This is a genomic window from uncultured Comamonas sp., from assembly GCF_964277875.1.
Taxonomy (GTDB): Bacteria; Pseudomonadota; Gammaproteobacteria; order Burkholderiales; family Burkholderiaceae_C; genus Comamonas; species Comamonas sediminis.
The window spans coordinates 1-57,161 of record NZ_CAXYJV010000011.1; the positions used below are offsets into that span (position 1 = coordinate 1).

46 protein-coding genes and 1 pseudogene are annotated in these 57,161 nt (G+C 64.6%); 23 read left to right on the plus strand and 24 right to left on the minus strand.

Annotated features, from left to right (window positions below):
- The 4 genes and pseudogenes from ACHWUQ_RS05630 to groL form a co-directional block, all read left to right on the plus strand.
- Window positions 1-240: pseudogene (locus ACHWUQ_RS05630) on the plus strand (histone); the annotation flags it as partial.
- A 148-nt stretch (window positions 241-388) separates the two neighbouring features.
- Window positions 389-1,069, plus strand: coding sequence for a TetR family transcriptional regulator C-terminal domain-containing protein (locus ACHWUQ_RS05635; protein ID WP_239809362.1), 681 nt, complete (start codon window positions 389-391; stop codon window positions 1,067-1,069).
- Between the two features lie 367 nt (window positions 1,070-1,436).
- Window positions 1,437-1,727, plus strand: coding sequence for a co-chaperone GroES (locus ACHWUQ_RS05640; protein ID WP_021025779.1), 291 nt, complete (start codon window positions 1,437-1,439; stop codon window positions 1,725-1,727).
- Window positions 1,728-1,863: 136 nt separating this feature from the next.
- On the plus strand, window positions 1,864-3,507 hold the full coding sequence (gene groL, locus ACHWUQ_RS05645) for a chaperonin GroEL (protein WP_239809363.1): 1,644 nt from the start codon (window positions 1,864-1,866) through the stop codon (window positions 3,505-3,507).
- Between the two features lie 189 nt (window positions 3,508-3,696).
- On the opposite strand, the gene ACHWUQ_RS05650 is transcribed toward groL, so the two are convergent.
- From ACHWUQ_RS05650 to ACHWUQ_RS05670, 5 genes are all read right to left on the minus strand, one after another.
- Window positions 3,697-4,953, minus strand: a complete 1,257-nt coding sequence (locus ACHWUQ_RS05650) for a Zn-dependent hydrolase (protein WP_312412415.1) — start codon at window positions 4,951-4,953, stop codon at window positions 3,697-3,699.
- Between the two features lie 16 nt (window positions 4,954-4,969).
- On the minus strand, window positions 4,970-6,436 hold the full coding sequence (hydA, locus tag ACHWUQ_RS05655; protein ID WP_394680563.1) for a dihydropyrimidinase: 1,467 nt from the start codon (window positions 6,434-6,436) through the stop codon (window positions 4,970-4,972).
- Between the two features lie 48 nt (window positions 6,437-6,484).
- A complete protein-coding gene (locus tag ACHWUQ_RS05660) occupies window positions 6,485-7,990 on the minus strand; it encodes an NCS1 family nucleobase:cation symporter-1 (protein WP_239809366.1) in 1,506 nt (501 codons plus the stop codon).
- 127 nt (window positions 7,991-8,117) lie between these two features.
- Window positions 8,118-9,440 (minus strand): NAD-dependent dihydropyrimidine dehydrogenase subunit PreA, encoded by a 1,323-nt coding sequence (gene preA, locus ACHWUQ_RS05665; RefSeq protein WP_239809367.1) that lies wholly within the window; start codon window positions 9,438-9,440, stop codon window positions 8,118-8,120.
- Window positions 9,441-9,482: 42 nt separating this feature from the next.
- Complete coding sequence (locus ACHWUQ_RS05670) at window positions 9,483-10,844, minus strand: NAD(P)-dependent oxidoreductase (RefSeq protein WP_394680564.1); 1,362 nt, start codon at window positions 10,842-10,844, stop codon at window positions 9,483-9,485.
- Window positions 10,845-11,536: 692 nt separating this feature from the next.
- Between ACHWUQ_RS05670 and ACHWUQ_RS05675 the strand changes: the two genes are divergently transcribed.
- The 3 genes from ACHWUQ_RS05675 (at window position 11,537) to ACHWUQ_RS05685 (ending at window position 15,762) form a co-directional block, all read left to right on the plus strand.
- The gene (locus ACHWUQ_RS05675) at window positions 11,537-12,094 is read left to right on the plus strand and encodes an RNA polymerase sigma factor (protein WP_239812767.1); all 558 of its coding nucleotides are present in this window, start codon (window positions 11,537-11,539) and stop codon (window positions 12,092-12,094) included.
- Between the two features lie 41 nt (window positions 12,095-12,135).
- Entirely contained in the window at window positions 12,136-13,242 is a 1,107-nt protein-coding gene (locus ACHWUQ_RS05680) for a FecR family protein (protein WP_394680565.1), read from the plus strand.
- A 114-nt stretch (window positions 13,243-13,356) separates the two neighbouring features.
- Window positions 13,357-15,762, plus strand: a complete 2,406-nt coding sequence (locus tag ACHWUQ_RS05685) for a TonB-dependent siderophore receptor (protein ID WP_394680566.1) — start codon at window positions 13,357-13,359, stop codon at window positions 15,760-15,762.
- A gap of 173 nt (window positions 15,763-15,935) precedes the next feature.
- Here ACHWUQ_RS05685 and ACHWUQ_RS05690 read toward each other — a convergent pair whose 3' ends face one another.
- From ACHWUQ_RS05690 to tal, 8 genes are all read right to left on the minus strand, one after another.
- A complete protein-coding gene (locus tag ACHWUQ_RS05690) occupies window positions 15,936-17,420 on the minus strand; it encodes an amidohydrolase family protein (protein ID WP_394680567.1) in 1,485 nt (494 codons plus the stop codon).
- A gap of 66 nt (window positions 17,421-17,486) precedes the next feature.
- Window positions 17,487-18,458: a Bug family tripartite tricarboxylate transporter substrate binding protein gene (locus ACHWUQ_RS05695; protein WP_394680568.1), complete on the minus strand. Its 972-nt coding sequence runs from the start codon at window positions 18,456-18,458 to the stop codon at window positions 17,487-17,489.
- Window positions 18,459-18,751: 293 nt separating this feature from the next.
- Complete coding sequence (locus ACHWUQ_RS05700; protein WP_394680569.1) at window positions 18,752-19,972, minus strand: PLP-dependent aminotransferase family protein; 1,221 nt, start codon at window positions 19,970-19,972, stop codon at window positions 18,752-18,754.
- Window positions 19,973-20,044: 72 nt separating this feature from the next.
- Entirely contained in the window at window positions 20,045-21,484 is a 1,440-nt protein-coding gene (locus ACHWUQ_RS05705; RefSeq protein ID WP_394680570.1) for an FAD-binding oxidoreductase, read from the minus strand.
- Between the two features lie 3 nt (window positions 21,485-21,487).
- Window positions 21,488-22,861 (minus strand): VOC family protein, encoded by a 1,374-nt coding sequence (locus ACHWUQ_RS05710; RefSeq protein ID WP_394680571.1) that lies wholly within the window; start codon window positions 22,859-22,861, stop codon window positions 21,488-21,490.
- A gap of 288 nt (window positions 22,862-23,149) precedes the next feature.
- The gene (locus tag ACHWUQ_RS05715; protein WP_373450409.1) at window positions 23,150-24,040 is read right to left on the minus strand and encodes a transporter substrate-binding domain-containing protein; all 891 of its coding nucleotides are present in this window, start codon (window positions 24,038-24,040) and stop codon (window positions 23,150-23,152) included.
- A gap of 276 nt (window positions 24,041-24,316) precedes the next feature.
- Window positions 24,317-25,924, minus strand: a complete 1,608-nt coding sequence (pgi, locus tag ACHWUQ_RS05720; protein ID WP_394680572.1) for a glucose-6-phosphate isomerase — start codon at window positions 25,922-25,924, stop codon at window positions 24,317-24,319.
- Window positions 25,925-25,979: 55 nt separating this feature from the next.
- Complete coding sequence (gene tal, locus ACHWUQ_RS05725) at window positions 25,980-26,927, minus strand: transaldolase (RefSeq protein ID WP_239809378.1); 948 nt, start codon at window positions 26,925-26,927, stop codon at window positions 25,980-25,982.
- A 186-nt stretch (window positions 26,928-27,113) separates the two neighbouring features.
- Here tal and zwf point away from each other — a divergent pair, with 186 nt between their 5' ends.
- Together zwf and ACHWUQ_RS05735 are read left to right on the plus strand one after the other, a co-directional pair.
- Window positions 27,114-28,583 carry a glucose-6-phosphate dehydrogenase gene (gene zwf, locus ACHWUQ_RS05730; protein WP_394680573.1) on the plus strand — a complete coding sequence of 490 codons (1,470 nt, stop codon included), beginning with the start codon at window positions 27,114-27,116 and terminating at the stop codon, window positions 28,581-28,583.
- A gap of 43 nt (window positions 28,584-28,626) precedes the next feature.
- Window positions 28,627-29,472, plus strand: a complete 846-nt coding sequence (locus ACHWUQ_RS05735) for a MurR/RpiR family transcriptional regulator (protein WP_133857719.1) — start codon at window positions 28,627-28,629, stop codon at window positions 29,470-29,472.
- 71 nt (window positions 29,473-29,543) lie between these two features.
- Here ACHWUQ_RS05735 and ACHWUQ_RS05740 read toward each other — a convergent pair whose 3' ends face one another.
- The 9 genes from ACHWUQ_RS05740 to ACHWUQ_RS05780 all read right to left on the minus strand — a co-directional run bounded on the left by ACHWUQ_RS05740 (window position 29,544) and on the right by ACHWUQ_RS05780 (window position 41,949).
- Window positions 29,544-31,424 carry a bifunctional metallophosphatase/5'-nucleotidase gene (locus ACHWUQ_RS05740; protein WP_394680594.1) on the minus strand — a complete coding sequence of 627 codons (1,881 nt, stop codon included), beginning with the start codon at window positions 31,422-31,424 and terminating at the stop codon, window positions 29,544-29,546.
- 191 nt (window positions 31,425-31,615) lie between these two features.
- Window positions 31,616-32,677 carry an ABC transporter ATP-binding protein gene (locus tag ACHWUQ_RS05745; RefSeq protein WP_394680595.1) on the minus strand — a complete coding sequence of 354 codons (1,062 nt, stop codon included), beginning with the start codon at window positions 32,675-32,677 and terminating at the stop codon, window positions 31,616-31,618.
- Between the two features lie 14 nt (window positions 32,678-32,691).
- Window positions 32,692-33,690, minus strand: a complete 999-nt coding sequence (locus ACHWUQ_RS05750; RefSeq protein ID WP_239809380.1) for an ABC transporter ATP-binding protein — start codon at window positions 33,688-33,690, stop codon at window positions 32,692-32,694.
- A gap of 35 nt (window positions 33,691-33,725) precedes the next feature.
- Window positions 33,726-34,637: an ABC transporter permease gene (locus ACHWUQ_RS05755; protein ID WP_239809381.1), complete on the minus strand. Its 912-nt coding sequence runs from the start codon at window positions 34,635-34,637 to the stop codon at window positions 33,726-33,728.
- Between the two features lie 52 nt (window positions 34,638-34,689).
- Window positions 34,690-36,264: an ABC transporter substrate-binding protein gene (locus tag ACHWUQ_RS05760; protein ID WP_394680574.1), complete on the minus strand. Its 1,575-nt coding sequence runs from the start codon at window positions 36,262-36,264 to the stop codon at window positions 34,690-34,692.
- Window positions 36,265-36,315: 51 nt separating this feature from the next.
- A complete protein-coding gene (locus tag ACHWUQ_RS05765) occupies window positions 36,316-37,533 on the minus strand; it encodes a M20 aminoacylase family protein (protein ID WP_239809383.1) in 1,218 nt (405 codons plus the stop codon).
- 1 nt (window position 37,534) lies between these two features.
- Window positions 37,535-38,515, minus strand: coding sequence for an ABC transporter permease (locus ACHWUQ_RS05770; protein WP_133857713.1), 981 nt, complete (start codon window positions 38,513-38,515; stop codon window positions 37,535-37,537).
- A 246-nt stretch (window positions 38,516-38,761) separates the two neighbouring features.
- Window positions 38,762-40,342, minus strand: coding sequence for an ABC transporter substrate-binding protein (locus ACHWUQ_RS05775; protein ID WP_312412341.1), 1,581 nt, complete (start codon window positions 40,340-40,342; stop codon window positions 38,762-38,764).
- 551 nt (window positions 40,343-40,893) lie between these two features.
- Window positions 40,894-41,949 carry a porin gene (locus ACHWUQ_RS05780; protein ID WP_239809385.1) on the minus strand — a complete coding sequence of 352 codons (1,056 nt, stop codon included), beginning with the start codon at window positions 41,947-41,949 and terminating at the stop codon, window positions 40,894-40,896.
- Window positions 41,950-42,273: 324 nt separating this feature from the next.
- On the opposite strand from ACHWUQ_RS05780, the gene coq7 reads away from it, so the two are divergent.
- Complete coding sequence (gene coq7, locus ACHWUQ_RS05785) at window positions 42,274-42,894, plus strand: 2-polyprenyl-3-methyl-6-methoxy-1,4-benzoquinone monooxygenase (RefSeq protein ID WP_239809386.1); 621 nt, start codon at window positions 42,274-42,276, stop codon at window positions 42,892-42,894.
- A gap of 99 nt (window positions 42,895-42,993) precedes the next feature.
- Here coq7 and ACHWUQ_RS05790 read toward each other — a convergent pair whose 3' ends face one another.
- Entirely contained in the window at window positions 42,994-43,443 is a 450-nt protein-coding gene (locus ACHWUQ_RS05790; RefSeq protein WP_239809389.1) for an OsmC family protein, read from the minus strand.
- Between the two features lie 468 nt (window positions 43,444-43,911).
- On the opposite strand from ACHWUQ_RS05790, the gene ilvA reads away from it, so the two are divergent.
- The 3 genes from ilvA to ACHWUQ_RS05805 are packed head-to-tail and all read left to right on the plus strand — an operon-like array spanning window position 43,912 to window position 46,921.
- Entirely contained in the window at window positions 43,912-45,480 is a 1,569-nt protein-coding gene (gene ilvA, locus ACHWUQ_RS05795; protein WP_394680575.1) for a threonine ammonia-lyase, biosynthetic, read from the plus strand.
- 23 nt (window positions 45,481-45,503) lie between these two features.
- Window positions 45,504-46,340: an adenosylcobinamide-GDP ribazoletransferase gene (gene cobS / locus ACHWUQ_RS05800; RefSeq protein WP_312527418.1), complete on the plus strand. Its 837-nt coding sequence runs from the start codon at window positions 45,504-45,506 to the stop codon at window positions 46,338-46,340.
- Complete coding sequence (locus tag ACHWUQ_RS05805; RefSeq protein WP_394680576.1) at window positions 46,337-46,921, plus strand: histidine phosphatase family protein; 585 nt, start codon at window positions 46,337-46,339, stop codon at window positions 46,919-46,921. Before cobS ends, ACHWUQ_RS05805 begins: the two co-directional genes overlap by 4 nt.
- Window positions 46,922-46,965: 44 nt before the next feature.
- Here ACHWUQ_RS05805 and ACHWUQ_RS05810 read toward each other — a convergent pair whose 3' ends face one another.
- Window positions 46,966-47,559 (minus strand): type II secretion system protein N, encoded by a 594-nt coding sequence (locus tag ACHWUQ_RS05810; RefSeq protein ID WP_313332630.1) that lies wholly within the window; start codon window positions 47,557-47,559, stop codon window positions 46,966-46,968.
- A gap of 64 nt (window positions 47,560-47,623) precedes the next feature.
- On the opposite strand from ACHWUQ_RS05810, the gene gspG reads away from it, so the two are divergent.
- The 10 genes from gspG to ACHWUQ_RS05860 all read left to right on the plus strand — a co-directional run bounded on the left by gspG (window position 47,624) and on the right by ACHWUQ_RS05860 (window position 57,095).
- Entirely contained in the window at window positions 47,624-48,079 is a 456-nt protein-coding gene (gene gspG / locus ACHWUQ_RS05815) for a type II secretion system major pseudopilin GspG (RefSeq protein WP_239809394.1), read from the plus strand.
- 54 nt (window positions 48,080-48,133) lie between these two features.
- Window positions 48,134-48,583 carry a prepilin-type N-terminal cleavage/methylation domain-containing protein gene (locus ACHWUQ_RS05820; protein WP_312461659.1) on the plus strand — a complete coding sequence of 150 codons (450 nt, stop codon included), beginning with the start codon at window positions 48,134-48,136 and terminating at the stop codon, window positions 48,581-48,583.
- A complete protein-coding gene (gspI, locus tag ACHWUQ_RS05825; protein ID WP_239809395.1) occupies window positions 48,549-48,974 on the plus strand; it encodes a type II secretion system minor pseudopilin GspI in 426 nt (141 codons plus the stop codon). The genes ACHWUQ_RS05820 and gspI overlap by 35 nt, the downstream gene beginning before the upstream one ends.
- On the plus strand, window positions 48,974-49,681 hold the full coding sequence (locus tag ACHWUQ_RS05830; RefSeq protein ID WP_394680577.1) for a prepilin-type N-terminal cleavage/methylation domain-containing protein: 708 nt from the start codon (window positions 48,974-48,976) through the stop codon (window positions 49,679-49,681). Before gspI ends, ACHWUQ_RS05830 begins: the two co-directional genes overlap by 1 nt.
- Entirely contained in the window at window positions 49,678-50,685 is a 1,008-nt protein-coding gene (gspK, locus tag ACHWUQ_RS05835; protein ID WP_394680578.1) for a type II secretion system minor pseudopilin GspK, read from the plus strand. Before ACHWUQ_RS05830 ends, gspK begins: the two co-directional genes overlap by 4 nt.
- A gap of 72 nt (window positions 50,686-50,757) precedes the next feature.
- Window positions 50,758-52,011, plus strand: coding sequence for a type II secretion system protein GspL (gspL, locus tag ACHWUQ_RS05840; RefSeq protein WP_394680579.1), 1,254 nt, complete (start codon window positions 50,758-50,760; stop codon window positions 52,009-52,011).
- Window positions 52,008-52,562 carry a type II secretion system protein GspM gene (gspM, locus tag ACHWUQ_RS05845; RefSeq protein ID WP_239809399.1) on the plus strand — a complete coding sequence of 185 codons (555 nt, stop codon included), beginning with the start codon at window positions 52,008-52,010 and terminating at the stop codon, window positions 52,560-52,562. Before gspL ends, gspM begins: the two co-directional genes overlap by 4 nt.
- A gap of 14 nt (window positions 52,563-52,576) precedes the next feature.
- Window positions 52,577-53,386, plus strand: a complete 810-nt coding sequence (gene gspN, locus ACHWUQ_RS05850; RefSeq protein ID WP_394680580.1) for a type II secretion system protein N — start codon at window positions 52,577-52,579, stop codon at window positions 53,384-53,386.
- A 4-nt stretch (window positions 53,387-53,390) separates the two neighbouring features.
- Complete coding sequence (gene gspD / locus ACHWUQ_RS05855; protein ID WP_394680581.1) at window positions 53,391-55,709, plus strand: type II secretion system secretin GspD; 2,319 nt, start codon at window positions 53,391-53,393, stop codon at window positions 55,707-55,709.
- A 24-nt stretch (window positions 55,710-55,733) separates the two neighbouring features.
- Window positions 55,734-57,095, plus strand: coding sequence for a GspE/PulE family protein (locus ACHWUQ_RS05860; protein WP_239809402.1), 1,362 nt, complete (start codon window positions 55,734-55,736; stop codon window positions 57,093-57,095).
- The last annotated feature ends 66 nt before the right edge of the window (window positions 57,096-57,161 follow it).

Below are 57,161 nucleotides of genomic sequence, written 5' to 3' on the forward strand. Positions count from 1 at the left end.
AAGAAGGCTGCCGCTCCTGCGAAGAAGGCCGCCGCTCCTGCCAAGGCTCCCGCACCCGCCAAGAAGGCTGCTGCTCCTGCCAAGGCTCCAGCACCTGCCAAGAAGGCCGCTCCCGCCAAGAAGGCTGCCGCTCCTGCCAAGGCCCCAGCTGCTGCTGCGCCTGCTGCTGCAGAGCCCGTCAAGACCGTGCTCAGCACCAATGCTGCATGGCCTTTCCCGACCAACAGCCGCCCACAATAAGAAAACCAAGCCGGGCAATATGCCCGGGTGCCGCAAGGCACTGCTTGGTCAGCAAGGCAACGCGATGCGTTGCCTTTTTTCTTGTCTGCGGTGCAGCGCTATTCATGTCTGGCTGCAAGGCCTCCCAAATGCCAGACAATACGGGCTCATGAATGATGCCCTTCCGACACCGCAAGCCCACGCGCAAGTTGCCACTGCAGCGATGGCGCGCAAACCCAGTGCAGCCCGCCTGCGCAAGATTGACATGATCCTGGGCTCGGCAGAGCGGCATTTCGCGTTGCTGGGTTTTGAAGGTGCACCGCTGGAGCAGATCGCACAGGACGCCGGCTTCAGCCGCCACAACCTGCTGTACTACTACCCCAGCAAAGAGGCGCTGTACCAGGCCGTGCTGGTATCGGTGATCGATGACTGGCTGGGCCATATGACGGGCCTGTCCAAGGATGGAGACCCGGCGCAGCAGATCCGCCAGTACATCCGTGAGAAGTTCGAGTTCGCGCGTACCCGCCCTTTCGGCAGCCAGTTGTTCACCAAGGAGATGATTGCCGGTGCGCCATTTGCCGCCTCCGCAGTGCGCGAACGCATCGCACCATTGCTGGCGGCCAATGTGGCGGCGTTCACGCATTGGGCAGGCCTAGGCCTGATTGCGCCGGTCAACTTCCAGCACCTGATGTTCAGCATCTGGGCCATCACCCAAGGCTATGTCGACCAGCAAACCCAGTTTGCATTGCTGCAGGACAAGGCGGCGCTCGATGCTGGTGATTTCGCCCAGGCCGAGACCCTGCTGGTGCAGATGCTGTCGGCCACGCTCAAGATCGACCTGCCGGGCTGAGCCGCTGCTGGCTGCTGGCTGCTGGCAGGCTGTGCCACCAAGAGGCTCGGCACCGCGCAGATATCGCGGCCCCGGGGGCGCTGCGCTGCATCGGCCTACCGCCAGAGTTGCATCCATTTTGATAGCAAGACGCCAAGCATTTATCGCCGCTTGCGTCATTTCCGCAGTGAGGGTTCGTGAACAGGCAACGCGTCCGCCACGAATTTTTCACCCCCGCAGTCTTGAACTGTCATCAAATGACCTTATTATTAGCACTCGAAGGGGTAGAGTGCTAAAACCACCGCTTCTCAAAAATTTTTGCGTATTTGGCGCGGCGGCTGCCGGGCCATCTTTCATCCAACCTGGTATTGAAATTGAAGGAGTTGTTATGAACCTGCGTCCTCTGCACGATCGCGTGATCGTTAAGCGTCTGGAAAACGAAACCAAGACCGCTTCGGGCATCTACATCCCCGACAACGCTGCTGAAAAGCCAGACCAAGGCGAAGTGCTGGCGGTTGGCCCAGGCAAGAAGAACGACAAGGGCGAGTCCATCACCTTGGGCGTGAAGGTCGGCGACCGCGTGCTGTTCGGCAAGTACTCCGGCCAATCGGTCAAGGTGGACGGCAATGAACTGCTGGTCATGAAAGAAGAAGACCTGTTCGCTGTCGTAGAGAAGTAATGCAGTGGCGCTGCTGCGAATGGCAACAGCGCGCTCGATGCCCTGACCGGGCAAATTCTCCCAGTTTTCATAGCTGCTGACCCTTGCGCAAGACGCGCTCCAGCAGTCCCATTGATTCAGATTTTAGGAGCCAAAAATGGCAGCAAAAGACGTAGTATTCGGCGGTGAAGCACGTGCACGCATGGTTGAAGGCGTGAACATTCTGGCTAACGCCGTCAAAGTGACCCTGGGCCCCAAGGGCCGCAACGTGGTGCTCGAGCGTTCGTTCGGCGCCCCTACCGTGACCAAGGACGGTGTGTCCGTGGCCAAGGAAGTGGAACTCAAGGACAAGCTGCAGAACATGGGCGCCCAGCTCGTGAAGGAAGTGGCTTCCAAGACCAACGACATCGCTGGTGACGGCACCACGACCGCTACCGTGCTGGCCCAAGCCATCGTGCGCGAAGGCTCTAAGTACGTGGCCGCCGGCCTGAACCCCATGGACCTCAAGCGCGGTATCGACAAGGCTGTCGCTGCGCTGGTGGAAGAGCTGAAGAAGCAATCCAAGGCCACCACCACCTCCAAGGAAATCGCCCAAGTCGGTTCGATCTCCGCCAACTCCGACGAATCCGTGGGCAAGATCATTGCTGACGCGATGGACAAGGTCGGCAAGGAAGGCGTGATCACCGTCGAAGAAGGCAAGTCGCTGGACAACGAACTCGACGTCGTTGAAGGCATGCAGTTCGACCGTGGCTACCTGTCGCCCTACTTCATCAACAACCCAGAAAAGCAAGCCGCGATCCTGGACAACCCCTTCGTGCTGCTGTTCGACAAGAAGATCAGCAACATCCGTGACCTGCTGCCTACGCTGGAAGCCGTGGCCAAGGCCGGCCGTCCGCTGCTGATCATTGCAGAAGACGTCGAAGGCGAAGCACTGGCAACCCTGGTGGTCAACACCATCCGTGGCATCCTGAAGGTCGTGGCTGTGAAGGCTCCTGGCTTCGGCGACCGCCGCAAGGCCATGCTGGAAGACATCGCCATCCTGACCGGCGGCAAGGTGATCGCTGAAGAAGTGGGCCTGTCGCTGGAAAAGGTGACCCTGGAAGACCTGGGCCAAGCCCAACGCGTCGAAATCGGCAAGGAAAACACCACCATCATCGACGGTGCTGGCCAAGCTGCTGAAATCGAAGCCCGCGTCAAGCAAATCCGCGCTCAGATCGAAGAAGCCACCTCCGACTACGACCGTGAAAAGCTGCAAGAGCGCGTGGCCAAGCTGGCCGGCGGTGTTGCCGTGATCAAGGTGGGCGCTGCCACCGAAGTCGAAATGAAGGAAAAGAAGGCCCGCGTGGAAGACGCGCTGCACGCGACCCGCGCTGCTGTGGAAGAAGGCATCGTGGCCGGCGGTGGCGTGGCGCTGCTGCGCGCCAAGCAAGCGGTGGGCGCTCTGGCTACCGGCAATGCCGAGCAGGACGCCGGTATCAAGCTGGTGCTCAAGGCCATCGAAGCGCCTCTGCGCGAAATCGTGTCCAACGCTGGTGGCGAGCCATCGGTGGTGGTCGATGCGGTGCTCAAGGGCAATGGCAACTTCGGCTTCAACGCTGCCAACGACACCTACGGCGACATGCTGGAAATGGGTATCCTGGACCCCACCAAGGTGACCCGCACCGCGCTGCAAAACGCTGCGTCCGTGGCTTCGCTGCTGCTGACCACCGAGTGCATGATCGCTGAAGCCCCCAAGGCTGAATCCGCTCCTGCGATGCCCGACATGGGCGGCATGGGTGGCATGGGCGGCATGGGCATGTAATTGCCCCGGCTGTCATAGCGCACCGCCAAGCCTGCAAGACCTCTTGCGGGCTGGGTGCCAGACACCAAAAACCCGGCACCGTCAAGGTGGCCGGGTTTTTTATCGTCTAGGGCCAGGAACCTTGCGATGCCCTTGGACAGCTGCAGCGCCGCGTAAAGGGGCGCCTGCAGCTATTGCCTCCGCACCGACTCAGCGGCAGGCGCGCTCCAGCATCGCATGCAGCAGCACATTGCAACCTGCGGTGATGTGCTCGGGCTTGGCGTCTTCAATCTCGTTGTGCGATATGCCATCCTTGCAGGGGATGAAGATCATGCCCGCGGGCGCCAGGCGCGCCATGTAGACGGCATCATGGCCCGCGCCCGAGACGGCATCCATATGGGAATAACCCAGCATCTGCGCGCCGCGCCGCACGGCATCGATGCAATCGGGGTTGAAGGGCTGGGCGGTGTAGCTGGACACCAGATCGATCCTGATCGGCAGACCGGTCTCCTGGCTGATGCGCTGGGCCACCGCGCGGATGTCCTGGTCCATCGCCTCGCAATCGGCATCGGTGGCATTGCGCAGGTCGATGCTGAATTTCACCTCGCCCGGAATCACGTTGCGGCTGTTGGGGTGCACATGCACCATGCCGACCGTGCCGCGCCCGTGCGGCGGGTGGCGGTGCGCGCAGGCCACCACTTCCTGCATCACCTGGGTGGCGACCTGCAACGCATCCTTGCGCAGTGCCATCGGCGTGGGGCCGGCATGTGCCTCCATGCCGGTGACGGTGCAGTCATACCAGCGGATGCCGAGCACGCCGGTCACGACACCAATCGTCTTGTCATGGTCCTCCAGCACCGGGCCTTGCTCGATATGGGTTTCAAAGTAGTAGCCAATCGGGTGGTCACCCGGCTCCTGCGGGCCGATGTAGCCAATGCGCTCCAGCTCGTCCTTGACGCTCTTGCCATCGGTATCCTTGGCGGCATAGGCATGCTCCAGGCTGAAGGCCTTGGCAAACACGCCCGAGCCCATCATCACCGGCACAAAGCGCGAGCCCTCCTCGTTGGTCCAGAAGGCCACCTCGATGGGCGCCTCGGTCTCGATGCCATGGTCGTTGAGCGTGCGCACCACCTCGATGCCGGCAAGCACGCCATAGTTGCCATCAAACTTGCCGCCGGTGGGCTGCGTATCGATATGGCTGCCCGTCATGATCGGCGGCAGACTGTTGTTGCGGCCCGGGCGGCGCATGAAGCCATTGCCGATCTTGTCGATGGTGACGGTCATCCCCGCTTCCTTGGCCCAGCGTGTCACCAGGTCGCGCCCCTGGCGGTCCAGGTCGGTCAAGGCAAGGCGGCACACGCCTCCTTTGGCCGTCGCACCAATCTGGGCCAGCTCCATCAGCGATGCCCAGAGCCGGTCGCCATTGATGCGCAGCTGGCTGGTATCGGTCTTCACTTTCGTGTCCATGCTCGATCTCCTTGTTTCATTGCGCACGCGCCACGGCCGTCGGCGCCGTCTCTTGCGCACGCTTTTGCACCGCCTGGAAGTTGGGGCCAAAAGCCGGGCGCTTGAAATACTGGCCCGCGCCCTTCTCGGCCCGCAGGTCGCCGTTGGCGTACACCACCCGGCCTCGGCTGATGGTGTGGCTGGGCAAGCCCCTCACCTGCCGGCCTTCAAAGATGTTGAAATCGCCCTTGGAATGCTGGGTCTTGGCCGACAAGGTCTTCGTGGCCTTGGGGTCCCAGAGCACCACATCGGCATCGGCGCCCACGCCGATAAAGCCCTTGCGCGGATAGACGTTGAAGAGCTTGGCCGTATTGGCCGAGGTGACCGCAACAAACTCGCTGGGCGTCAGACGCCCGGTGTTCACCCCCGCATCCCAGACCACGGCCATGCGCTCTTCGACGCCGCCGGTGCCATTGGGCGTCTTGGCAAAATTGTCCCGGCCCACCGCCTTTTGCTCGGCGCAGAAGGTGCAGTGGTCCGTCGCCGTGGTGTGCAGATGCCCGGCCTGCAGGCCACGCCACAGCGCTTCCTGGTGCTCCTTGGGGCGGAACGGCGGGCTCATCACATAGGCGGCGGCAGTGGCGTAGTCGGGATGGCGGTAGACGCTGTCGTCAATCGTCAAATGGCCAGCCAGCACCTCGCCGTAAACGCGCTGGCCGCGCGCGCGGGCGCGGGCAATCGCATCCGCCGCCTCAATGCAGCTCACATGCACCACATAGATGGGCACGCCCAGCACATCGGCAATCGCAATGGCCCGGTTGGCGGCCTCGGCCTCCACCATGGGCGGGCGCGACAGCGGATGGCCTTCCGGGCCGGTGATGCCCATGCGCGCCACCTCCTGCTGCAGCAGGTATACCAGCTCGCCGTTTTCGGCATGCACCGTGGGCATCGCGCCCAGCTCCAGCGCGCGCCGGAAGCTGTTGACCAGCGTTTCGTCGTCACACATGATGGCGTTCTTGTAGGCCATGAAGTGCTTGAAACTGTTGATGCCCTCGTCTCGCACCAGCACGCCCATGTCCTCGCGCACCTGGTCGCTCCACCAGGTCACCGCCACATGGAAGGAGTAGTCGGCCGCCGACTTCTCGGCCCAGCCGCGCCACCTGCGGTAGGCCTCCATCAGCGGCTCCTGGGGCGCGGGAATCACAAAGTCGATGATGCTGGTGGTGCCGCCGGCCAGTCCCGCAGCGGTTCCGGTGAAGAAGTCATCGGCCGTCACCGTGCCCATGAAGGGCAACTGCATATGCGTGTGCGGATCGATGCCGCCAGGCATCACATACTGGCCGCTGGCATCCAGTGTTTCGGTGCCGGCCGGCGCCTGGGCCGCAGCCCCTTCACCAACGGCCGCAATCCTGCCGTCCACCAGCAGCACATCGGCGCGCTCTTCGCGGTCCGCATTGACGACGGTACCACCTCGGATCAAAAGGGGGTGGCTGGCTGTGCTCATCATGTCTCTCCTTGGTATTCAGGTCACAGAAAGGGCCGCAGCTGCTGCTCAGGCGCGCCGCAGCAGGGCCTGTGAAGCCGCCACATGGCTGGCCATGCCGATGCGGTACACCACGGCGGCGATGAACAGGCCTATGAACCAGGCATAGGCGTACAGGTCTTTGAACAGAGCCCCCACATTGGGGAAGCTGGCAGGAAACGCGGCGTTGAGAAAGCCCGGAATATTGGGCGCCACGCCGCAGGCAAAGGCGGCAACGGCCACCCAGTTCCAGCCGCCGGAGTAACTGTATTTACCGCCCTCGCGGTAGAGCTCTTCCACATCCAGCTGGGTGCGGCGGATCAGGAAATAGTCGACCATCAGGATCCCGGCGATTGGGCCCAGCAGCGCGGAGTAGCCGATCAGCCAGGTGAAGATGTAGCCCTGGGTGGATTCCAGAATCTTCCAGGGCATCATCAAAATCGCAATCGCCACGGTGATGTAGCCGCCGGTGCGGTAGCTGATGCGCTTGGGGTTCAGCGCCGAAAAGTCATAGGCAGGCCCCACCAGATTGGCGGCGAGGTTGACACTTACCGTATCCACCAGCAGCACGATGAGGGCGATCAGCACTGCAGCGCCCGTCATGCGCGCCGCCACATCCACCGGATCCCACAAGGCCTTGCCATAGATGACCACGGTGGCCGACGTGACGATCACCGCCAAGGCCGCGAGCAGACCCATGGGCACCGGCAGGCCAATCGCCTGGCCCACCACCTGGTCCCGCTGCGAACGGGCAAAGCGGGTGAAGTCCGGAATGTTCAGCGCCAACGTGGCCCAGAAGCCAATCATGGCCGTGAGCGACGGCCAGAAGGTGCTCCAGAACTGGCCCGCCTTGGCTTCGCCGGGCGCAAAGGCCGACGGCTTGCTCAGGATCGGGCCAAAGCCGCCCGCCTTGTCATACACCCACCACAGCAGCACAAAGCAGATCACGATCTTGGCAGGCGCGGTATAGGTCTCGAGCTTGCGGATGGACTCGATGCCATGCACCACAAAATAGAACTGGATGGCCCAGAACACCAGAAAGCAGACGAGCTGCGCAATGTTGATGCCCAGCCACGAGATCTTCTCGCTCTCCAGCGGATGGCCCAGGATCACCCCAAGCAAGGTGTAGATCATCAGGCCGCCGAACCAGGTCTGGATGCCATACCAGCCGCAGGCCACCAGCGCGCGCAGCACCGCAGGCAGCTTGGCGCCCTGGGTGCCGAACGAGGCGCGGGCCAGCACCGCATAGGGGATGCCGTATTTGGCGCCCGCATGCCCGATCAGCAGCATCGGCACCAGCACGATCACATTGGCCAGAAACACGGTCATCACCGCCTGGAACGCCGACATGCCGCCCTCTACGAGGCTCGCTGCCAAGGTGTAGGCAGGAATGCACATCACCATGCCGATCCACAACGCCGTGAAGTGGTACCACGTCCACGTTCGCTGCGAAGCTTGCGTGGGTGCGAGGTCGTGGTTCCAAAGGCCGCCGGCATCACTGCCAGTGGCACCCCCTGCTTGCGCGTCATGGGACATTGCTCACTCCTTGAGAGGTGTTATCAATACGTTCTAAGCATCCAAATCCAAAGCCTTGCGATCCATCCTGCCGTTCCACACCACCATGCAAAAAGCGCGCCACCATTGCTGGCGGTGCGCCTGCCGTTCAAGGTGCCATCTGCGCGGCCACCCGTGCCGGATTGTTGGGGTGTGTGGTCCAGTTGGCATACTCGCCGGTGACGACCTTGCCGGTGCGCGCATCCACCTCGCCGGGCTGCAGGCTGCGCATCACAATCGTGTCGGGCACCGGGCAGATCGATACGCAGAGGTTGCAGCCCACGCATTCGGCCTCGTTGACCTCAAAGCGGCGCTCGCCGGCATCGCCCTTCTGGTAGAAGATGGCCTGGTGCGAGGTGTCTTCACAGACCACATGGCAGCGGCCGCACTGGATGCAACTGTCCTGGTTGATCACCGCCTTGTCGATGTGGTTGAGGTTCAGGTCCTTCCAGTCCTTGACGGTGGGCACGGCACGGCCCTGGAAGTCTTCGATGGTTTTGAAACCATGGGCATCCATGTAATTCGACAAGCCATCGCACATGTCCTGCACGATCTTGAAGCCATACACCATCGCGGCGGTGCAGACCTGCACCGTGCCGCAGCCCAGCGCCATGTATTCGGCGGCATCCCTCCAGGTGGTAATGCCGCCGATGCCCGAAATCGGCAGGCCCGCAGTCTGCGGATCGCGCGCGATCTCGGCCACCATGTTCTGGGCGATCGGCTTGACCGCCGGCCCGCAGTAACCGCCATGCGAGCCTTGTCCATCGGTGCTGGGGTGCATCACCAGGGTGTCCAGGTTCACGCCCATCACCGAGTTGATCGTGTTGATCAGCGACACCGCATCGGCGCCACCGGCCTTGGCCGCACGCGCCGGAAAGCGCACATCGGTGATGTTGGGCGTGAGCTTGACGATCACCGGCAGGCGGCTGTAGTGCTTGCACCATTCGGTGACCATCTGGATGTACTCGGGCACCTGGCCCACGGCCGCGCCCATGCCGCGCTCGCTCATGCCGTGCGGGCAGCCAAAGTTCAGCTCAATGCCATCGGCGCCGGTGTCTTCCACCATCGGCAGGATGCGCTTCCAGCTCTCCTCCACACAGGGCACCATCAGCGAGGCAATCAGCGCGCGGTCCGGCCAGGCCCGCTTTACGCGGGTCATCTCGTCCAGGTTGATCTGCAGGGGCCGGTCGGTGATCAGCTCGATGTTGTTCAGGCCCATGACGCGCCGGTCCTGCGACATCAAGGTGGAGTAGCGCGGCCCGTTGACATTGACCACATGCGGGTCCTCGCCCAGGGTCTTCCAGACCACACCGCCCCAGCCTGCTTCGAAGGCGCGGGTGACATTGATTTCCTTGTCGGTCGGCGGCGCAGAGGCCAGCCAGAAGGGGTTGGGACTGCGGATGCCCAGAAAATTGCTGCGAATATCGGCCATGGCGATTCCTTGGTTCGTGGATGGAAGGCTGGGGCTGCGCCGTCAGGCGCTGACGCCCACTTCGCGCATCAACATGCGGTGCATCGCGGCTGCGGCGCGCTTGCCGTGCTCCACGGCTTCCACCGTCAGGTCACGCCCGCCCCAGCGGCAGTCACCGCCCGCCCACACCCGCTCCAGGCTGGTCTGGCCGTCTTCGTCCGTGGCGATCCGCCCTGCCTTCAGGGCAATGCGCGCACCGGCTGGCTCGGCGATGTAGCTCTGACCGATGGCCTTGAGCACCATGTCGGCCGCCAGCACCGTGGTCTCGCCGGTGGTTTGCAGCTTGCCATCCACCTGCTGGGTGCTGGCCAGGCGGATGCCGGTGACCGACCCGTTCTCCACCAGCACTTCCTGCGGCGCCGCCCACAGCCGGATCGTCACACCATGGGTCTGCGCCCATTGCTGCTCAACGGCGGAGGCCGACATCGCATCCTGGCCGCGCCGGTACACAATGCTGACCTCTTCGGCACCCAGCAAACGCGCCTGCACGGCGGCATCCACGGCCGTCATGCCGCCGCCGATCACGACCACGCGCCGGCCGACCGGCACTGTGGATTTGTCCGAAGCCTGGCGGATATCGGCGATGAAATCGACCGCATTGCGCAGGCCCTGGGCGCTGGGCTCGGCGATGCCCAGGTCATTGACTCCGGCCAGGCCCAGCCCCAGGAACACCGCATCATGGCTGGCCAGCAGGCTGTCCAATGTGAAGTCGCGGCCCAGCCGCTGGTTGTTGCGCGGGGCAATGCCACCCACCGACAGCAGCCAGTCGATTTCCTTCTGCGCAAAATCGTCGGTGGTCTTGTAGCTGGCCAGGCCGTACTCGTTCAGACCGCCCAGTTTGGGTTTGGCATCGAGCAGGCTGACATCATGGCCCTGCAAGGCCAGCAGGTGGGCACAGGCCAGCCCGGCTGGGCCGGCGCCCACAACGGCCACTTTCTTGCCCGTCGGCTCGGCGCGCTTGAACAGCGGCGCGCCGCCAGCGGCCATGAAGCGGTCGGTGGCATAGCGCTGCAGCGCGCCGATTTCCACCGGCTTGTCCTCGTTGGTGTTGCGCACGCAGGCCTGCTCGCAGAGCACCTCGGTCGGGCACACCCTGGCACACATGCCGCCCAGCGGATTCGATTCGAGAATGGTCTTGGCGGCGCCCCGGATGTTGTCCTGCGCAATGCGGGCAATAAAGCTGGGGACATCGATGCTGGTCGGGCAGGCCGTCGCGCAGGGCGCGTCGTAGCAGTAATAACAGCGCTCGGCTTCGATCGATGCCTGCGCCCATGTCAGCGGCGGATGCGCATCCGAGAAATTTTCAGCGTATTGGTCCGCGCCAAGCCGTGCTGCGCGCACACCGCATCCCGTGGGTCTATTCATGGCTCATCCTCCTCGACTGGGTTACCAGCGCGAGTGCGGGCGGCTCCATCACCATGCCGCCTGCGACCGCGCCACTGCATCTACAACGGGTCCGGCAAATGGCATTGCTGCGCAACCCATTCACCGCCAAAGCTGCACCAACCAGGGAGGGTTCATCAGGCCCTCATCGTGGGTGTTTTATCTGTCCTGCGCCACTGTGTTCGCAGCGCTTATGAACTATTAAATGCCCGAATAAAATTTTACGCACTGGTAAAAACACTAGGCTATGACAATCAGTGGATAGGCATAACCCTGTGCGAGACGGCGACCCGGCACGCGTCGGAGATGCGGTTTCCGGGCCATCCAAAGGGATGGAGGAAACCGCCCTCGCTGGCGTCGCAGGCCGCATGCGGTGGAGGGGTGAGGAGATTTCGCGCCAGCGGTCACGCGCCTGAAAGCCACGCCTGCTGGGCTGGCATTGGCCAGGACGCGGTTCGCGCGCGCCGACGCTGATTACAGGCGCGATGGCATTCAATGCCTGGCCCTGGACGGCGGGCCACAGCATGGACCCATCAACGGCATTGCCCACTGTGGCCGCACAATCAGCGATAATGATAACAATTCCCATTTGCGTGTGTAGCAGGCTTGCGTTCCCCAATGCAACCACAGCATCCACCGGTTGCGAAGACCCCCTCTCTCTTTTTGGCTGCCTGGTGTTTGAGCGCTACTACCGCGAACTGCTGAACTTTCTGTCCCGATCCGTGCATGACCGCGATACGGCAGCCGATCTGGCCCAGGAGAGCTATGCCCGCGTGCTGGCGGCCCAGCAGACCGGGCAGGCCGTGCAAGACCCGCGCGCGCTGCTCTACCGCACCGCCCGGAATCTGGTGATCGACCAGCACCGGCGCAGCAGCATTCGGGCGGAGCTGGAGACGGCACCCCCATCGGCAGGCGATGAACCCGCACTGGAGCACCTGCCGGGCCCGCGCAGCCTGGAGCCCGAGACCATCCTGGCCTCCCGCGAAGGCCTGGCGGCGCTGGTTGCGACCATCGACCAATTGCCTCCGCGCTGCCGCGAAGCCTTTATGCTCTACAAGTTCGACGGCCTGAGCTATGCCCAGATCGCAGAGCAGATGGGCATCTCCCCGCGCACGGTCGAGATGCAGTTGCAGATCGCGATGCAGGCCTGCTGGCGTTGCCAGGACCGGCTCGAGGGTGTGGCACCGCCTGCCACGCATCGGCGGCCCCGCAGCAAACGCGCGCTGCCATGAGCGGTCCAGACTGTCCCCCAGAATCCAGCATTGACCACGAGATGAACGCACCGCCCCTGCCACCAGACGACACCGCCGGCCTGCGCCAGCAGGTGCTGGACTGGTTTGTCCGGCGCCAGCGCGCGGGCTGGGGCGCGGCGGACGAGCAGGCCTTCCAGCAGTGGCTGCAGGCCGACGCCACGCACGGCAGCGCCTATGCACAGTGGGAGCAGCACTGGAGCGCCATCGATGCCATGCCCGCCGACGCCATCGCCCAGCTGCGCCGCAACCTGGCGCATGACAAGGCGCAGCTGAGCGCTGCCCAACAGACGCCGCCGCGCGCGGCCACCGCACCTGCAGCGCCTGCGGGAGCCATCACAGGCCTGCGCCGCCGCTGGCTGCTGCCCTCGCTGGGCATGGCCGCTGCGGTCGTGGTGACCAGCGGCACCGGCCTGCTGGCCTGGCAGCATTGGCAGGCACAACCTGTGTTCCGGCAGGCCTATGCCTCGCAGCGCGGCCAGCAGCTGGAAGTGCAGCTGCCCGATGGCAGCCAGCTGCGCCTGGACACCGCCACCCGGCTGGAGGTCGTCTATTACCGTGACCGCCGCGAAGTGCTGCTGCACGAGGGCCAGGCGGTGTTCAGCGTGCAGGCCAGTGCGCAGCGCCCCTTCCATGTGCTGAGCGGCCCGGTCGGTATCACCGTGGTGGGCACGCGGTTCTCGGTGCGCTACACGCCGGGGCTGGCCGGCAGCGATGGCGTGCGCGTGGCGGTGGAAGAGGGCCAGGTCCGCGTGGTACGCCGCGATGGCGCGCCCGGCCCCGCGCTCGCACAGATCGCCGGCGCCCAGACCCTGGGCGCTGGCCAGCAGATCATCGCTGACGGCCAGGGCCGCCTGGGCTCGCTGCAACCCGTCGCCGCCGAAGGCATTGCCGCCTGGCGCGAGCACCGCATCAGCTTTGTCAACACGCCGCTCGCGCAGGCACTGGCGGAGTTTGAGCGCTATGGCAGCACCGGCCTCACGATCAACGATCCGGCGGTGGCCGCGCTGCGCCTGAGCGGCACCTTTGACCCCAGCGACACACCGACCCTGCGCAAGCTGCTGCCCCATGCACTGCCGGTGCGGCTTCAGCCCGTGGCGGGCGGACTGGAAATAGGCGCGCTGCGTTGAGCTCGCCACGCTCCAGACATTTTTTAATAAATTTTCGCTGCCACTACCGTATTTCTCGCATCCCGTGCGTCTACCTCAGTAGGAATCATTTGCATTGACTACTTGAGGACCTCCATGTCGTACCCCCTTTTGCGTCCCGCTCCCCAGGCATTGGCCATTGCCCTGGCTCTGGGCTCGGTGGCCGCCCATGCGCAAAGCGCCGCACTGCCGGCGGCGCCGCTGGCCTTCCGCATCCAGGCCCAGCCGCTGGCCGAGGCGCTCAATGACTGGGCGCGGCAAACGCGCATCCAGCTGATAGCCCAGCAATCCCTGGTCGCCGGCAAGCAGGCCCCCGCCATCGTCGGCACGTTGACACCCAACCAGGCGCTGGACCGCCTGCTGGCCGGCACCGGCCTGGTGGCCACGGTGGAGGGCCAGGCCGTGGTCATCAAGGCCGCATCGGTGGGCGAGGAAGGCGCGACCCTGGCCACCGTCACCGTGACAGCGGGTGCCCAGCGCGACGGCGCCACCGAAGGCACCGGCAGCTATACGCAGCGCGGCCCCAGCGCCACGGCCACCGGCTTGAACCTGAGCCTGCGCGAAACCCCGCAATCCGTCAGCGTGATGACGCGCCAGCGCATGGATGACTTCAAGCTCGACACCTTGACCGATGTGATGGAACAGACCCCGGGCATCGGCACCTACCGCCAAGGCAATGCCACCGATTTCCAGGCGCGTGGCACCTCGGTCAATCTGCAGACCGATGGCATGAGCCAGGTGCGCAGCGGCTGGTACTACCTGACCAGCACCTTGTTCTCGCTCGACGACATGGCCGAGATCGACCACATCGATGTACTCAAGGGCTCGTCAGGCCTGGTGGTAGGCAAGGGTGAGTACGGCGCCACCGTCAACATGGTTCGCAAGCGTCCCACCCGTAGCTTCCAGGCCAGCGTACAGGCCAGCGCCGGCAGCTGGGACAGCTACCGCGCACAGGCCGATATTGGCGGGCCGCTCAATGAAGCGGGCACCCTGCGCGGCCGCCTGGTGGCATCGGCCACCGATGCCGGCAGCTTTCGCGACCATGAAGACAGCAGAGGCAAGATGCTGTTCGGCACGCTGGAGGCCGATCTGAGCCCGGACACCTTGCTGAATGTCGGCTTCACCTACCGCCAGCGTGCGGCCAACGGCATCGGCACCACCCAACCCATCCAGGGCTACACCCGCGCTGGCGTCCAAACGCCCGACCGGCCGCGTTCGTTCAACACCGGCGCGCCCTGGGGCGGCTATGACCAGAACGCGACCACCCTCTTCGGCAGCCTGGAGCAGCGCCTGGGCAATGGCTGGACGAGCAGCCTCAAGTTCTCGCACCAGCAGGTGCGCATGGACGACATGTTTGCCGGCTACCTCTACGACCAGGACCGGGTCAACTACGGCCGCTGGACGGACATGCGCAACAACAACTGGACCGTGAACCTGGACATCAAGGGCCCTTTCAGCCTGCTGGGACGCGAGCATGAGCTGCTCGCCGGCATCGGTATCTCGCGCTTCCAGAGCAGCGTCAAACTGCCGCTGAACGCGCAGGCCCTGCTACCGCTCGCTGGCCTGGGCACCAGCTACGACCAGGGCGGCGCCTACCTGCCCGAGCCCGACACCAGCAGCTGGATCTATGGCGATAACCGCTTCAGCCAAAAGCAGCGCTATGCCTATGCGGCAGGCCGCTTTCAACTCAGCGATCCGCTGCAGCTGATTGCCGGCTTGCGCGTGACCAAGTTCGAAGAGCGCGACACCACCCCCTACTGGTGGAACTACGACATGAACGAGAGCGCGGTCTACACGCCCTACGCCGGTCTGGTCTATGACTTCCACCCCAACATGTCCGCCTACGCCAGCTACGCCAGCATCTTCCAGCCGCAAACCTCGCAGGATGAGCAGGGCCGCACCCTCAAGCCCGAAGAAGGCAACACCTATGAGATCGGCATCAAGGGCGAGTTCTTGGACAAGCGTCTGAACGCCAGCATCAGCCACTACTGGATCAAGACCAAGAACACCGCCGAGGAGACGGGCGGCCTCACCCCTGGCGGCGATACCGCCTACCGCTCCGTCGCCTCTGCCACCCGCCACGGCTGGGAGCTGGAGCTCTCGGGCGAGTTGGCAAGGGGCTGGCAGGCCCAAGGCAGCCTGGTGCGGCAGAACAGCTCGCTGAGCAACACCAGCCAGTACCCCGAGTACCAGTTCAAGCTGGGCAGCACCTACCGCTTTGACGGAGGCGCTCTGCGCGGTCTGACCGTCGGCGCCTCGACCCGCTGGCAGGACAAGACCTCGGTGAGCAACAGCGCCGCCACCCTGGCGCAAGGCAGCTACGCACTGCTGGACCTGATGGCCCGCTACCAGGTCGACAAGCAGCTGTCCTTCAGCCTGAACATCAACAACGCATTGGACAAGCACTACAAAGCCGGCGTGAACAACTTCAGCGCCATCGGCCTGTACTACACCTGGGGCGCACCGCGCAGCGTGAATGTGGGGATGCGCTACGACTTCTGATGGCTGGCCATGGCGCAGGCCTGGGCCGATGGACCAGCGGCAGCACCGACGCGTTTTTGGCCTGCAGAAGAGCCCGCATCCTGACTTGGGATGCGGACGCGCTTCACTGGTGCACCACGGCTTGCAGTGGCTGACGGTAAATTCGATGAACGCTGCACCGGCTGCCCACTGCCTCATGGTTCAGGTGGCACCTGCCATCCCGGGGTGCTGGTGGCAGGCACCGTGCGCCGCAGCACCGTACCGGTTCGGCTACCCAGGTACGCCCCCTGCGCGTAGGCCATGGCTCCATTGACGATGACGCAGTCGATGCCCGTAGCGGGCTGCTGGGGGTCGTCAAAGGTGGCAGTATCGCGCACGGTCTGCGGGTCAAATATGCACAGATCGGCATAGTGGCCTTCGGCTAGAACGCCACGCCTGTCGATGCCAAAGACCTGGGCGGTCAGGCCCGTCATTTTCCAGACAGCGGTCTCCAGCGGAAACAGGCCCAGATCACGGCTGTAGTGGCCCAGCACGCGGGGAAAGGTGCCCCAAAGGCGCGGATGCGGGCGTTCGTTGGAGGGGACGCCATCCGAACCAATCATCGTCGGGCCAAAGGCCAGGATGCGCCGCACATCGCTTTCCTCCATATTGAAATAGATGGCGCTGGCCGGCTGCAGACGCGCTGAGGCCTCGGCGCGCGAGACCTGCCAGCGCCGGGCAATCTCGCCCAGCTCCTGGCCCTGCAGCTCCGGATGGGACTTGCTGTCGGCAATGACGATTTTGCCCGCCAGGCGCTCCTCTTCCAGGTGCAGGATGGTGGAGCTGGCATGGTAGGGATAGCAGTCGAGTGACACACATTGGTGCTGCATCGCTGCTGCGATCTGCGGCAAGGTTTGTACCGACCTCCCCCAGTTCGCCGGACCTTGCAGCTTGTGGTGGGAGATGAGCACTGCTGACCGCGCAAACAAACCGATCTGCAAGGTCTCGTCGATGGCTTCCTGGCTGTGCGCGCCCTCGTTGCGCAGATGGCTCACATACAGCGCACCGTATTCAGCGAGCGGCTGGGCCACCCGGCACAGCTCCTGGGTGCTGGCCGCTGCTGCCGGGGGGTAGTAAGTGCCGGAAGACAGCCCGACGGCCCCGGCCTCCAGGGCTTCGCGCAGCAAGGCCTGCATCTGGGCGATCTCGTCCGGGTTGGCGGCCCGGCTCAGATCGGCCATCGCCACGACCCGCAAGGTGGTATGCCCCACCAGCGGGATCACATGCACCGCCGGCGGTGCGGCGCGCAGCGCTTGCAGATAGGCCCCGAAGCTGGCAAAGCGCGTGGCGGCATCGCTGAGCAGATTCAGCGGTGCGGGCACCGGCGTGCCGGGATGGAGCGGCGCCGCGCTGATGCCGCAGTTACCGGTGACCACCGCCGTCACGCCCTGCGAGAGCTTGAACGGCATCTGCGGCTGCAGCAGCAGCGCCTGGTCATCATGCGAGTGCGCATCGATAAATCCGGGCGCGACGATCTTGCCGCTGGCATCGACCACGCGGTCTGCCACCGCGCCAGCCAGGTCGCCCAAGGCGACGATCCGGGTAGCACGAATGCCGACATCGGCGCGGTAGCGGGGACGCCTGGTGCCATCGATCACCTCACCGCCTTGAATCAGCACATCAAAGGTCTCTGTCTTCATCGGGCCGGCCTCCCCAAAAGGATGGATAAACGCGCTGCGTCCATGCGCTGCGATGCGCCCGCGCGCTCATTCGACCCGGGCCCCACTGGCTTTCACGACGGCCCCCCAATGCACACGCTCCGAATCGGCAAGCGCTTTGAAATCCTCAGGCGTGCCCGCCAGCGGGATATAGGCCATTTTTTCCAGTTGCGCCTGGATGCCAGGCGAGCGCAGCCCCTGGTTCAAGGCCGTGTTCAGGCGCATCAGCACATCGCGTGCTGTACCGGGCGGCACCAGCAGACCACCCCAGGCGTTCATCACAAAGCCCTGCACGCCCGCCTCCTGCATGGTCGGTATCTCCGGGTATTGGGGCGAACGCTGGGCGCTGGTCACGGCCAAGGCGCGCACCTTGCCCGCTTTCAGTTGCGGCGCGGCAGTGACGATGTTTTCAAAATAGAACTGCAAGCTGCCAGTGACCAGATCGTTCAGCGCCTGCGGGGAACCCTTGTAGGGAACATGTACCGCCGACGACAGCCCCATCCTGGTTTTGAACAACTCCGCGCCCAGGTGGCTGGTGGTTCCAATGCCGCCTGATCCATAGTGCACCGGCGCATCGGAGCTGCGGATATAGGTGACCAGTTCTTCCACCGAATGGACGGGTACCTCGGGGTTGACCAGCAAGAAGCTGCTGGTCGTCGCAATACCGCCCACCGGCAACAAACTGCGCGGGTCATAGGGCAGTTTGCTGAACAGAAACTCGTTGGTCGTCAACGTGGCGTTGTTGCCATAGCCCAGGGTATAACCATCGGGCGCCGCGGCCATCAAGGCTTGCATGCCGATGTTGCCGCCCGCCCCACCCCGGTTCTCGATGACGACCGGCTTGCCCAGCTGCAGCGCCAGCGCATGGCCGACCAGGCGCACCAGCACATCAGGGCTGCTGCCGGCCACGCTGGGCACAATGATCTTGATGGGTTTGTCCGGGTAGGCGGAATGGGCCGAACAGGCCAGCAAGCCGGCAGCGGCGATCAGCCAGCGACGTGAGAAGGGTGCAGCAGCCATGGGTTTCTCCAGAAGATCGGAGTGCAGCCCAGGGGGAGCGTCGCGCCAGCAGACCGCGCCCCTCGGGCTTCTCCGGTTGAACCTGAGATCCTGCACAGCATCGCGTTCAGGACAGACCCATTGTGTTCGGCTGGTTTGCAAAAATCCTCTCAAATAACAACAACCTACCCAAGCAACAACTGGCAGAAGCGGCAATACCGCGTAAATGGCGGCAGTGCCCCACCCAGCCAAACAAGAAAAAAGCCCGTCGGCTTATACACCGACGGGCTAGGTTGCTATGGCTTGGATAGCGCTTAACTGGCTTTATGAAATGCTTCTGTCAGCCTATCGACTGCCTGCTCGATCTGGGCCACATCGGGCGCGGCAAACGACAGGCGCATCGAATGCAGGTTCGCATTGTCGGCATAGAAGGCCTTGCCGGGCACAAAGATCACATGGGCCGCCACTGCGGCATCAAACAGCTTTTGCGGATCAATGCGGGCATCAAAGGTCATCCAGACAAACATGCCGCCAGCGGGCTGCACAAACTGCACCAGCCCGCCCAGACGCGCGTTCAGGCCCTGGGTGAGGGCGAGCATACGGCGCTGGTACTCGGCACAGGCCTTGGCCACCGCCTGGCCATAGCGGCCCGACTGCAGGTAGCTGGCGGCCACGGCTTGCGCCAGTGGGGAGGTGCACAGGTCATTGGTCTGCTTGGCCACGGTGCAGCGGCGCAGCACAGCCGGGTCGGCCACCATCCAGCCCACGCGCAGGCCGGGGGCCACGGTCTTGGACAGGCTCGACAGGTAGACCACGGGGTTCTCACCCTCGTCCTCACCCTCGCCCACGCGCTGCTGGGCTGCGGCATAGACCGGAGCGGGGCGGGCATCGGTGAAGGCCAGCTCGCCATAGGGATCGTCTTCGACGACGACAAAGCCATACTGCAGCGCCAGCTGCACCAGGCGCTCGCGGCGCTGCTGCACCAGCAAGGTGCCGCAGGGGTTGGAGAAGTTGGGCACGGTGTAGAGCAGCTTGGGGCGCTCGGCCACCGGCAGCGCCGCCAGCATGGTGGCCAGCGCCTCCACATCCAGGCCATCGCCATCCACCGGCGTGCTCAGGATCTTGGCGCCCGCCTGGCGCAGCGCCGCAATGGTGGCGGGATAAGCAGGGGTCTCTACACAGACAGCATCACCGGGCTGGATCAGCACGCGCAGCAGCAGGTCAAAGCCCTGCTGTGAGCCGGTCGTCACCAGCACGTCGCCAGCGCTGCAGCGGATACCCCGGGCCTGGCACTGCGCGGCCAGCTGCTCGCGCAATGCGGGCGAGCCTTCGGTGGCGCCGTACTGCAGCGCCGTGGCGCCCGTGGTCATCGCCTGCGCGGCGGCAGCGGCCAGTCCTTCCTGGTCGAACAGGCTGGGCGAGGGGTAGCCGCCCGCCAGCGAGATCATGCCCGGCCGGCTCAGGTAGGGGAACAGCTCGCGTATGGGCGAGCCCTGGGGGTTGGCAAAGGCGGGAGTGAATTGAAAAAAGGACATGGCCTTGTCTCGCTGGTTTGTCTCTGGTGGTGGTTATGGGCCCTGCCTGCCGACGCAGGCATGGCCAGGGTCTCAGTTTTTGGCGGTGCCCAGATCCACGGTGCCGCACAGGTGCCGGGGATCGAGCCGGTCGCGCCAGCCATCGGCCCATTGCTGCAGCAGCGGCGGCGTAAAGCGCTGGTAGTAGGTCAGGTTGTGCGGGCCCACGCCATGCTCGGCGCTGTAGCTGCCGCCAAAGTCCTGCACCACCATGCCGTAGATGGCATCGCGCAGGCGCTGCACCACGGCCGGGTCGTACTGCTCGGGCGCATCCTTGCGCCAGATGACGTTGAAGTGCACACCGCCGTCGGCGATATGGCCAAAGTCCACCACCGTGAGGAAGGGGTAGTCGCGTGCCACCAGCTCGCGTCCTTTGCGGCAGAACTCCATGATGCGCGAGCGCGGCACCGACACATCAAACGCGATGGGTTTGCCCAGCGCACGCGCGCCTTCGCTGATGCTATGGCGCAGGTGCCACAGCTCGGTGGCATTGCCCAAGGCCGCGTTGACGATGGTCGACTCAAACTGGTCTTCCAGGAAGCTGTTGAGTGTTTCTTGCAGATCCAGCTGGCTGTACTTGGGCGAGGCATTCGCTTCCAGCTCGACCAGAATGGCGAACGCAGGCGCATCGTCTGGTGCAAAGGGGTTGCGCAGGTTGGGCACATGGTCAATGGCCGCCTGCATCGCATTGCCCGAGATGCCTTCGAACGCGGCCAGCCAGTCACCCAGGTCGCGCTCAAAGGCCTGCAGCAGCGCCATCACCGCCTCGTCCGAGGCCGGCACCACCAGCGCCGTGGCGCGTTGCGCCGGGCGGGCATGCACCTGGATGGTAGCCTGCGTCACGATGGCGCCTGCGCCGGAGCCGCCGACAAACAACTGCTTCCAGTCCACCCCGGTATTGTTCTTGCGCAGCGCGCGGCCCAGCTCCACCACCTCACCGGGCGGGTCCATCAGCACCACTTGCAGCGCCATCAGGTTGGAGCGCACATCGCCGTAGCGGATCAGGCGCGTGCCACCGGTGTTGGTGGCCACCATGCCGCCGATCGAGGGATTGGCCCCCAGATCGATCGGGAACCACAGGCCATGGGGTTCGAGCTGGTCGTTGAGCTCCTGCAGGGTCACGCCAGCGTCCACCACCACGCTGCGGTTGGCCACATCCACCTCGCAGCGGCTGCGCAGGCGCGAGAGGCTCAGCACCAGCTGGGTGCCGCTCATGTCCGGCGTGCTGGCGCCCACCATGCCGGTGTTGGCGCCTTGGGGCAGCAGCGCAAGGCCGCGTTCGGCGCAGAGCCGTACTACCGCCTGCACCTGTGCCACATCGGCGGGGCGCACCACCAGGCGCGCACGGCCCTGTCCGTAGCGCGCGCCTTCTTCGTAGGCGGCCATGTCGGCGCCTTGCAGCACCCCGGCTTCGCCCACAATGGCGTGCAGCGCGCCCAGCAACTCGCTATTGTCCAGATCAGAGGCGGCCATCGCTCAGGCCACGCTTTCTGCCACAGCGGCTTGCGCCAGGGCCTCACGCACTGCTTGCAACGACGCATCCTGCATCGCCTGGTACAGCGCGATCTCGTCATGCACCTGGGCTCCCAGGTCGGCCTCGAACGCCTGCTGCGCCTGGTTGGCTTCATAGTGCTTTTGTTCTTCGCCGCCCAGGTTGGACTGGAAGATACCGGCCGCGCTCACCGGCAGAAAGTCCTCGTACACGATCGGCTCGGCGCGCACCACACCATCGGCAATCAAGGTCTCGATATCAGCCGATGCATCGCCTACGGGCTGCTGCAGCACATAGCGGTAGAAGGCCAGGCCCTGCTGGCGCATGGCGTCATGGCTGTCGGGGAAGGCCGCGAACGACGACTCCAGGCGGTCCTGGTAGTTGGCGCTGGCACTGCCGGCATTGCCCATGCTGCGCACATTGGCCAGCAGGCTGTCGTACAACGCGCGGCCCTTGCGGGTCAGCGCCACGCCGCGCTGCTCGATCTCGCCAAAACGGGCGGTGTGCGTGCCCTGGTCATCGCTGCCGGGGAAGTTCACGCGCTCCTGCAGCGCCTTGAAGCTGGTCTGGCGCAGCAGGATCGGGCAGGCGCGGCGGGGTGGGCCTTCGACCACATCCTTGGCATCCATGCCCTGGGCGGGCATGCGCTGCTGGGCAGCATCGATATCGAGGGCGCGCGGCGTCAGGTGGTTGATATGCGGGCCCTTGAAGCAGACCACATCGGCCACCAGGCGGTGTGCCTTGTGCAGCTTGTCATAGGTGGCAGCGTCCACGGTCGCCTCGCTGTGCCAGCGGAAGGTCTCTAGCGCTTCGCGCACAAACTCATCAGCCTCTGCATCGGTCAGGCCACCGGCGGCTTCGCACTGGGCGATCAGCGCCAGCGCGCGCTCGGTAAAGATCTGGCGGCGGGCGAGGATGGCGGCAGCCTCCTGCCGCAACGCTGCATCGGCCAGCAGATCCAGGCGCAGCAACGACGTGAACACGCGGAACGGATTGCGGTTGAGCGAGCTGCCCAGCACAGGGCGGAACGCAGTGGAGTGCACCGGCACGCCGGCCACCGACAGGTCGTAGTAGCCCACGGCTTCCATGCCCATCACGGCAAACAGGCGGCGCAAGGTGGACAGCTCGTCCTTGGTGCCCACGCGGATCGCACCATGGCGCTCCACATCCAGGCGGTCCAGCTCGTCGGCCTGCTCCATCGCCTGCGCCAGCGCGGGCTGGGCCTTCAGCACTTCGCCATTGACCTGGGCCACCAGCGCCATCAGGTTGCCATATTGCGGCACTTCGTCGCGGTACATATCGGACATGGCGCGGGAGAAGCGCGAACGAACCTCATCGGGGTGCACAAATTGGGTCATCGTGGGTACCAGATCAATAGCTAATAAAACGGGGAAACGGGCCTGGTGCCAGCCACCACAGAAAGCGGGCGCACCAGGTCAGCACTGCGCGTCATGCTAGGCAGAGCGTTGTGCCAGGTCAAACGACAATAGCGCGGCACATTATTCCAATTACGCACAACATGGCCGCAGCGGTGGCTGCGATGCGCGATGCGATGCTGGCTGCGCCCCTGCATGGCCGGTGTATGCGGCCTGCAGGCATAAAAAAACCCAGCCGGGCTGGGTGGATGCAATGTGCAAGCGCGTCGCTTACTGGTCCGCGTAGGCTTCCAGGGGCTTGTCGTTCGGCTCTTGCAGCAGCTTCTTCAGCGTATCGCTCATCGGCAGGTTCAGTGCCTGGCCCTTGGGCGGGATCGGTTGCATGAACCACTTGTCATAGACCTTGGCCAGCTCGCCGGACTTCATCATCTTGGTCAGGCTGTCGTCCACCGCCTTCTTGAAGGCGGGGTCGTCCTTGCGGAACAGCAGCGCAATCGGCTCCGATCCCAGCGCCTCGCCGACAATCTTGTAGCCCGCCGGATTGGCCGAGTTGGCAATCACGCCGGCCAGCAGGTTGTCATCCAGCACAAAGGCATCGGCACGGCCCGATTCCAGCAGCATGAAGCTCTCGAAGTGGTCCTTGCCCAGGGTGGTGGGCAGGTTGATGCTGTTGTCCTTGGCAAACTTGCGCAGCAGCTGCACGGCGGTGGTACCGGCCGAGGCTGCCACCGTCTTGCCATCGAGCTGCTTGACGCTGGTGATGTTGGAGTCAGCTCGCACCGCGGCACGCACCTGGCTCACATAGGTGGTCACCGCAAAGGCCACCTGCTTTTGGCGGCTGAGGTTGTTGGTGGTGGGGCCGCAGCCGATGTCCACGGTGCCGTTTTGCACCAGTGGCATCGTGTTCTGAGCCGTCAGCGCCATGTATTCGATCTTGGCCTTGGGCGCGATGTCCTTGAGCACGCGCTCGCACAGCTCGACGTGGTAGCCGCCGAAGGTCTGGTTGGAGCCGATGGCGTAGGCCATCGGGGCCGAGCTTTCGCGCACGCCTACCACCACCTTGCCGCTGCTGTTGATCTTGTCGAAGGTGCTTTGCGCAAACGCCGCGCCGCCTGCGGCAAAAGCCACCGCTGCAGCAAGCATCTTGATGCTGAATGTCATTGTGTACTCCTTGGAAATGATGAATTGGCAGCCAGGCGTGGGGCCGAAGCTGCTCCACCAGCTTTGTGGTTGCGCTGGTCTTGGTGCGCTGCGCATGCGCGCTTGAGAGCAAACTGGATGCACTGGCTTTGCGCCAGCGCATCCAGCCTCCAAGTATTCCAGAGAGTCGCACCAATCCCTAGCGCGGATTCCGAAGCATGTGTTGCTGTTTTGGAAACACCGTGCTGCACTGCCGTATCTGCGGTAGCAGCAGACGGCAGTGCCTGGCGAGCGGCTTCAGGGAGCCAGCCGGCTCACCAGCGCCACGGTCGATGGGTCCACACCCTGCCAGTCGCCCTGGTCGCGGCGCGCAAACAGGTCCTTGGCCAGTTGCTTGCCCAGCTCCACGCCCCACTGGTCGAAGCTGTTGATGCCCCAGAGCGCACCGCTGACGAACACGCGGTGCTCATACAGCGCGATCAGCGCGCCCAGCGAGGTGGGGGTGAGCTTGTCCATCAGCAAGAACGTGCTGGGCCGGTTGCCCGGGCAGTACTTGGGGCCCTGCTCTTCGGTGCGGCCCACCAGCAGCGCCTGCGCCTGCGCAATGGCATTGATGACCAGGTTGTTCTGGTGGCTGGCGAGGTTCTTGCCGCCCTCGCGTGCGGCGATGAACTCCACCGGGATCACATCGCGGCCCTGGTGGATCATCTGGAAAAAGGCATGCTGGCCATTGGTACCCGGCTCGCCCCAGACCACCGGCGATGTGGCATAGGGCAGCGGCTGGTTCTGCACATCGCGGCCCTTGCCGTTGCTCTCCATCTCCAGCTGCTGCAGGTAGGCCGACAGCCGGCGCAGGCCATGGCTGTAGGGCGCGACACAGCGCGTCGCAAAACCGTGGAAGTTGCGGTACCAGACATCGAGCAGGCCAAGGCGCACCGGCAGGTTCTGCGCCAGCGGCGCGGTCTTGAAGTGCACATCCATGTCATGCGCGCCTTGCAGCATCGCCCGGAAGGACTCGGCCCCCACCGCAATCGCAATCGGCAGGCCGATCACCGACCACAGCGAGTAGCGGCCGCCGACCCAGTCCCAGAACCCCAGGGTGGTGTCGATGCCAAAGGCTGCAGCCGCCTCGGTATTGGTGGTCAGCGCCCAGAAATGCTTGGAGATCGACAGCGCGGCGCTGCGGTCCTCGCTGCCGCCTTGCGCGATGAACCAGTCGCGCGCCGAATGGGCGTTGACCATGGTCTCCAGAGTCGTGAAGGACTTGGACGCGACCAGGAACAAGGTGCTCTCAGGCCGGGTCTGCGCCAGCACATGGCCCAGCTCATGCCCGTCCACGTTCGACACAAAGTGGAAGCGCTTGCCGGCAATGCGCCAGTCCTCCAGCGCATTGACCACCATGGCCGGGCCCAGGTCGGAGCCGCCAATGCCGATGTTGACGATGTCGGTGATCTGCGGATTGGCGCGCACCTGCTCGGCCAGCGCCAGCATCTGGGCCAGGCTGTCGTGTACATCGGCCAGGGCCTCACGCACAAAGGCGGGGCTATCGGGCAACCAGCGCTCCAGGCCCTCGGCGGGCTGGCGCAGCAGCCAGTGCATGGCCGCCCGGCCTTCGGAGCAGTTCACCTGCGCACCGGCAAACATCGCATCGCGAGCCTGCTCCAGACCGCAGTCGCGGGCCAGTTGCAGCAAAAGCTGCTGGGTTTGACTGTCGATCAGGTTCTTGGACAGGTCGGCAAACAGATGGGGCGCCTGCTGGCTGAACGCGTCCAGGCGCGTTGCGTCACCGTCAAAGGCTGCGCGCAGATCCAGGCCCCGGCCCTCAGCGTCGTAGTACTTTTGCAGTTCTTGCCATGCGGGCGTTTCATCGCAGCGCTTGCGCTGTGTCGCACATTCTCGGTTCATACGGGCAGTGTAAAGTGCTCACCAGCGCTGCCAGACTTCGCCGGCAGCGGCCAGCTCAGGCGGATTGCAACAACTTGTCGAGCTTGATGGCATCGGCCACAAAGGCGCGGATGCCTTCGGCCAGCTTTTCGGTGGCCATCGCGTCCTCGTTCAGTGCAAAGCGAAAGCCCGCTTCGTCGTACTGCACGCGCTCCAGCGACAGTGCCTTGGCGGCTTCGGCATTCAGCGCGGGCTGCAATGGTGCATCGGCCGCGGCCAGCTGGGCCAGCAGCTCGGGCGAGATGGTCAGCAGATCGCAGCCGGCCAGCGCAGTGACCTGGCCGGTATTGCGGAAGCTCGCGCCCATCACCTCGGTGGGGATGCCGAAATGCTTGTAGTAGTCAAAGATGGCCTTGACCGACTTCACACCCGGGTCGTTGGCGCCGGCCATTGCGGCCTCGTCCCAGTTGCTGCCGGCCTGCTTCTTGTACCAGTCGTAGATACGGCCCACAAAAGGCGAGATCAGCTGCACCTGGGCCTGGCCGCAGGCAATGGCCTGGCACTGCGCAAACAGCAGGGTCAGGTTGGTGTGGATGCCCTGCGCCTCCAGCGCCTTGGCGGCCTGGATGCCTTCCCAGGTCGAGGCGATCTTGATCAGCACGCGGTCGATGTGAATGCCCTCGGCCTCATACAGCGCGATGAGGCGCTGGGCACGGGCGACCGTCGCATCGGTGTCGAACGACAGGCGGGCATCGACCTCGGTGGACACACGGCCCGGAATGATGGACAGGATCTCGGCGCCAAAGCGCACCAGCAGGCGGTCCATCACCTCGTCCAGCGGCTTGCCGCGGAACTTTTGCACGGTCTCGGCCAGCAGCGGCGCGTAATCGGCCTTCTGCACGGCCTTGAGGATCAGGGACGGGTTGGTCGTCGCGTCTTGCGGCTGGAACTGGGCCAGCTGGTGAAAGTCACCGGTGTCTGCCACCACCGTGGTCAGCGCTTTGAGTGCATCGAGTTGGTTCATGGTCTGCTCTTGGTCAATATCCGGTCTGACGTGCTTGTCTCCCCTCCTGCGCACGGCGGCCAACACGGGGGGCGCTCAAGCTTAACCGAACTTTTGCGCGGTTTGAGGCTGTCTGCATTCTACGGCTTCTCCCATCACTATGAAACTGAGTTACATTAATCCCTGCCTTGATGTTCAGGAAGTTTCATGCGTTTTGATCTGGTTTTATTTGGCGGCACCGGCGATCTGGCCTGGCGCAAATTGCTGCCCGCGCTGTTTCAATCTTTCCGCCATGGCAGCCTGCCTGCCGACGGGCGCATCATCGGCGTAGGCCGTGGTGCGATGAGCGATGACGCGTACCGCGCGCTGATCTCCCAGCGGCTGGCCGAGGTCGAGGCCGACAAGCGGCCCAGCGATGCGGAATTTGCCCGCTTTGCCCAGCACCTGCACTACCTGCGCATGGACCTGTCCCAGCCTGCCGACTATGCTGCGCTGCGCGAGCTGCTGCAGGCGCGCGATGCCGACACCGTCGTGATGTACCTGGCCACGGCACCGTCGCTGTTCACCACGGTCTGCGAGCAGCTGGGCGCGGCGGGCCTGGCCACCGAGCGCACCCGCGTGGTGCTGGAAAAGCCGCTGGGCCATGACCTGCCCTCGAACCGCGCCATCAACGCCGCCGTGCGCGAGGTGTTTTCCGAAACCCAGATCTTCCGCATCGACCACTACCTGGGCAAGCCATCGGTACAGAACCTGCTGGCGCTGCGCTTTGGCAATGCCATCTTCGAGCCACTGTGGCGGCGCGAGAACATCGCCAGCATCGAGATCACGATGGCCGAGCAGCTGGGCGTGGAAAAGCGTGGCGAGTTCTACGAAAGCACCGGCGCGCTGCGCGACATGGTGCAAAACCATGCGCTGCAGCTGCTGTGCGCGATTGGCATGGAGCCGCCCATCAGCGCCGATGCCGATGCGATCCGCAATGAAAAGCTCAAGGTGCTGCAATCGCTCAAGCGCTGGACGCCGGAGACGGTGAGCCGCGACGTGGTGCGCGGCCAGTACGCGGCCGGCCAGATTGCCGGCAAGCTGGTGCCGGGCTACCGCCAGGAAGACGGCGTCTCGCCCAATAGCCAGACCGAAACCTTTGTGGCGCTGCGCACCGAGATCAGCAACTGGCGCTGGGCCGGCGTGCCGTTTTTCATCCGCACCGGCAAACGCCTGGCGGGGCGCGAGGCCTCGATCGTTGTGCATTTCCGCCAAGTGCCGCATGCCATCTACCGCACGCCGCTGGGTGCGGCCAACCGCCTGACCATCCACCTGCAGCCCAAGGATGGGCTGACCCTGCAGCTGATGGCCGCCGCGCAGAGCCAGGCCGATACCGGTGGTGTGCAGACCTTGTCGCCCGCCGCGCTGGACCTGGACTTTGACCAGCGCTTTGGCACCGAGCGCGTGGGCGCCTACGAACGCCTGCTGCTCGATGTGATCGCCGGGCGCCTGAACCTGTTTGTGCGCGCCGACGAGCAAGAGGCCGCCTGGCAATGGGTGGAGCCGATTCTGGAGGCCTGGCAACAGGCCAATGCCCGCGGCGAAGGCCCCCGCCCCTATGTGGCCGGCCATTGGGGCCCGGGCGCCGCCAGCGCGCTGGTGGCACGCGACGGCCACAGCTGGATGGAAGAGTTTTGACCGCCACCGCCCACTACCGCTTCACCCGCTTCAAGGTACCACCATGCTAGACCGCATCACCGCCTCCCTTCCCTCGCTGGCACCGGCCGAGCAGCGCGTGGCGCGCCTGGTGCTGGCCGATCCGCGTGCCTTTGCCTCGCGCCCGGTGCGCGAGCTGGCCGAACTGGCCCATGTCAGCAAACCCACGGTGGTGCGCTTTTGCCGCAGCATGGGCTATGACGGCCTGGCCGATTTCAAGCTCAAGCTGGCCGGCAGCGTCAGCGAGGGGGTGCCCTTCATCCACCGCAGTGTCGATGCCGATGACAAGACCAGCGATGTGCTGGTCAAGGTGGTGGACAACTCGGTCGCCGCCTTCCTGGCTTACCGCAATGCCGCCAGCACCACGGCGCTGGAGGCCGCATCCAGCGCCATCGTGGCGACCTGGCAGGCAGGCAAGCGCATCGAGTTCTATGGCGTGGGCAACTCCGGTATCGTCGCGCAGGATGGGCAGCACAAGTTCTTCCGCCTGGGTGTCACCAGCCTGGCGACCAGCGATGGCCATATGCAGGTGATGAGTGCCACCATGCTGGGCGCGGGCGACTGCGCCATCGTCATCTCCAACTCCGGCCGCACGCGCGACCTGATGGATGCCACCGACATTGCCAAGCGCAATGGCGCCACGACGATTGCCATCACCGCCAGCGGCTCGCCACTGGCCCGTGCGGCCAATATCCACCTGGCCGCCGACCACCCCGAGGGCTACGACCGCTACAGCCCCATGGTCTCGCGCCTGCTGCACCTGCTGATTCTGGATGTGCTGGCCACCAGCGTGGCACTGCGCATTGGCGAGCCACTGCAGCCGGTGCTGCAGCAGATGAAGGACAACCTGCACGCCAAGCGCTATACCTGACGGCGCATTTACCTGGCCAGAACGAAAAGAGGGGCAGCCTAGGCTGCCCCTTCGTCATGCGGCGTCAGCGTTTAACGCGCATCCACAAAGCGCTTGGTGCTGTACAGGTCGGTGGACAGGCGCTTGAGTGCGGGCAGACCGGTGCTGGCATCCTTGGGCTGCGATTCAATGTAGTTGAAGAACACATCGGCATCGAGCACGCCGATGTCGAGGCGGCGCGCTGCAGGCACCGAGGCCAGGGTCTTGTAGCCGTCACCGCCGTTGGCGTTGAAGCTCAGCACGAACAGGCGGTAGGTCTTGCCCGGGTCCAGCGCAGCCCATTGGCCGGTCGTGGTGTCGCGCACTTCGATGCCTGAGACACGGCTGCCCAAGGTGGCCTTGGCATTCACGTCAAAGCGCATGCCACCGGTATAAGGGTAAGGACCGGTCGAGCCGCCAGCGCCGTACACGGCTTCCAGGCCGTCTTCCAGCATGCCCTTGACTTCGGTGCCGGTGACATCCAGGCGGAACAGCATGTTGCCAAACGGCAGCACCTGGATCGCATTGGCAGCGGTCACTTCACCATTGAGCGGAATGCGCACGCCACCGCCGCTTTGCAGCGAGATGTCGGCACCGCCGTAGTGTGCATTGGCCACTTCCAGATAGGACTGGGCCACCAGCTGCTGGATGTCACCGCCGCGCAGGCTGACACTGCCTTCGGCATTGCAGGCTGCGCTGGAGCGGCTGTAGTCGGAGCTGCCTTCGCCACCGGGCACCCGGCGCGAGCACAGCTCTTGCGGTGCATAGGCGACCTTGGTCACGTTGAAGCTGGCGACCTTGTCGCTGAAAGGCTTGAGCACGGCGGCGGCCTGCGCAGAAGGCGCGGTGATGCGTAGGAAGCCGGCGGCATTCACGCTGCTGATGATGGACGCGCGCTGGGCTTCGGTCGCGGCAGTGCCGGCGATCTTGAAGTCATCGCCGATCAGCACATGGGGCGTGCCTTCGCACTGGCGGACCACGCCGTCCTTGTCGAACTTCACCTTCAGCTCGCCCACGACCTGCGAGTACTCCCAGGCCTGCACGATGCAGACGGGCTTGCCGTCAAGGTCGGTGGTGTTGGTGGGGTAGGCGCCACCGGGCGTGCCCACGCCGATGGTCTTCATCGCGTCCGGGCCCAGCAAGGTGTGCGAGTCACCGCCGACGATCACGTCCACACCACGCAGCTTTTTGGCGATGCTGCGGTCGTTGTCGTAGCCGATGTGGCTCAGCAGCACGATGCGCTTGACGCCCTGGGCCTGCAGCTTTTCGATTTCGCGCTGGGCCGCCACGGCTTCGTCTTCGAACAAAGTGTCCTTGTCCGGGCTGGACGAGGCCTTGGTCTTTTGCGCAATGGTCAGGCCAACGATACCGATCTTCTGGCCGCCCCGCTCCACCACGGTGGAGGGCGAGACCGCGTTCGGTGCGCGGCTGGGGTTCAGCGCCGAGTTGGCGCCAAACTGCACGTTCGCGCTCAGCACCGGCGTGGTGCAGCCACCGGACTTGAGGCGGTCCAGGATGCCCTTGAGGCCCGCGTCGCCCTTGTCGAATTCGTGGTTGCCCAGGGTGTAGGCATCAAAGCACACGGTGTTGAGCATGGCCATGTCGGCCTCGCCATCGGCACCTGCGCGGTTGAAGTACAGGGTACCGGTCACCGCATCGCCCGCGTGCAGTTTCAGCACATGGGTCGACTGGGCAGCGATCGCTTCGATGGCGGCCGTCACGCGGGGAAAACCTGCGGCGTCCACGGTCACGGCCGTGGTCTTGCCGTCCACCGGCAATTGCAGGGTGGCCGTCTTGCTGGCCAAGGTGGAGTGGTGGTCGTTGATGTGCAGGATCGTCAGCACATCGTCTTTGTCGCTGTCGTTGTCGCTGGAGCCGCCTCCACCGCAAGCCACCAGCACGGCGGCAGTCACACCGCACACCGCCCATACCATCACCTGACGTGCACCCTCTCGCACTGACAATGCAACCATTTCTGCGCTCTCCGTATTAACAAAGGGCTCTATGGTTTGTCCGCCAGATGACGTAGGTGTGACTTTCTGTAATAGCAAAGGGGCTTAGCCAGCGGATGTGCCCCACAGCAAAACCGGCGCCTGAGACGCCGGTTTTGCAAAAGACGGGTGTTTTACAGCACCGGAATGCGCCCTTCCTCGACCGCATGGCAGGCCACCTTCACGCCGGCATCATCGATCAGCTGTGGGCGCTCGCTGCGGCAGCGCTCATTGGCCAGCGGGCAGCGCGGGTTGAAGGCGCAACCGGTCGGAGGGTTCAGCGGATTGGGCACCTCGCCCTGCACGGGCGTGCGCGCCTTGCCGGTGTCATGCATCTTCGGGATGGCATCGAGCAGCATGCGCGTATAGGGGTGGCGCGGCTTGGCAAACAGGGTTTGCTTATCGGCCAGTTCGACCAGCCTGCCCAAATACATGACACCCACCTGGTCGCTGACATGGCGCACCACGGCCAGATTGTGCGAGATGAACAGATAGGTCAGACCGCGCTTTTTCTGCAGGTCCTTCATGATGTTGAGCACCTGGGCCTGCACCGAGACGTCGAGCGCCGAGGTGGGCTCGTCGCAGACCAGAAACTCCGGCTCGGTCGCCAGTGCGCGGGCGATGGAGATGCGCTGGCGCTGCCCGCCCGAGAACTGGTGCGGGTACTTGAGCATGTCCATCGGCGCCAGGCCCACCTGCACCAGCAGCTCGGCCACACGGGCCTTGAGTTGCTCGGTATTGGTGATCAGGCCATGCTCCTTGAGCGGCTCGCCAATGATCTGCTCGACCGACCAACGCGGGTTCAGGCTGGCATAGGGATCCTGGAAGATCATCTGCACGCGGCGGCGCATCGCGCGCGCGTTCGGGTCGCGGAAGGCGGCATGCGCATCCTGGCCATCAAAGGTGAAGGTGCCACGCGTGGGGCCGTACAAGCCCACCAGCAGGCGCGCCACCGTGCTCTTGCCGCAGCCGGACTCGCCCACCAGGGCCAGGGTCTTGCCCTTTTCAATGTCAAAGCTCACGCCATCGACGGCGCGCAGCAGGCTGCGCGGCTTGCGCTCCAGCACCCGGTTGAGCCACGGTGCGGACACATCAAAGGTCTTGGCCAGGTCACGGGCCTGCACCAGCGGCTGCTTGTCGCCTGCGCCTGCGTGGCCTTGTGCACTCTGCAGCGGCGCTGCATCGCTGTTCGTCATGGTTGCCATCTCGCTCATACCGTGTCCTCGGTGGCAGCCACTTGGGGCTGGTTATCGGCTGCATGCAGCCAGCAGGCGGCCTGGGTGGCGCCAGCGGCCATCAGCTCGGGGCGCTGCTCCATGCAGCGGTCAAACACCTGGGGGCAGCGCGGGTTGAACGCGCAGCCCTTGGGAATGGCATTGAGCCGGGGCATGGCGCCGTCGATCTGGTTGAGGCGTTCGCGGTCGGCGTCCATATCGGGGATGGACGCCATCAGGCCCCGGGTATAGGGGTGTGCCGGATGGTTGATCACCTCATGCACCGGGCCGATTTCTGCCACACGGCCGGCATACATCACCGCAACCCGGTCACAGGTCTCTGCGATCACGCCCATGTCATGGGTGATCAGCATCACCGCAGCACCGCGGGTGCGGCAGATGTTTTTGAGCAGGCTGATGATCTGCGCCTGGATCGATACGTCCAGCGCCGTCGTGGGCTCATCGGCGACGATCAGCTTGGGCTCGGCCGCCAGCGCCAGCGCAATCACCACGCGCTGGCGCATGCCGCCGGAGAACTGGTGCGGAAAGTGGTCAATCCGCTCTTCGGCTGCCGGAATGCCGGTGTCCTTGAGCAGCTGGATCGCGCGCTGGCGCGCCTCCGCCGCCGAAAGCTGGAGGTGGGTCTGGATGGTCTCGATCAGCTGGCGGCCCACGGTGTAGAGCGGGTTCAGCGACGTGAGCGGATCCTGGAAGATCGCGCCGATGCGGCGCCCCCGGATGTGGCGCATCTTGTCGGCAGACAGGTTGTCGATGCGCTCGCCTTCGAGCACGATCTCGCCCGAGGCCACATGGCCTGGCGGCTCCAGCAGGCCGATGATGGACGCGCCGGTCAGCGACTTGCCCGCGCCCGATTCGCCGACCACGCCCAGGATCTCGCCGGGGGCGATGGAAAAGGAGATGTTGTCCAGCGCCCGCAGCACACCATGGCGATTGGGAAACTCGACCACCAGATTTTTAACTTCCAACAATGACATCGTGGTTGTTCCTTGTTCGTCTTGTGTCCGCACCATCAACGCAGGCGCGGGTTGAGCGCATCGCGCAGCCAGTCGCCCAGCAGGTTGACCGACAGCGCGATCAGCACCAGCATCAGGCCCGGGAAGATCGTGATCCACCACTCACCGGAGAACAGGTAATCATTGCCCACGCGGATCAGGGTGCCCAGCGATGGCGAGGTGGGCGGTGCGCCCACGCCCAGGAAGGACAGGGTCGCCTCGGTGATGATGGCCGTGGCCACCTGGATGGTGGCCAGCACCATGACGGGGCCCAGTACATTGGGCAGCACATGCTTGACCATGATGCGCAGCGGCGCCACGCCGGTAACGCGGGCGGCCTGCACATATTCCTTGTTGCGCTCCACCATCGTGGAGCCGCGCACCGTGCGCGCATACTGCACCCAGCCGGTCAGCGAGATCGAGAGGATCAGCACGCCAAAGGCCAGCGATTCATTGGCATTGGGAAACACCGCGCGGCCGACACCAGCGATCAGCAAGGCCACCAGAATGGCCGGGAAGGACAGCATCACATCGCACAGGCGCATCAGCACCGAATCGATCCAGCCACCCTTGAAGCCGGCAAGCAGGCCCAGGCCCACGCCAACCACCACGGACAAGGCCACCGAGGCCAGGCCGACGATCAGCGAAATGCGCGCGCCATACATCAGCGCCGACAGAATGTCGCGGCCCTGGTCGTCGGTGCCCAGAATGTACTTCCAGCCCCCCTCTTCGCTCCAGACCGGCGGAATGCGCGCATCGCTCAGCTCCAGGGTGGTCAGGTCAAAGGGGTTGTGGGGCGCCACCCAGCCAGCAAACAGCGCGCAGAACACGCATACCGCCGCAATGAGCGCCGCCACAATGGCGGTGGGCGAGTTGCGAAAGCTGTAGCCCACATCGCTGTCCATCCAGCGCCTGATTCGGTTTTTCATCGTCATCTTCTCTCTCTAATCGCTGGCCGCTGCAGCGCAGCGGCCCGGGCATTTACTTCTTCACCGTCATCCACTTGAAGGGCATGAAGCCATCGGCCATCTGCACCAGCTCCACGTTCTTGCTGACACCCCAGTTCATGAACTGCTGGTGCAGCGGCAGGTAGCCCACGTCGTCGGCTACGGTCTGCAGCGCTTCGTGGATCGCCTGGTTGCGCTTGGCCGTATCGGTCTCGGACTGCACCTGGCGGGTCAGCGCATCGACCTTGGGGTTGCAGTAGTTGCCGTAGTTGAAGGCGCCCGCACCCTTGCCGTCATTGCAGTTCATCAGGGCCAGCAGCGGGTTGTGTGCGTCGTAGGTCGATGGCGTCCAGCCGAGGATGTAGAAGGCGGTTTCATGGCGCATGATGCGCGGGAAATAGGTGCCCTTGGTCTCGGCATTGAGCTGCACCTTGATGCCGATCTTGGCCAGGTTGGCAGACACGGCCTGGCAGATGCGGCTGTCGTTGATGTAGCGGTCGTTCGAGCAGTTCAAGGTCAGCGAAAAGCCATCCGGGTAGCCCGCCTCGGTCAGCAGCTTCTTGGCGGCGGCAGGATCATAGGGCAGGCGCTTGATGTCTTCGGCGTAGCCATTGACGCCCTTGCCGATCAAGGTGGCCAGATTGCCCGATGCCCCGCGCATCACCTGCTTGTGCAGGCCTTCGATATCGATGGCTTGGTAGAAGGCCTGGCGCACGCGCTTGTCCTTGAACGGGTTCTTGCCCTTGACGCTGGCGTTCAGCAGCTCATCGCGCTTCTGGTCCATGCCCATGAAGATGGCGCGCAGCTCTGGCCCGGACACCACGCGGGTGCTGCCCGTGTTGGCCACGCGGTCCAGATCCTGCACCGGCACCGGGTCGATCACATCGACCTGGCCCGACAGCAGCGCGGCCACGCGGGTGGCATCGTTGGCCACCGGCGTGTAGACGACTTCCTGCACATTGCCGTCGATCTTGTCCCAGTAGTTGGCGCTGCGGTTGAAGACGGTGCGCACATTGGGCTGGCGCTCGCGCACGCGGTACGGCCCGGTGCCATTGGCTTTGAACGACGCCGTGTTCTCGATGCCCTTGCGGCGGTCCACCGGATTGACGGCATTGTTGGCCTCGGACCAGGCCTTGCTCATGATGTAGACCTGCGAGATCATGCTCGGCAGGATCGGGGCCGGATCCTTGGTCTCGATATCGACCGTGTAGTCGTCGACCTTGCGGGTCTCCTTGATCGGGTTGGTGTAGGACTTCATGTCCGAGCCCTCGAGCTGCGTGCGCATCATCGAGAACACCACATCATCGGCCGTGAACGGCGTGCCATCATGGAACTGCACACCCTTGCGCAAGGCAAAGCGCCAGACCGTGGGCGAGGTCTGCTCCCATTGGGTGGCCAGGACCGGGCGCAGGCTCAGATCCTTGTTGCGGCCGGCCAGCGGCTCGTAGACATTGCCGGTCACGCTCAGCTGTACCGTCTCGTTGAAGGAATGCGGGTCCATGGACAGCGCATCGCCCTGGGAACCGATGCGCACGGTCTGCGCGCCGGCGGAAACATAGGCGGCAGCCAACATCGATACCAACAAGGTCTTGCTCATCGTGTGCTTCATGTTTTCCCCTTTTTGTGAAATCCGGCTCTGGAGGAGCCGGGTGCCGAGGCCTCAGCCCAATGCAAGTGGCATGCCACGCTCGACGATGCCGGCATGCAGCGCTGCCCCCAGCGGCAGCACATCGTCATTGAAGTCATAGCGGTTGTTGTGCAGTGGGATGATGTCGTCACCGACGGCCTGTCCCAGGCGCAGATAGGCCCCCGGCTTTTGCTGCAGCATGAAGGAGAAGTCCTCGGCGCCCATGCTCGGGTCCATGTCGCGCACCACCAGCGCTTCGCCGACCAGCTCGGAGGCGACATCACCGGCAAAGAGGGCCTCTTCAGGCGTATTGATGGTGGCGGGGTACGAGCGCTCGTACTGCAGCTGCGCGTTCACGCCAAAGGCCAGGCCCAGCGCCTGGCACAGCTCGCCCAGCCGGCGCTCGACCATGTTCTGCACATCGGGGTTGAAAGTGCGCACCGTACCCACCAGGGTCGAGGAGCCCGGCGTCACGCTGAACGCAGCCAGGTCACCGGATTGCACTGCACAGATGCTGATGACGGCAGAATCGATCGCGCGCACATTGCGCGAGACGATGGACTGGATCGCGGTGATCAGGTGGGCCGACGCCAGCACCACATCGTTGGTCTGGTAGGGGTGCGCGCCATGCCCGCCCTTGCCGGTGATATTGATCTGGATGCGGTCGGCCGCCGCCATCATCGCGCCCGGGTTGATGCCGATCATGCCCTGGCGCATCGCCGGCCAGTTGTGCATCGCATAGACCGAATCGACCGGAAAGCGCTCGAACAGGCCGTCCTGGATCATTTCGCGCGCACCGGCATAACCTTCCTCGCCCGGCTGGAAGATCAGCACGGCGGTGCCGTCGAAGTTGCGGGTCTCGGCCAGGTAGCGGGCCGCGCCCACCAGCATCGCCGTGTGGCCGTCATGGCCGCAGGCATGCATCAGCCCCTGCTTGCCCGAACGCCAGCTGCAGTTGCCCTGCTCGGTGATCGGCAGCGCATCCATGTCGGCCCGCAGGCCGATCATGCGGCCGCTGCCGTGCTTGTGGCCACGGATCACACCGACCACGCCGGTCTTGCCGATGCCCTGGTGGATCTCGTCCACACCGCAGAGGCGCAAGGCCTCGCTCACGCGGGCGGCGGTGTATTTTTCTTCGAAACCCAGCTCCGGGTTGGCATGCAGGTCACGGCGGAAGGCCGTCAGCTCCGGATGGATCTGGGCCAGGTGAGAAAAGGCGCGCGAGCTCGCGCTGTAAGGCAGACGTGGCATCTCAGTGCCCTCCCGATTTCTCGACGCGCAGGCGCGGGTCGACAGCGAAATACAACAGATCGACCACGAGGTTGATCACGACAAAAATCAGCGCAATCAGGCACAGGTAGGCGGCCATGACGGGGATATCGGCAAAGGTGACCGCCTGGATGAACAGCAGCCCCATACCGGGCCACTGGAACACGGTCTCGGTGATGATCGCGAAGGCAATCAGGCCGCCCAGCTGCAGACCGGTGATGGTCATCACCGGCACCAGCGTGTTCTTCAGTGCGTGGCCAAAGTAGATGGTGCGGTTGCTCAGACCCCGGGCCTTGGCAAACTTGATGTAGTCGGTGCGCAGCACCTCCAGCATCTCGGCACGCACCAGGCGCATGATCAACGTGAGCTGGAACACCGCCAACGTGATGGCCGGCAGGATGATGTGGTGCCAGCCCTTGGCGCTCAGCAGGCCGGTGCTCCAAAAGCCCAGCTGCATCGTCGTGCCACGGCCAAAGCTCGGGAACCAGCCCAGGTGCACCGAGAAGATCAGGATCAGCAAGATGCCGATCAGGAAGGTGGGCAAGGATACGCCCAGCAGGGACAAGGTCATGAACACCTGGCTCATGAAACTGCCACGGCGCAGCGCCGCATACACGCCCATCGGCACGCCGATGACCAGGGCCAGCAACGCTGCGACCATGGCCAGTTCAAAGGTCGCCGGGAAGCGCTCGGCAATCAGGGAGGAGACCTTGGCACCCTGGCGCAGGCTGATGCCGAACTCGCCCTGGGCAGCATTCACCAGAAAGTGCCAGAACTGCACGAAAAAGGGTTTGTCCAGCCCCAGCGCGCTGCGCAACTCGGCAATCTGCTGGGGGGTGGCATCCTGGCCCAGCAGGAAGGTGACCGGGTCACCGACATACTGGAACAACATGAAGGAGATGAACGCCACGGCGATCATCACGATCACCGCCTGTATCAATCGGCGCAATATGAATGCAAACATGGCTGACTCTCATCGTGACAAACAGAGGGAAGGTGCCCAGGACCCTTTGCAAAACGCTCCGCCATGGTCTGAACGCATGCCCGGGCGAGCGGCTGGCGTCTCGTCCCGATCCGTGTCCATCCCGTTTTGGCGAGGGCTCTGCAGAGGATCCCCAGCACCCGTGTTGTCTGCCTATTCTTCTTTCGCTTTTTATGGAACAGCCTGCCACCCTATCGGGCGGCAGGCCTGCAAACGGCTCGCCGCCGGTCAGCGGACCGTCACCAGCTTGATGTCGACCCGGTTGTCAGCACGGTGCACCAGGTCGATGTTCTTCTTCATCGCCCAGGGGATCACCTGGTCATACAGCGGCAGGTGGGAGACCGTGTCGTTGGACAGCTGCAAGCCCTCGGTCAGCATGCGGGTGCGCACGGGCTGGTCGGTTTCCGTTTTGACGCGATCGACCAGGTAGTCCATGCGTTCATTGCTGTAGCGGCCGACATTGTAGTTTCCGTCGCCGCCCTTGCCGACGGTGCGCACCAGCGACTGCAGGCTGTAGAGCGAATCGAAGGTAGGCACGCCCCAGCCCAGCATGTAGATGCTCGCTTCGTTGCGCTGGATCATCGGGAAGTAGGTGACCATCGGCAAGGTGCGCAGCTTGGCCTTGACCCCCACCTTGGCCCACATTGCGGTGACCGCCTGGCAGATCGCCTCATCGCTGATATAGCGGTTGTTGGGGCAGGCAAAGTCCACCTCAAAACCATCGGGGTAACCCGCTTGGACCAGCAGCTTCTTGGCGGCCTCCTGGTCATAGGGCAGACGCTGACCGACTGCCTCGGTCCAGCCGTTGACCTGAGGTGCCACCAGGGTGCCGGTGGGCTTGCCCAGGCCACGCAGGATGGTCTTGGTGATCGCCTGGATATCGATGGACTGGTACAGCGCCTGGCGCACCTTCTGGTCCTTGAGCGGGTTCTTGCCTTTGACGTTCGACCCGGGCAGCTCGTCACGGAACTGGTCCATGCCGAAGAAAATCGTACGGTTCTCCAGGCCTTCGAGGATCTTCAGATCCGGGCTGGCGCGCAGGCGGTTCAGGTCTTGGGGTGTGGGATCGAGCACCATGTCCACTTCACCCGACAGCAGCGCCGCCATGCGGGTGGGCGCCGACTTGATCGGGGTATAGGTGATCGAGGTCACATTGCCCGGCATCTGTCCCCACCAGTTGGGGTTCTTCTTGAGCACCATGCGTACATCGGGCTGCCAGGATTCGAGGATGAAAGGCCCCGTGCCCATCGCATTGCGGTGGGCAAAATTCTCGTCGGACTTCTTGATGTCCATCGGTTCAGTGGACTTGTTTTTTTCGGACCAGGCCTTGCTCATCATGCGCAGCTCGGTCATCTGGCGCAGCAGCACCGGGTTGGGGTCCACCATGAAGATGTCGATGGTCGCGTCATCGACCTTGACGACCTTCTCGATGCCCTGCACAAAGGGGCCATAGTTCGAGGTCTTGGCCATCGCACGCGTGATCGAGAACACCGCATCATCGGCGGTGAAGCTCGATCCGTCCTGGAACTTCACGCCCTGGCGCAACGCAAAGCGCATCTGCTTGGGGGTGACTTCTTTCCACGAGGTAGCCAGCAGCGGCTCGACCTGGAAGGTCTTGCTGTTATACGTAACCAGGGTCTCGTAGACGTAAGGGTGAATGGCGTTGTGCAGGCCATTGTTTTGCGCATGGATATCCCAGCTGGCGACGTCGGCCTGGCTGGCCCATTTGAAGGGCTTGGCCTGGGCCACGCCAGCTGACAAAACGGTGGCTACCGCTATCGCAACCAGAGCAAGAGAAGGCTGTTTCATAAGTCCTCGCAGAATAGTAGTGCCCCACTATGCCGCAAGGAACCGATCTTCCGCATGGTGCTTCCCCCAAGCAGGGGATATTCCCGAGTCCGGCTTATTTCTGCTAGGTGACCGGCAAAAGCAGGTGTTTTGTCGGGCAAAACACGGCTTCTTCTGGCAAAACTGAAAATGCCTGCACAGCAGGGCGATGAGCGACGCCAACGCAGGCTGCTGGTGGAACGCGGTACAACGGCATCTTGGGGGCTATCAACAGCGATACAGCGTGCGGCCTGTAGGAAGGCTGCAACAAGGCACCTGGCAGTACCTTCTCAACGTTGGCAGAAAGGAACAAAACCCAGGATCAAGCGCCAATCCGACGCCTTGCGCCCAGCCCAGCGCGCTGCGGGGGCATTCAAGCTGCAGCGGCGAGCACCATTGGTGCTGCCGCAACGATGGCGGTGCGCGGCCTTGGCCAGTGCCGGGCGCGTGGCTCGCGCAGGCATAAAAAAAGCCCGTCTTTCGACGGGCTTTTTGCTTTTCAGGTTGAGTAGCTAGGAAACCCTAGCCATTCATTAGAAAGCGTGACGCACACCAACGGTGATAGCGTTTTGGTTCTTGCCAGCGCGGGCTGGGTCGATGCCCAGGCCGTTAGCCGACAGGCTCATGGTTTCGCTCTTCTGGTTCTTCAGGAAAGCGTAGGTGCCGTACAGAGCGGTGCGCTTCGACAGGTTGTGGACATAGCCCAGCGACAGCTGGTGAGCCTTGCCTTCGATTTCCTTGTTGTCGTAGTAGTTGTAAGCCAGACGTGCTTCGCCAGCAGCGCCGACAGCAGCCGTTGCGCCCAGACCAGCGGACTGGAACTTAGCCTTGCTGCCACCACCCACTGGGGTGCTTTGCACTTGACGGATCAGACCCGACAGCTTGAAAGCGCCGAAGTTGTAAGCAGCGCCCAGACCCAGACCTTGAGCCTTTTCGAAGCTGGTGGTTGGATCGTTTTGCTGGTCGTAAGCAATACCGGCGCTCAGAGGGCCGTTGTTGTAACCAGCGGACACGCCGATGTAACGCTTAGCGGAGCTGTCGCCAGCGGTTTCGCCGAAGCCGTAGTTCACGCCAGCGGTGAAGCCGGACATGTTAGGGGTGTAGTACGAAACCATGTTGCCCACGCGAACTGGGTCGCCGAAGCCGTAGGTGCCGTTGCCGAAGCTGAAGTTTTGGCCGATACCAACTTGGCCGAACACGTCGTAGCCAGACACGGTGTTGTAAGCTGCGGTCAGTTCACGACCCAGACGCACTTCACCGAAGTTGCCCATCAGGGACACGGTGGAACGACGCTTGAACTCGAAGCCAGGACCTGCAGCGCCGCCGCCGGAAGCGGTACCGCTGTCGTTCTGGATTGCGCCTTCCAGCCAGAAACCAGCCTTCAGACCGCCACCCAGATCTTCCACGCCGCGGAAGCCCAGACGGCTGGTGGCGTTACCGGAGTTGGTCAGACCGTAGTTGCTTTCGCCACCGCTGGTCTTAGCGTAGGTCACGCCAGCATCAACGATACCGAACAGGGTCACGGAAGATTGAGCCATTGCGGCGCCGGAAGCGGCCAGCACTGCCAAGGCAACAAGAGATTTTTTCATTGCGAGTTACTCCAAGGTTTAACAGACGGCGCTGGTACGGGGGGGTTGATGTCAGCCTCACGGTTCTGCACAACTTCTACCTGCTCCCGCGCCAACCTCCTAGTGTGGAAGTTCTCTCTATTTCAACAGACCGCAGGCGGTTGCGCAAACAAATTCCCCCACTTGAGGACCTATTCGCTGTAAATCGTTGCTTGAGTGCAACGTTTAACGAATGTCAGCCGCCGTCCAATTTTTCGACAAAAAATTTGCTGCAAAACAAGCCGTTTCAGAGGAGATTCGCCATGTTTGCAGCGGGGTGTATTCTACTGGTTAGCATGACACCCTATGCAAGAACGACTCCTTTGCGCAGCAGATACTGCGCTGCGCACCCTGTTTGCAACACCCCGTGCGGCCACCCCTTCGCCTGCCACGGGCATGGACGAGCCCGATCTCAGTCCTGAGGAGAAGAAGCTCTCCGCTTCCTATATGCGTGTCAACCATGTGGGCGAGGTCTGCGCACAGGCGCTCTACACCGCCCAGGCCATGGTCACCCGCGACGCGCATCTGCGCGAACACCTGCTGGACGCCGCCCAGGAAGAAATGGACCACCTGGCCTGGACCCACCAGCGCCTGCAGGATCTGGGCGAGCGCCCCAGCCTGCTCAACCCGCTGTGGTTTGCCGGCGCTTTCGTGATTGGCACCGTGGCCGCCACGGTCAGCGACCGCGCCAGCCTGGGTTTTGTCGAAGAGACCGAGAACCAGGTATCCTTGCACCTGCAATCGCACCTGGAGCTGTTGCCCGCACACGACGCACCTTCGCGCGCCGTCGTCAGCCAGATGAAAGCCGACGAAGAACGCCATGCCGCCGCGGCGGTGGACGCCGGCGCCCTGCCCGTGCCCCTGCCCGCCCGGATGCTGATGAAGATCGCCTCCAAGGTGATGACGGTGACGGCGCACCATATATAAAGAGGACTGACTGGTCGCCGAGATCGCCAGCCAAGCCGCCCAACAAAAAGCCGCCCTGCAAGGCGGCTTTTCTGCAACATCGCTCGCGCACTGTGCTTTTTAGCCTTCCACCAGGTCAAACCCCGTGGTGATCTCGGCCGTCTTGCCCAGCATGATGCTGGCCGAGCAGTATTTCTCGTGGCTCATTGCGATCGCGCGTTCCACGGCGGCTGGCGGAATGCCCTTGCCGGTGACGGTGAACTGCATATGGATCTTGGTGAACACCTTGGGCTCGGTGTCGGCGCGCTCGGCCTTCAGGGCCACGGTGCAGTTTTTCACATCGTGGCGGCCGCGCTTGAGGATCAGCACCACGTCATAGGCCGTGCAGCCGCCGGTGCCGGCCAGCAGCAGCTCCATCGGGCGGGCCGCGAAGTTCTGGCCGCCGTTGGCCGGGTTGGCCGCGTCGGGCGCGCCATCCATGGCCACCACATGGCCGCTGCCGGTCTCTGCCACAAAGCCCATTCCGGAGCGGGCGCCGCTCGCACCCGTCCACGTCACCGTGCATTCCATTGCATCTCTCCAAAAATCAGACGCCACAAGTGTGGCAGATCTGCCCTACCCCCTGCTATTTGTTGCTGTCTATCAACAGCATTGGAGAAAAAAATGGTTGCGGGCATTATTTTGCTGCATCGCAGCAGAAACATCGCTATACTTGAACCCATCTGCTGCTCCACAGCCAGGCGATGCCAAAACTGCTGGATGTAGCTTGCAAGTTGTCTCCTCCACCTCTCAAATGGTGGTTTCAAGCCCCTGATTCACATCAGGGGCTTTTTTTCTGCCTGTCGCTGGCGCAAATCCACTGCCGGTCCGCTCCAGTGAACGCCAGCGGTTATAGTGCATCGGTCTTTCGATCACCTGATGCCCGCCACCCCCGCCCATGCCGCCACCCGCGCATGTCTTGCGGGCTGGCGCATCAACCAGGCGCGCCATCCGCATGCGCTACCTTCTCGTTGCCTCATTTCTCTAGCGTGCATCCCTATGCCCACCAAGACTGCTGCCGCGCTGACGCCGGCCGATTACCTGAAGAAAATTCTCACTGCGCGTGTCTATGACGTGGCCATTGAATCCAGCCTGGACTCAGCCAAGAACCTCAGCCGCCGCCTGCACAACAAGGTGCTGCTCAAGCGCGAAGACCAGCAGCCGGTATTCAGCTTCAAGCTGCGGGGTGCCTATAACAAGATGGCCCATCTGACGGCCGACCAGCTCAAGGCGGGTGTCATTTGCGCCTCGGCAGGCAACCATGCCCAGGGTGTGGCGCTGTCGGCCAGCCGCATGGGCACCCGTGCCGTCATTGTGATGCCGACCACGACGCCGCAGGTCAAGGTCGATGCCGTCAAGGGCCTGGGGGGCGAGGTGGTGCTGATGGGCGAGAGCTTCAGCGATGCCTACGAGCACTCGTTGACGCTGCAAAAGGAACAAGGCCTGACTTTTGTCCACCCTTTCGACGACCCTGATGTGATCGCCGGCCAGGGCACGATCGCGATGGAGATCATGCGCCAGGTGCAGAAAATCGGCTCCTCGCCGCTCAATGCGGTCTTTGTCGCGATTGGCGGCGGCGGACTGATCGCCGGGGTGGCCAACTACATCAAGGCCGTACGGCCCGAGATCAAGGTCATCGGCGTGCAGATGAACGATTCGGACGCGATGATCCAGTCGGCCCGCGAAGGCAAGCGCGTGGCACTGAACGATGTGGGCCTGTTTGCCGATGGCACCGCCGTCAAGCTGGTGGGCGAGGAAACCTTCCGCGTTGCCCATGGCCTGGTCGATGAATACATCACAGTCGACACCGATGCCGTCTGCGCTGCGATCAAGGACATCTTTGTCGACACCCGCTCCATCGTCGAGCCCTCGGGCGCGCTGGCCGTGGCCGGCATCAAGCAGTATGTGGCCAGGAACAAGACCAAGGGCGAGACCTATGCCGCGATCCTGAGCGGCGCCAACATGAACTTCGACCGCCTGCGCTTTGTCGCCGAGCGCGCCGATGTGGGCGAGGAAAAGGAAGCGCTGTTTGCCGTCACCATTCCGGAGGAGCGCGGCAGCTTCAAGCGTTTCTGCGAAGTCATTGGCAACCTGCCCGGTGGCGCACGCAGCGTGACCGAATTCAACTACCGCATCAGCGATGACCGGCGCGCCCATGTCTTTGTCGGCATCTCGACCAACAGCAAGGGCGAGTCGGAAAAGATCTGCCGCAACTTCCAGAAAAACGGCTTTGAAGCGCTGGACCTGACCTTTGACGAGCTGGCCAAGGAGCATGTGCGCCACATGGTCGGCGGGCGCTCGCAGCTCGCGCAGGACGAGCGCCTGCTGCGCTTCATCTTCCCCGAGCGGCCCGGCGCACTGTTCAAGTTCCTGAGCCTGATGGCCCCGAACTGGAACATCTCGCTGTTCCACTACCGCAACCAGGGCGCAGACTATGGGCGCATCCTTGTCGGCATGCAGGTGCCCAAGGAAGATTCGCACAGCTTTGAGCAGTTCCTGAACAACCTGGGCTACCCCTGGATCGAAGAGACCCAGAACCCGGCCTACCGCTTGTTCCTGCAGGCTTAACGCCGAACGAGCCCAGCCGCAGCATGCAAGCCTTGCGCCATTTTCTGTTGGCGGTGCAGTTTTTCACCCGCATTCCCATCACCGGCAAGCTGGGCGACTGGGTGGGCTACAGCCCCGAGATGCTGCGCGCCAGCGCCGGCCATTTCCCCGGTGTGGGCTGGATCGTGGGCCTGGTGGCCGCCGGTGTGCTGGCCGCCAGCAGCCTGCTGCTGCCGTCTGGCAATGGCTACAGCCCACTGGCCGCTGCGGTGCTCAGCACCTTGGCCACCGTGCTGCTCACCGGCTGTTTCCATGAAGATGGCCTCAGCGATGTGGTCGATGGCCTCGGCGGCAGCTACCAGCGTGAGCGCGCGCTGGAGATCATGAAAGACTCGCGCATCGGTGCCTATGGCGCAATGGCCATGGTGCTGGCCGTGCTCGGCAAGACCGCCCTCATCGCGCTGCTCGCCAGCCACAGCCTGGCGCTGGCCATGGCAAGCCTGGTGGCCGCCCATGTCATCGCCCGCCTCTGGCCCATGTTCGTCGTGCGCAGCCTGCCCCATGTGGGCGACAGCGCCTCGTCCAAAAGCAAGCCGCTGGCGGCCTTTATCAGCCGCAAAGGCCTGGCTTGCTGCGTAGCCTGGTCCTTGCCTGCCGCGTTGCTGCTGGGCCTGGCCCAAGGCTGGGTGGTGCTGCTGCTGGCGCTGGTGCTCAGCGCCGCCGCTGCGCTGTGGATGCGCCAGTGGCTGCAGCGCCGCCTGCAAGGCTTCACCGGCGACGGCCTGGGCGCTGCCGAGCAGGTCAGCGAAATCGCGTTCTACCTGGGTGCAGCGCTGTCGCTGGGCCCTGCCGGCAGTTGGCTGGCCCAGGCGCTGGCATGACGGCGCTGTGGCTGCAGCGCCATGCCCAGCCGCTGGTGGCGCCGGGCGTCTGCTACGGCCGCACGGACATGGCTGCCGACGACAAGGCCACCGCCGCCGCCGCACAAGCGCTGCAAAGCGCCTGGACGGCCGAGGCGCTGCCGGCCGGCACCGTCTGGCACTCCCCGCTGCAGCGCTGCACGCAGCTGGCCGCCGCCTTGCAGACGCAGGCACCAGCATTCCAGCTGCGCGCCTGCAACGATCTGGCAGAAATGGACTTTGGCGCCTGGGAAGGCCAGCGCTGGGATGGCATTGCACGCGAGGAGATGCAGGCCTGGACGGCCGACTTCATGGCCTATGCGCCAGGCGGCGGCGAATCGCTGGCCACGATGATGGCGCGCATCACGCGTGCGCTGGATGCCGCGCGCCAACAGGCGCGGGAAACGGGCCAGCCCGTTCTCTGGATCAGCCACGCGGGAGTCGCGCAATGCGCGCATTGGCTGCTGACCAGGGGCCAACGGCTGCCGCTGGCCAAGGACTGGCCCTCGGTCAAACTCGCTTATGGGGAATGGCTCCGATTGCCGCTGTTCGGCGATCTGTAAGAACCCTCAGCCACCCAACAAACTTTTACGTAAAGCGCCAGCGCTCAGTCGCGCAGCGAACCCGTGCTGCGGTCCACATTCGCCGCGGTGGCCGGAACAGGCGCTGGCACAGAAGCAGCCGCTTGCGGGGCCGCAGCCACGGTATTGGGTGCGGTAGCGGGGACCGGCGCAGCCACGGCATCCACCGGGCGCAACGCAGGCAGGTTGATGGTGACAGCGGCCGGGCCATCGACACCAGCGCCCAGGCTCACGGCGCGCGGGGCATCACTGCGCAGCGCCTGCAGCACCAGGCCATCGGCAACGGTCGCGCCCACGCGGAACACCTTGGCTGGCTGGTCATCGACGGCGATGACGGCAGCGCCTCCGCCACTGTCCTTGCCCACCATCACACCCAGCAGGCGCCAACGGGTGGGGGCAGCGGGCGCCGCAACGGGAGCGCCATCCTGCACGCCCAAGAGGCGCGCCATTGCGGCGCCATCGACCTGCACCGGGGCAGGCCCACCGGCCTGGGGGGCCGACAGCACCTGGCGCGGCGCCGACAGCTTGAGCCCCCAGAACACCGCCAATGCCGCAGCGCCAGCCCACAAAAGGCCGGCCGCCAACCGAGGAGACCAGGGGTTGCGTGATAGTGTCACCATTCGCAGATTATGATGCACCCAGATGTCAGTTTCACCACTTTGCCCCCTGAGACCTGAGAGCATGATGTTTTCCTTACGCCCGCAGTCTGCTGCACGCCGCATCCAAGCCAACCTCCAGCGCGGCTTTACCCTGATCGAGCTGATGGTGGTGCTGGTCATCATCGGCGTGCTGGCCGCGCTGATCGTGCCCAACGTGATTGGCGCTGCCGACGAGGCCCGCGTGACCGCCGCGCGCACCGATATCACCAACATCAGCGGCGCGCTCAAGCGCTACCGGCTGGACAACCAGCGCTACCCCACCGCCGAGCAAGGCCTGGCTGCGCTGATCAACCGCCCCACCTCCGGCCCCGCGCCGATGAACTGGAAACCCTATCTGGAAAAGCTGCCCAATGACCCCTGGGGCCACCCCTACCAGTACCTGAACCCTGGCGTCAAAGGCGAGGTCGATGTGATGAGCTTTGGCGCCGATGGCCAGGCCGGCGGTGAAGGCAACAATGCCGACATCGGCAGCTGGCAATAAGCCCGCCTGATTCCTGCTTTCTGCCTTTTCCCGCTGCCCCGCTCTCCGGCCTCCATGCCCCGCGCCCTTGCACACCCCCTCCAGCCGCGCCGCCAGCGCGGCTTTACCTTGATGGAGCTGCTGGTCGTCATCACGTTGATGGCGCTGGCCAGCGCCGGCGTGGTGTTTGCGATGGGCGACAACAGCCAGGACCAGCTTCAGCGCGAAGGCCAGCGCCTGGCCGCGCAGCTGGAGGCCGCCCGGGCCCAGTCTCGCGCCAGCGGCCAGCCAGTGCGCTGGCGGGCCGACAGCCAGGGCTTTGTGATCGAAGGCCTGCAAGGCGGCACCCGCCAGGGCGCCTGGCTGCATCCGCCGGTGGCAGTGCGCAGCAGTGGCGATATCATCCTGGGGCCCGAGGCACTGATCGGCCCCCAGACGGTGGTGCTGGCCTACCCCAACCGCAGCGCGGGCAGCATTGCCGTGGCCACCGATGGTGTGCGCCCCTTTGCGCTGCAGGCCCCCTGAACCCTTTCCCGACAAGCACCGCGTGCGCAGCAAGTCCTCGCCCCACTCCGGCTTCACCCTGATCGAGGTGCTGGTCGCGCTCGCCATTGTCGCGATCGCCTTGCTCGCCGGCGGCAAGGCGATGAACGCGCTGACCCAGACCGCAGGGCGCCAAAGCGATGTGATGCTCGCGCAGATCTGCGCCGAAAACCAGCTGATCGCCGCGCGCCTCTCCCAGCAACTGCCCGGGCTGGGCACCACCAGCGTGGCCTGCGAGCAGGCCGGCCGCCTGTTCGATGTGCGCGTAGGCGTGTTTGCCACGCCCAACCCGGATTTCCGCCGCATCGATGCCCATGTGTTCTCCGGTGGCGCACCTTTGCTGCGCCTCAGCACCATCGTGGGGAGGTACTGATGCAGCGCTTCCCCCGTTTCAGTCAGCAGCGCAGCCAGGGCTTTACCCTGATCGAGCTGTTGATCGCCATCTCCATCCTGGCCGTGATGACCATCGCCAGCTGGCGCGGCATCGATGGCATGGTGCGCGCCCAGCAGCAGGCCCGCGATTACAGCGAAGAGGTGATGGTGGTGCAGGCTGCACTGTCGCAGTGGAACACCGACCTCCATGGCATCGAGCGCGTCTCCAGCACCACCCCGCTGGACTGGGATGGCCGCGTGCTGCGGCTCACGCGCCGCAGCAGTGACATCAACGAGCAAGGCCTGCGCGTCGTCAGCTGGGCCCAGCACCGCCTGGGCAACCGCGACTACTGGGTGCGCTGGCAATCCTCGCCAGTGCGTGATCTGCAGCAATGGCAGCAGGCCTGGGACATGGCCGCCCATGCCGTCACCAACAGCGCCATCACCAACAATTCCGGCGACGGCGGCCCGCAGCAAACCGTGCTGATGCCCATCAGCGGCTGGCAGCTGCTGTATTTCCGGGGCAACAGCTGGAGCAACCCGCTGTCCAGCCAGGGCGCCAATCCCCAGACCGATGCCAACAACCCCACGACGGTGGCGCTGCCCGATGGCATCCGCCTGCGCCTGGAGCTGCCTGCACCGGGCGCGCTGTCGGGCGTCATCACCAACGACTGGGTCAACCCCATCGTGTCGGGCAACAAATCATGAAGCCGCTCCGCATCCCCGCTCGCGGCCAGCGCGGTGCAGCACTGCTGGCCGCCATGCTCACCGTCACCCTGGTGGCCACCATTGCCGCCAGCGCCGTCTGGCAGCAATGGCGCAATCTCGAGGTCGAAGGCGCCGAGCGCACCCGCGTGCAGGCCGCCTGGTTGCTACTGGGCGGTCTGGATTTTTCTCGCCAGGTGCTGCGCCAGGATGCGCGCGTGGGCGGCCCCGATTCGCTGTCCGAGCCCTGGTCGGTGCCGCTGGCCGAAGCACGCCTGTCCACCTTTTTGCAGGCCTCCAACAACCAGAGCAATGCCGATGACAGCAGCATCGATGCTGCCCAGGCCTTTCTGTCGGGCGCGATTGTCGATGCCCAGGCGCGCCTCAACATCCGCAACCTGGTCTCCAACAACCAGATCAATACCGTTGCGCTGCGCCAGTTCCAGCGCCTGTTCGAGCGCCTGGGTCTGCCCGGTGCCGAGCTGACCGTCCTCAGCCAGCAGGCGCTGGCCGCGCTGCGCAGCGAGGGCAAGGCCGCCAATGCGCCGCTGCTGCCCCGCACCTACAAGGAGCTGGCCTGGTGGGGCCTGTCGCCGTCCACCCTGACCCAGCTGGAGCCCTATGTGGTGCTGCTGCCCCAGGAGAGCAGGGTCAACGTCAATACCGCCTCGGCCACCGTCATCTGGGCCGCCGTGGAGGGCCTGGATTTTGCAACGGCCCAGCAAATCACCCAGATGCGGCTGAACAAGGCTTTCGAGAGCACCGCCGAACTACAGCAGCGCTTCAGCAACAACACCGCGCTCACCAATGCCAACGCACTGCTCGATGTCAAATCGGTGTATTTCGAAGTCTGGGCGCGCCTGCGCTTTGACGACCTGGTGGTGCAGGAGAAATCCCTGGTCTACCGCCAGGGACTGAATGTAACGACCGTGGTGCGCGAGCGCGGTGCCGCGCTGGCCACCAGCCTGATGGGCGATGGCAGCGGCAACCCGGTGGCGGCGCGCTAACAGAAACATGATGACAAACGTATTGCAGTTTGGTGAAGCCGAGCCCTCTACAATGCAGCGCACAACACGCTCATGAGTACCTTACTGATTTCACTGCCGCTGGCCGCTGGGCCGGACACGGCGCCCAGCGCAGCCGGAAGCTATAGCTACGCCCTGTCTCCGGATGGCGTGGCCATCAGCCAGCAAGGCACCACCACCGCTGGCCTGCTGCCCCAACCCGGCCGCGCCGGTGAGGTGGTGGCCGTGGTACCGGCGGCCCTGCTGTCATGGCAACGGGTCAGCCTGCCCCAAGGCGTGGGCCCGGGCTCGCCCCGGCTGCGTGCCGTGCTCGAGGGACTGCTCGAAGAGCGCCTGCTGGACGACCCGGCCCAATTGCACTTCGCGTTGCAACCCGATACCCGTGCCACCGGCCAGGGCGAACCGATCTGGGTTGCCTGCTGCCCACGCCAGTGGCTGCGCGAGCATCTGCAGGTGCTCGAAGCCGCAGGCCGCGCCGTAGCCCGCGTGGTGCCCAGCCATGCGCCGGGCGAGCCGTCGCCCGATGGCGCGCAGATCCTGGTCACCGGCAGCCCTGAGCTGGCGCAGGCCGTGGTCTATGGCACCGGCAGCGCCGATGCAGTGCTGGTGCTGCCCGTCTCGCGCGAGAGCGCAGCACTGCTGCCCTCGCTCGGCCCCGACAGCATCGTGCATGCCGAGCCGGCCGTGGTCAGCACCACCGAACACTGGCTGCAGCGGCCGGTGCAGCTCTACAGCCCTGCACAGACCATGCGCGATGCTGCACGCAGCGACTGGGACCTGGCGCAGCTCGAATTTGCCAACAGTGGGCGCAACCGCCTGCAACGGCGCCTGGGCAGCGGCCTCAATGATGTGCTCCATGCCCCGGCATGGCGCCCGGCGCGCTGGGCCGTGCTGGCTCTGGTGGTGCTCAGCCTGGTGGGCGCCAATATCTGGGCCTGGCAAGAGCGCCAGCAGCTGCAGGCCAAGGCCGCACTGGTGCGCAGCACCTTGACCCAGGCCTTCCCCAACGTGCAAGTCGTGGTCGATGCGCCCGTGCAGATGGCACGCGAAGTCGCCAACCTGCGCCAGGCCTCGGGCGGCTTGTCGCCGTCAGACGCCGAACCGCTGCTGGCCGCTGCCGGCCAGGCGCTGTCCAGCCTGCCCGCAGGTACGGTGCCGAGCACGGTCGAATACAGCGGCGGTGAGCTGCGCCTGCGCGGCCTGCCCACCGATGGCTTTGATGCCTTCCGCCAGAAACTGCAAGCCCAGGGCCTGCAGGCCCAGATGCAAAACGACCAGTGGGTCATCCGCGCGCAGGCCCAGCCATGAAGAAACACTCCTCCCGCCCGCCGGCATCTGCAGCGGCCTCGTCCTCCGCAGCCCAACTGCTGCGCCAACGCTGGCGCGCGCTGGATGCGCGTGAGCGCCGGGGCGTCAGCCTGGCCGCTGGCGTGGTGCTGATTGCGCTCCTGTGGTGGCTGGCCATTGCGCCGGTGCTGCAGACCTGGCGCAGCGCGCCCGCCGCACATGCGCAGCTGGACCAGCAGCTCGCCCGCATGCAGGCCTTGCAGGCCGAAGCGCGCCAGCTGCAATCGGCCACTACGATCACCGCCACGCAGGCACGCCAGCAGCTCGAAGCCTCGCTCACGCAGCAGCTGGGCACCAGCGCCAAACTGACGGTGCTCGGCGAGCGCGTGACGGTCACGTTGAGCCGCGCCTCGGCCGCCTCCACCCAGCGCTGGCTGGGCCAGGTGCGGGCCAATGCGCATGCGATTGCCACCGAGTTGCGCCTGACCCGCGACGAGCCGGCCAAGGGCGCAGGCTCCGCTGCCGCGCCCACCTGGTCGGGCAACATCGTCTTGCAGTTGCCGGCCCAGTAAGCGGCACACAGCGCATGGCCCGGCAACGCTTGAACCCCACCCTGCCCCACGGCAGCGCCCGTGCGCCCTGGCGCTGGGCAGCATTGGGCGCCTGCACGGGCGGTCTGGCCGCCCTGGTGCTGTTTGCGCCCGCACACTGGTTGGCGCAGAGCCTGGCCTGGGCCAGCCAGGGCCAGCTGCAGCTGCGCGAGCCGCGTGGCACGGTCTGGAACGGTTCCGCCCAGTGGGTGTTGACTGGCGGACAGGCCAGCCGCGACCAGATGGCCCTGCCCGGCCGGGTGGACTGGGCATTGCGCCCCAGCCTGCGGGGCTTGAACATGCGCTGGAACGCCAGCTGCTGCATGGCCGCGCCCCTGCCCATCCGCATCCAGCCCCATTGGGGCGGTGCCAAGGTGCAACTGGGCGCGCATGAAAGCCGCTGGCCGGCATCGCTGCTGGTGGGTCTGGGTACGCCCTGGAACACCCTCCAGCCCCAGGGCCAGCTGCTGCTCAAGACCCATGATCTGTCGCTGGCACTCAATGCCGGGCGCCTGCAGGTCGAAGGCGGCGCCGATCTGGATGTGATGGCGGTGACCTCCCGCCTGTCGACGATACAGCCGCTGGGCAGCTACCGCCTGCAACTGCAAGGGGGTGACAGCACCAGCTTGCAGCTGACCACCCTGGATGGCGCGCTCCAGCTCAAAGGCCAGGGCCAATGGGTGGGCCAGCGCCTGCGTTTTCAGGGGGAAGCCTGGGCCGCCGAAGGGCGCGAGGCGGCTCTCGCAAATCTATTGACTATGATCGGGCAGCGCAGCGGAAGCCGCGTGCTGCTCTCGGTTGGTTGAACATATGATGCATTACCACTCTCCCATTTATCGATTTGCGCTGCACTCCATTGCGGCGAGCGTCCTTCTAATGGGCGGCAATGGCGCGGCGCTTGCGCAGACGGCTGTCAACGCCGGCACTGCCAGCATTCGCCCCGGCGAGCCGGTGACCCTGAACTTTGCCAATGCCGACATCGAGTCCATCGCGCGCACGATGGCCACCATCACCGGCAAGAGCGTGGTGGTGGACCCGCGCATCAAGGGCACGATGAACCTGGTGACCGACAAACCCGTCTCGCCCCAGGCTGCGTTCGAGCAGTTCCTCGCCGCCTTGCGGCTGCAGAACTACACCGTGGTCGAGGCCGCAGGCCTCTACAAGGTCGTGCCCGAGGCCGATGCCAAGCTGCAGGGCGGCACGGTGCGCATCACCCAGGGCGGCGCCGGCGGGCAGGTGCCCGGTGGCAGCCAGATCGTCACCCAGATCTTCAAGCTCAACTTCGAGAGCGCCAACAACCTGGTGCCAGTGCTGCGTCCGCTGATCAGCCCCAACAACACCATCAATGTGAACCCGGGCAACAACTCCCTGGTCATCACCGACTACGCCGACAACCTGCAGCGCCTCTCGCGCATCATCGCGTCGATGGATGTGGCCAACGCCAGCGATGTGGAAGTGGTGCCGCTCGAGCATGCGGTGGCCACCGACATCGTGCCCATGCTGCAGCGCCTGCTGGAAGGCGGCCAGACCGTGTCCGCCAGCGGCACGGCCACTGCCGGCGCAGCCCCGGGCGCCGCGCAGACCGACAACGCCTACCGCACCTCGGTGCTGGCCGACCCGCGCACCAACAGCATCCTGCTGCGCGCGGCCAACCCGGCACGCCTGTCGCAGGCCAAGATGCTGATCGGCAAGCTCGACAGCCCCAGCCGGGGCGCCAACGCCTCGGGCAACATCCATGTGGTCTACCTGCGCAATGCCGATGCCACCGCGCTGGCGACGACCTTGCGCGCGGCGCTGGCCGGCCAGGACGGCAACAGTGCAAGCCCCTCCACCAACCTGTCGAGCAGCGGCAGCAGCGGTGGGCTCAGCACCAATACGCGCAGCGGCCTTACCTCGCTCGGTGGCAGCACCAGCGGCACGCTGGGCAACAGCGCCAGCAACAGCAGCGCTGGTGGCCTGGGCTCGGGCGCGCGCCTGGGCACCGGCACCTCGTTGGGCACCTCGGGCGACAGCGGAAGCGCCACCGGCGGCATCATCCAGGCCGACACGGCCACCAACTCGCTGATCATCACCGCGCCCGAGCCGCTGTACCGCCAGATCCGCTCGGTCATCGACCAGCTCGACAGCCGCCGCGCCCAGGTGCTGGTCGAGAGCCTGATCGTTGAAGTCAGCGCCGAGAAGGCCGCGCAGTTTGGCGTGCAGTGGCAGAGTCTGCTGGGCCAGGGCAACAACGTCGTCGGCGTCATCGGCAACAACTTCACCGTGGGCGGGGCCAACCTGTTCAACCTGGCCGCCGGCATTGCCAATGGCACCTACAGCACCCTGCCCAGCGCCGGCATGAATGCCGGTATCGCCTTCAAGCACAACGGCGAATATGTGCTGGGCGCGCTGGCCAACCTGCTGCAGACCAATGCCGATGGCAATGTGCTGGCCACCCCCAACCTGCTGACCCTGGACAACCAGGAAGCGCAGATCCTGGTCGGCCAGAACGTGCCCTTCGTCACCGGCTCCTACGCCAACAGCACGGGCAGCAGCACCGTCAACCCCTTCACCACGGTGGAGCGCAAGGACGTGGGCCTGACCCTGCGCGTGCGCCCGCAAATCAATGCCAACGGCACCGTCAAGCTGACGATCTACCAAGAAACCTCCAACGTGCTCGACGGCACGACCACCAATGCCAATGGCCCCACCACCAACAAGCGCTCGATCGAATCGACCGTGCTGGTGGACGACGGCTCGGTGATCGTGATCGGCGGCCTGCTGCAAGACCAGTACTCCGGCTCGGTGCAGAAAGTGCCTTACCTGGGCGATATCCCCGGCATTGGCGCGCTGTTCCGCAGTGACACCCGCTCGCGCAAGAAGACCAACCTGATGGTCTTCCTGCGCCCCGTGGTGATGCGCGATGCCGCCGCCACCCAGCAGGTCAGCATGGACCGCTACGAGCTGATGCGCGGCGCGCAGATTGCCGCCCAGCCAGAGCAAAGCACGCGCGTGCCGATCAACGATTCGTCCATCATCACGCCGATGGGCCAGCAGACCTCGGGCACGCCACTGGGCTACTCGGAAACACCGGTGATCGAGTCCCGCCCGCTGACCGTGACGCCGCAAGGCATGCGCTTCGAGCCCTGATAGCGCGCACAGAGAGCCGAACCCATGCGCCACCCCCTGCCCTATGCCTTTGCGCGCAGCAGCCAGTTGCTGCTGGAAGAAGATGCCGGCCAGCACCTGCTGTGGCACGGCGCGCAGCCCCAGGGCTCCGCGCTGTCCGAGGTGCTGCGCAAGTACCCCGTGCAGCACCTGGCCCAGCTGGACGATGCCGAACTGGCCCAGCGCATCAGCGCCGCCTATTCGCACAGCGAATCCAATGCCGCCACCGTGATCAGCGAGGTGGAAGAAGGCACCGACCTCTCGCGCATGATGCAGGACATCCCCGCCGTCGAGGACTTGCTCGAATCGGCTGGCGATGCTCCCATCATCCGCATGCTCAACGCGCTGCTCACGCAAGCTGCGCGCGACGGCGCCTCGGACATCCACATCGAGCCCTATGAGCGCCATTCCAGCGTGCGCTTTCGCATCGATGGCTCGCTGCGCGAAGTGGTGCAACCCCACCGCGCGCTGCATGCGGCGCTGATCTCGCGCCTCAAGATCATGGCCGATCTGGACATCTCGGAAAAACGCCTGCCCCAGGACGGCCGCATCAGCCTGCGCCTGGGCACCCGCGCCATCGATGTGCGGGTCTCCACCCTGCCCAGCGCCCATGGCGAGCGCGCCGTGCTGCGTCTGCTCGACAAGAGCGAATCCAAGCTCAGCCTGGGCTCGGTCGGCATGCAGGGCGAAACGCTGGCGCGCTTTGAAAAACTGGTGGCCCAGCCGCACGGCATCGTGCTGGTGACCGGCCCCACCGGCTCGGGCAAGACCACCACCTTGTATGCGGCGCTCAGCGGGCTCGATGCCAGCCAGGGCAACATCATGACGGTGGAAGACCCGATCGAGTACGAGCTCTCGGGCATCGGCCAGACCCAGGTCAACCCCAAGATCGACCTGACCTTTGCCAAGGCGCTGCGCGCCATCCTGCGCCAGGACCCGGACATCATCATGATTGGTGAAATCCGCGACTTCGAAACCGCGCAGATCGCCATCCAGGCCTCGCTGACCGGTCACTTGGTACTGGCCACTTTGCACACCAACGATGCAACCAGTGCCATCACCCGCCTGACCGACATGGGCGTCGAGCCGTTTCTGCTGTCCTCCTCGCTCTTGGGCGTGCTGGCACAGCGCCTGGTGCGCCGCATCGACGACAGCGACCCCAGCGGCTACCGGGGCCGCACCGGCATCTTCGAGTTACTGGTGGTGGACGAGGCCATCCGCGCCCAGATCCACGCCCAGGCACCCGAGTCCGAGATCCGCAACCAGGCGATGGCCAACGGCATGCACCTGATGCGCGAGGACGGCGAGCGCCTGGTGCGCGAAGGCATCACCAGCGCAGAAGAAGTCGTGCGCGTCACCCGCGATTGACAACGCCCCTCCCCATACCCTGGCGGCGCCGACCGCGCCAACGGGTATTGGCGATTTGACACAATC

What these genes read in the sequence shown, in the direction of transcription:
- ACHWUQ_RS05635 (WP_239809362.1), top strand. Translation starts at nt 389, where the DNA reads ATGAATGATGCCCTTCCGACACCGCAAGCCCACGCGCAAGTTGCCACT.
- ACHWUQ_RS05640 (WP_021025779.1), top strand. Translation starts at nt 1,437, where the DNA reads ATGAACCTGCGTCCTCTGCACGATCGCGTGATCGTTAAGCGTCTGGAA.
- groL (WP_239809363.1), top strand. Translation starts at nt 1,864, where the DNA reads ATGGCAGCAAAAGACGTAGTATTCGGCGGTGAAGCACGTGCACGCATG.
- ACHWUQ_RS05650 (WP_312412415.1), bottom strand. Translation starts at nt 4,953, where the DNA reads ATGGACACGAAAGTGAAGACCGATACCAGCCAGCTGCGCATCAATGGC.
- hydA (WP_394680563.1), bottom strand. Translation starts at nt 6,436, where the DNA reads ATGAGCACAGCCAGCCACCCCCTTTTGATCCGAGGTGGTACCGTCGTC.
- ACHWUQ_RS05660 (WP_239809366.1), bottom strand. Translation starts at nt 7,990, where the DNA reads ATGTCCCATGACGCGCAAGCAGGGGGTGCCACTGGCAGTGATGCCGGC.
- preA (WP_239809367.1), bottom strand. Translation starts at nt 9,440, where the DNA reads ATGGCCGATATTCGCAGCAATTTTCTGGGCATCCGCAGTCCCAACCCC.
- ACHWUQ_RS05670 (WP_394680564.1), bottom strand. Translation starts at nt 10,844, where the DNA reads ATGAATAGACCCACGGGATGCGGTGTGCGCGCAGCACGGCTTGGCGCG.
- ACHWUQ_RS05680 (WP_394680565.1), top strand. Translation starts at nt 12,136, where the DNA reads ATGAACGCACCGCCCCTGCCACCAGACGACACCGCCGGCCTGCGCCAG.
- ACHWUQ_RS05685 (WP_394680566.1), top strand. Translation starts at nt 13,357, where the DNA reads ATGTCGTACCCCCTTTTGCGTCCCGCTCCCCAGGCATTGGCCATTGCC.
- ACHWUQ_RS05690 (WP_394680567.1), bottom strand. Translation starts at nt 17,420, where the DNA reads ATGAAGACAGAGACCTTTGATGTGCTGATTCAAGGCGGTGAGGTGATC.
- ACHWUQ_RS05695 (WP_394680568.1), bottom strand. Translation starts at nt 18,458, where the DNA reads ATGGCTGCTGCACCCTTCTCACGTCGCTGGCTGATCGCCGCTGCCGGC.
- ACHWUQ_RS05700 (WP_394680569.1), bottom strand. Translation starts at nt 19,972, where the DNA reads ATGTCCTTTTTTCAATTCACTCCCGCCTTTGCCAACCCCCAGGGCTCG.
- ACHWUQ_RS05705 (WP_394680570.1), bottom strand. Translation starts at nt 21,484, where the DNA reads ATGGCCGCCTCTGATCTGGACAATAGCGAGTTGCTGGGCGCGCTGCAC.
- ACHWUQ_RS05710 (WP_394680571.1), bottom strand. Translation starts at nt 22,861, where the DNA reads ATGACCCAATTTGTGCACCCCGATGAGGTTCGTTCGCGCTTCTCCCGC.
- ACHWUQ_RS05715 (WP_373450409.1), bottom strand. Translation starts at nt 24,040, where the DNA reads ATGACATTCAGCATCAAGATGCTTGCTGCAGCGGTGGCTTTTGCCGCA.
- pgi (WP_394680572.1), bottom strand. Translation starts at nt 25,924, where the DNA reads ATGAACCGAGAATGTGCGACACAGCGCAAGCGCTGCGATGAAACGCCC.
- tal (WP_239809378.1), bottom strand. Translation starts at nt 26,927, where the DNA reads ATGAACCAACTCGATGCACTCAAAGCGCTGACCACGGTGGTGGCAGAC.
- zwf (WP_394680573.1), top strand. Translation starts at nt 27,114, where the DNA reads ATGCGTTTTGATCTGGTTTTATTTGGCGGCACCGGCGATCTGGCCTGG.
- ACHWUQ_RS05735 (WP_133857719.1), top strand. Translation starts at nt 28,627, where the DNA reads ATGCTAGACCGCATCACCGCCTCCCTTCCCTCGCTGGCACCGGCCGAG.
- ACHWUQ_RS05740 (WP_394680594.1), bottom strand. Translation starts at nt 31,424, where the DNA reads ATGGTATGGGCGGTGTGCGGTGTGACTGCCGCCGTGCTGGTGGCTTGC.
- ACHWUQ_RS05745 (WP_394680595.1), bottom strand. Translation starts at nt 32,677, where the DNA reads ATGACGAACAGCGATGCAGCGCCGCTGCAGAGTGCACAAGGCCACGCA.
- ACHWUQ_RS05750 (WP_239809380.1), bottom strand. Translation starts at nt 33,690, where the DNA reads ATGTCATTGTTGGAAGTTAAAAATCTGGTGGTCGAGTTTCCCAATCGC.
- ACHWUQ_RS05755 (WP_239809381.1), bottom strand. Translation starts at nt 34,637, where the DNA reads ATGAAAAACCGAATCAGGCGCTGGATGGACAGCGATGTGGGCTACAGC.
- ACHWUQ_RS05760 (WP_394680574.1), bottom strand. Translation starts at nt 36,264, where the DNA reads ATGAAGCACACGATGAGCAAGACCTTGTTGGTATCGATGTTGGCTGCC.
- ACHWUQ_RS05765 (WP_239809383.1), bottom strand. Translation starts at nt 37,533, where the DNA reads ATGCCACGTCTGCCTTACAGCGCGAGCTCGCGCGCCTTTTCTCACCTG.
- ACHWUQ_RS05770 (WP_133857713.1), bottom strand. Translation starts at nt 38,515, where the DNA reads ATGTTTGCATTCATATTGCGCCGATTGATACAGGCGGTGATCGTGATG.
- ACHWUQ_RS05775 (WP_312412341.1), bottom strand. Translation starts at nt 40,342, where the DNA reads ATGAAACAGCCTTCTCTTGCTCTGGTTGCGATAGCGGTAGCCACCGTT.
- ACHWUQ_RS05780 (WP_239809385.1), bottom strand. Translation starts at nt 41,949, where the DNA reads ATGAAAAAATCTCTTGTTGCCTTGGCAGTGCTGGCCGCTTCCGGCGCC.
- coq7 (WP_239809386.1), top strand. Translation starts at nt 42,274, where the DNA reads ATGCAAGAACGACTCCTTTGCGCAGCAGATACTGCGCTGCGCACCCTG.
- ACHWUQ_RS05790 (WP_239809389.1), bottom strand. Translation starts at nt 43,443, where the DNA reads ATGGAATGCACGGTGACGTGGACGGGTGCGAGCGGCGCCCGCTCCGGA.
- ilvA (WP_394680575.1), top strand. Translation starts at nt 43,912, where the DNA reads ATGCCCACCAAGACTGCTGCCGCGCTGACGCCGGCCGATTACCTGAAG.
- cobS (WP_312527418.1), top strand. Translation starts at nt 45,504, where the DNA reads ATGCAAGCCTTGCGCCATTTTCTGTTGGCGGTGCAGTTTTTCACCCGC.
- ACHWUQ_RS05805 (WP_394680576.1), top strand. Translation starts at nt 46,337, where the DNA reads ATGACGGCGCTGTGGCTGCAGCGCCATGCCCAGCCGCTGGTGGCGCCG.
- ACHWUQ_RS05810 (WP_313332630.1), bottom strand. Translation starts at nt 47,559, where the DNA reads ATGGTGACACTATCACGCAACCCCTGGTCTCCTCGGTTGGCGGCCGGC.
- gspG (WP_239809394.1), top strand. Translation starts at nt 47,624, where the DNA reads ATGTTTTCCTTACGCCCGCAGTCTGCTGCACGCCGCATCCAAGCCAAC.
- ACHWUQ_RS05820 (WP_312461659.1), top strand. Translation starts at nt 48,134, where the DNA reads ATGCCCCGCGCCCTTGCACACCCCCTCCAGCCGCGCCGCCAGCGCGGC.
- gspI (WP_239809395.1), top strand. Translation starts at nt 48,549, where the DNA reads ATGGTGTGCGCCCCTTTGCGCTGCAGGCCCCCTGAACCCTTTCCCGAC.
- ACHWUQ_RS05830 (WP_394680577.1), top strand. Translation starts at nt 48,974, where the DNA reads ATGCAGCGCTTCCCCCGTTTCAGTCAGCAGCGCAGCCAGGGCTTTACC.
- gspK (WP_394680578.1), top strand. Translation starts at nt 49,678, where the DNA reads ATGAAGCCGCTCCGCATCCCCGCTCGCGGCCAGCGCGGTGCAGCACTG.
- gspL (WP_394680579.1), top strand. Translation starts at nt 50,758, where the DNA reads ATGAGTACCTTACTGATTTCACTGCCGCTGGCCGCTGGGCCGGACACG.
- gspM (WP_239809399.1), top strand. Translation starts at nt 52,008, where the DNA reads ATGAAGAAACACTCCTCCCGCCCGCCGGCATCTGCAGCGGCCTCGTCC.
- gspN (WP_394680580.1), top strand. Translation starts at nt 52,577, where the DNA reads ATGGCCCGGCAACGCTTGAACCCCACCCTGCCCCACGGCAGCGCCCGT.
- gspD (WP_394680581.1), top strand. Translation starts at nt 53,391, where the DNA reads ATGATGCATTACCACTCTCCCATTTATCGATTTGCGCTGCACTCCATT.
- ACHWUQ_RS05860 (WP_239809402.1), top strand. Translation starts at nt 55,734, where the DNA reads ATGCGCCACCCCCTGCCCTATGCCTTTGCGCGCAGCAGCCAGTTGCTG.